This window comes from Paenibacillus sp. MER TA 81-3, from assembly GCF_023713585.1.
GTDB lineage: Bacteria > Bacillota > Bacilli > Paenibacillales > Paenibacillaceae > Paenibacillus_B > Paenibacillus_B profundus.
The window spans coordinates 1-57,671 of the sequence record NZ_JAMAWB010000023.1 but is presented as its reverse complement, the minus strand read 5'-3'; the positions used below and the strand labels follow the sequence as shown (position 1 = coordinate 57,671).

Annotated in this window: 49 protein-coding genes (1 of these 49 running past the window's edge); 35 read left to right on the top strand and 14 right to left on the bottom strand. The window is 51.6% G+C overall.

Annotated features, from left to right (window positions below; genetic code table 11):
- Positions 1-773, top strand: partial view of a glucose-specific PTS transporter subunit IIBC gene (gene ptsG / locus M3650_RS25535; RefSeq protein WP_483311790.1) — the 3' portion only. Its footprint begins 829 nt before the window's first position; the window shows 773 of its 1,602 coding nt (coding positions 830-1,602); the start codon falls outside the window, past its left edge; its stop codon occupies positions 771-773.
- Positions 774-1,337: 564 nt separating this feature from the next.
- Positions 1,338-1,517, top strand: coding sequence for a hypothetical protein (locus M3650_RS25530; protein WP_251578859.1), 180 nt, complete (start codon positions 1,338-1,340; stop codon positions 1,515-1,517).
- A 39-nt stretch (positions 1,518-1,556) separates the two neighbouring features.
- Here M3650_RS25530 and M3650_RS25525 read toward each other — a convergent pair whose 3' ends face one another.
- The 3 genes from M3650_RS25525 to M3650_RS25515 form a co-directional block, all read right to left on the bottom strand.
- Positions 1,557-2,759 carry an MFS transporter gene (locus M3650_RS25525; protein ID WP_251578858.1) on the bottom strand — a complete coding sequence of 401 codons (1,203 nt, stop codon included), beginning with the start codon at positions 2,757-2,759 and terminating at the stop codon, positions 1,557-1,559.
- A gap of 29 nt (positions 2,760-2,788) precedes the next feature.
- Positions 2,789-3,367, bottom strand: a complete 579-nt coding sequence (locus tag M3650_RS25520; RefSeq protein WP_251578857.1) for a TetR/AcrR family transcriptional regulator — start codon at positions 3,365-3,367, stop codon at positions 2,789-2,791.
- 406 nt (positions 3,368-3,773) lie between these two features.
- Positions 3,774-5,312, bottom strand: coding sequence for a multicopper oxidase family protein (locus M3650_RS25515; RefSeq protein ID WP_251578856.1), 1,539 nt, complete (start codon positions 5,310-5,312; stop codon positions 3,774-3,776).
- A gap of 326 nt (positions 5,313-5,638) precedes the next feature.
- On the opposite strand from M3650_RS25515, the gene bioD reads away from it, so the two are divergent.
- The 5 genes from bioD (at position 5,639) to M3650_RS25485 (ending at position 10,757) form a co-directional block, all read left to right on the top strand.
- A complete protein-coding gene (gene bioD / locus M3650_RS25510; RefSeq protein ID WP_251578855.1) occupies positions 5,639-6,412 on the top strand; it encodes a dethiobiotin synthase in 774 nt (257 codons plus the stop codon).
- A 24-nt stretch (positions 6,413-6,436) separates the two neighbouring features.
- On the top strand, positions 6,437-7,441 hold the full coding sequence (gene bioB, locus M3650_RS25505) for a biotin synthase BioB (protein WP_285848670.1): 1,005 nt from the start codon (positions 6,437-6,439) through the stop codon (positions 7,439-7,441).
- 35 nt (positions 7,442-7,476) lie between these two features.
- Positions 7,477-8,670: an aminotransferase class I/II-fold pyridoxal phosphate-dependent enzyme gene (locus M3650_RS25500; RefSeq protein ID WP_251578853.1), complete on the top strand. Its 1,194-nt coding sequence runs from the start codon at positions 7,477-7,479 to the stop codon at positions 8,668-8,670.
- 148 nt (positions 8,671-8,818) lie between these two features.
- The gene (locus M3650_RS32760; RefSeq protein WP_369011148.1) at positions 8,819-9,781 is read left to right on the top strand and encodes an alpha/beta fold hydrolase; all 963 of its coding nucleotides are present in this window, start codon (positions 8,819-8,821) and stop codon (positions 9,779-9,781) included.
- Positions 9,720-10,757 (top strand): methyltransferase, encoded by a 1,038-nt coding sequence (locus tag M3650_RS25485; protein WP_251578847.1) that lies wholly within the window; start codon positions 9,720-9,722, stop codon positions 10,755-10,757. The genes M3650_RS32760 and M3650_RS25485 overlap by 62 nt, the downstream gene beginning before the upstream one ends.
- Before the next feature lie 73 nt (positions 10,758-10,830).
- On the opposite strand, the gene pfkB is transcribed toward M3650_RS25485, so the two are convergent.
- Positions 10,831-11,763, bottom strand: a complete 933-nt coding sequence (pfkB, locus tag M3650_RS25480; protein WP_251578845.1) for a 1-phosphofructokinase — start codon at positions 11,761-11,763, stop codon at positions 10,831-10,833.
- A 37-nt stretch (positions 11,764-11,800) separates the two neighbouring features.
- Entirely contained in the window at positions 11,801-12,670 is an 870-nt protein-coding gene (locus M3650_RS25475) for a class II fructose-bisphosphate aldolase (RefSeq protein WP_251578843.1), read from the bottom strand.
- An 89-nt stretch (positions 12,671-12,759) separates the two neighbouring features.
- Between M3650_RS25475 and M3650_RS25470 the strand changes: the two genes are divergently transcribed.
- The 7 genes from M3650_RS25470 (at position 12,760) to M3650_RS25440 (ending at position 20,917) form a co-directional block, all read left to right on the top strand.
- Entirely contained in the window at positions 12,760-13,815 is a 1,056-nt protein-coding gene (locus M3650_RS25470) for an SIS domain-containing protein (protein WP_233697543.1), read from the top strand.
- Between the two features lie 192 nt (positions 13,816-14,007).
- Entirely contained in the window at positions 14,008-14,793 is a 786-nt protein-coding gene (locus M3650_RS25465; protein ID WP_233697542.1) for a DeoR/GlpR family DNA-binding transcription regulator, read from the top strand.
- A 539-nt stretch (positions 14,794-15,332) separates the two neighbouring features.
- A complete protein-coding gene (locus M3650_RS25460) occupies positions 15,333-15,815 on the top strand; it encodes a PTS sugar transporter subunit IIA (protein ID WP_233697541.1) in 483 nt (160 codons plus the stop codon).
- Between the two features lie 67 nt (positions 15,816-15,882).
- Complete coding sequence (locus M3650_RS25455) at positions 15,883-16,143, top strand: HPr family phosphocarrier protein (RefSeq protein ID WP_019421338.1); 261 nt, start codon at positions 15,883-15,885, stop codon at positions 16,141-16,143.
- Between the two features lie 95 nt (positions 16,144-16,238).
- On the top strand, positions 16,239-17,978 hold the full coding sequence (gene ptsP / locus M3650_RS25450; protein WP_251578841.1) for a phosphoenolpyruvate--protein phosphotransferase: 1,740 nt from the start codon (positions 16,239-16,241) through the stop codon (positions 17,976-17,978).
- 290 nt (positions 17,979-18,268) lie between these two features.
- Complete coding sequence (locus M3650_RS25445) at positions 18,269-19,123, top strand: PRD domain-containing protein (RefSeq protein WP_019421336.1); 855 nt, start codon at positions 18,269-18,271, stop codon at positions 19,121-19,123.
- 342 nt (positions 19,124-19,465) lie between these two features.
- Positions 19,466-20,917: a PTS transporter subunit EIIC gene (locus M3650_RS25440; RefSeq protein ID WP_251578840.1), complete on the top strand. Its 1,452-nt coding sequence runs from the start codon at positions 19,466-19,468 to the stop codon at positions 20,915-20,917.
- A 485-nt stretch (positions 20,918-21,402) separates the two neighbouring features.
- On the opposite strand, the gene M3650_RS25435 is transcribed toward M3650_RS25440, so the two are convergent.
- Positions 21,403-21,927: a ferritin-like domain-containing protein gene (locus tag M3650_RS25435; RefSeq protein WP_251578839.1), complete on the bottom strand. Its 525-nt coding sequence runs from the start codon at positions 21,925-21,927 to the stop codon at positions 21,403-21,405.
- A 1,025-nt stretch (positions 21,928-22,952) separates the two neighbouring features.
- Between M3650_RS25435 and M3650_RS25430 the strand changes: the two genes are divergently transcribed.
- Positions 22,953-25,736 carry an endo-beta-N-acetylglucosaminidase gene (locus M3650_RS25430; protein ID WP_251578838.1) on the top strand — a complete coding sequence of 928 codons (2,784 nt, stop codon included), beginning with the start codon at positions 22,953-22,955 and terminating at the stop codon, positions 25,734-25,736.
- Positions 25,737-25,884: 148 nt separating this feature from the next.
- On the opposite strand, the gene M3650_RS25425 is transcribed toward M3650_RS25430, so the two are convergent.
- Complete coding sequence (locus M3650_RS25425) at positions 25,885-27,204, bottom strand: glutamate-1-semialdehyde 2,1-aminomutase (RefSeq protein ID WP_251578837.1); 1,320 nt, start codon at positions 27,202-27,204, stop codon at positions 25,885-25,887.
- Positions 27,201-28,202 (bottom strand): LCP family protein, encoded by a 1,002-nt coding sequence (locus tag M3650_RS25420; protein ID WP_251578836.1) that lies wholly within the window; start codon positions 28,200-28,202, stop codon positions 27,201-27,203. Before M3650_RS25420 ends, M3650_RS25425 begins: the two co-directional genes overlap by 4 nt.
- A gap of 232 nt (positions 28,203-28,434) precedes the next feature.
- Between M3650_RS25420 and M3650_RS25415 the strand changes: the two genes are divergently transcribed.
- The 5 genes from M3650_RS25415 (at position 28,435) to bcp (ending at position 34,356) form a co-directional block, all read left to right on the top strand.
- Entirely contained in the window at positions 28,435-29,526 is a 1,092-nt protein-coding gene (locus M3650_RS25415) for an ABC transporter ATP-binding protein (RefSeq protein WP_251578835.1), read from the top strand.
- Positions 29,519-30,313 (top strand): ABC transporter permease, encoded by a 795-nt coding sequence (locus M3650_RS25410; protein ID WP_019421329.1) that lies wholly within the window; start codon positions 29,519-29,521, stop codon positions 30,311-30,313. The genes M3650_RS25415 and M3650_RS25410 overlap by 8 nt, the downstream gene beginning before the upstream one ends.
- 9 nt (positions 30,314-30,322) lie before the next feature.
- A complete protein-coding gene (locus tag M3650_RS25405) occupies positions 30,323-31,108 on the top strand; it encodes an ABC transporter permease (RefSeq protein WP_251578834.1) in 786 nt (261 codons plus the stop codon).
- Between the two features lie 269 nt (positions 31,109-31,377).
- Positions 31,378-33,774: a S8 family serine peptidase gene (locus M3650_RS25400; protein ID WP_251578899.1), complete on the top strand. Its 2,397-nt coding sequence runs from the start codon at positions 31,378-31,380 to the stop codon at positions 33,772-33,774.
- A 102-nt stretch (positions 33,775-33,876) separates the two neighbouring features.
- Positions 33,877-34,356: a thioredoxin-dependent thiol peroxidase gene (bcp, locus tag M3650_RS25395; protein ID WP_251578833.1), complete on the top strand. Its 480-nt coding sequence runs from the start codon at positions 33,877-33,879 to the stop codon at positions 34,354-34,356.
- 339 nt (positions 34,357-34,695) lie between these two features.
- Here the strand turns inward: bcp and M3650_RS25390 are convergent, their stop codons facing one another.
- Entirely contained in the window at positions 34,696-35,040 is a 345-nt protein-coding gene (locus M3650_RS25390) for a hypothetical protein (RefSeq protein WP_251578832.1), read from the bottom strand.
- Between the two features lie 744 nt (positions 35,041-35,784).
- On the opposite strand from M3650_RS25390, the gene M3650_RS25385 reads away from it, so the two are divergent.
- The 13 genes from M3650_RS25385 (at position 35,785) to M3650_RS25325 (ending at position 50,084) form a co-directional block, all read left to right on the top strand.
- Positions 35,785-36,009, top strand: a complete 225-nt coding sequence (locus tag M3650_RS25385; RefSeq protein ID WP_251578830.1) for a hypothetical protein — start codon at positions 35,785-35,787, stop codon at positions 36,007-36,009.
- A gap of 347 nt (positions 36,010-36,356) precedes the next feature.
- The gene (locus M3650_RS32110; protein ID WP_285848669.1) at positions 36,357-37,733 is read left to right on the top strand and encodes an efflux RND transporter periplasmic adaptor subunit; all 1,377 of its coding nucleotides are present in this window, start codon (positions 36,357-36,359) and stop codon (positions 37,731-37,733) included.
- Positions 37,730-38,497, top strand: coding sequence for an ABC transporter ATP-binding protein (locus M3650_RS25375; protein WP_285848668.1), 768 nt, complete (start codon positions 37,730-37,732; stop codon positions 38,495-38,497). Before M3650_RS32110 ends, M3650_RS25375 begins: the two co-directional genes overlap by 4 nt.
- Positions 38,439-39,617, top strand: coding sequence for an ABC transporter permease (locus tag M3650_RS25370; RefSeq protein ID WP_026011049.1), 1,179 nt, complete (start codon positions 38,439-38,441; stop codon positions 39,615-39,617). Before M3650_RS25375 ends, M3650_RS25370 begins: the two co-directional genes overlap by 59 nt.
- A complete protein-coding gene (locus M3650_RS25365; protein WP_251578829.1) occupies positions 39,614-39,823 on the top strand; it encodes a hypothetical protein in 210 nt (69 codons plus the stop codon). The genes M3650_RS25370 and M3650_RS25365 overlap by 4 nt, the downstream gene beginning before the upstream one ends.
- A 335-nt stretch (positions 39,824-40,158) precedes the next feature.
- The gene (locus M3650_RS25360) at positions 40,159-42,717 is read left to right on the top strand and encodes a winged helix-turn-helix domain-containing protein (RefSeq protein WP_251578828.1); all 2,559 of its coding nucleotides are present in this window, start codon (positions 40,159-40,161) and stop codon (positions 42,715-42,717) included.
- A 195-nt stretch (positions 42,718-42,912) separates the two neighbouring features.
- Positions 42,913-43,848 (top strand): DNA-binding transcriptional repressor DeoR, encoded by a 936-nt coding sequence (locus M3650_RS25355; RefSeq protein ID WP_251578827.1) that lies wholly within the window; start codon positions 42,913-42,915, stop codon positions 43,846-43,848.
- A gap of 455 nt (positions 43,849-44,303) precedes the next feature.
- Complete coding sequence (deoC, locus tag M3650_RS25350; RefSeq protein ID WP_251578826.1) at positions 44,304-44,969, top strand: deoxyribose-phosphate aldolase; 666 nt, start codon at positions 44,304-44,306, stop codon at positions 44,967-44,969.
- A gap of 72 nt (positions 44,970-45,041) precedes the next feature.
- The gene (locus tag M3650_RS25345; protein WP_251578825.1) at positions 45,042-45,440 is read left to right on the top strand and encodes a cytidine deaminase; all 399 of its coding nucleotides are present in this window, start codon (positions 45,042-45,044) and stop codon (positions 45,438-45,440) included.
- A gap of 113 nt (positions 45,441-45,553) precedes the next feature.
- Positions 45,554-46,732: a NupC/NupG family nucleoside CNT transporter gene (locus M3650_RS25340; RefSeq protein ID WP_019421314.1), complete on the top strand. Its 1,179-nt coding sequence runs from the start codon at positions 45,554-45,556 to the stop codon at positions 46,730-46,732.
- 26 nt (positions 46,733-46,758) lie between these two features.
- Positions 46,759-47,940: a phosphopentomutase gene (gene deoB / locus M3650_RS25335; protein ID WP_251578824.1), complete on the top strand. Its 1,182-nt coding sequence runs from the start codon at positions 46,759-46,761 to the stop codon at positions 47,938-47,940.
- Between the two features lie 22 nt (positions 47,941-47,962).
- Positions 47,963-48,670: a purine-nucleoside phosphorylase gene (gene deoD, locus M3650_RS25330; protein WP_251578823.1), complete on the top strand. Its 708-nt coding sequence runs from the start codon at positions 47,963-47,965 to the stop codon at positions 48,668-48,670.
- Positions 48,671-48,782: 112 nt separating this feature from the next.
- A complete protein-coding gene (locus tag M3650_RS25325) occupies positions 48,783-50,084 on the top strand; it encodes a pyrimidine-nucleoside phosphorylase (RefSeq protein ID WP_251578821.1) in 1,302 nt (433 codons plus the stop codon).
- A gap of 94 nt (positions 50,085-50,178) precedes the next feature.
- On the opposite strand, the gene M3650_RS25320 is transcribed toward M3650_RS25325, so the two are convergent.
- From M3650_RS25320 to modA, 5 genes are all read right to left on the bottom strand, one after another.
- Entirely contained in the window at positions 50,179-51,147 is a 969-nt protein-coding gene (locus M3650_RS25320) for an ABC transporter ATP-binding protein (RefSeq protein WP_251578820.1), read from the bottom strand.
- 82 nt (positions 51,148-51,229) lie between these two features.
- Positions 51,230-52,021 (bottom strand): ABC transporter permease, encoded by a 792-nt coding sequence (locus tag M3650_RS25315; RefSeq protein WP_251578819.1) that lies wholly within the window; start codon positions 52,019-52,021, stop codon positions 51,230-51,232.
- Entirely contained in the window at positions 52,018-52,794 is a 777-nt protein-coding gene (locus M3650_RS25310) for an ABC transporter permease (protein ID WP_019421308.1), read from the bottom strand. Before M3650_RS25310 ends, M3650_RS25315 begins: the two co-directional genes overlap by 4 nt.
- A gap of 190 nt (positions 52,795-52,984) precedes the next feature.
- On the bottom strand, positions 52,985-53,659 hold the full coding sequence (gene modB / locus M3650_RS25305; protein WP_251578818.1) for a molybdate ABC transporter permease subunit: 675 nt from the start codon (positions 53,657-53,659) through the stop codon (positions 52,985-52,987).
- Between the two features lie 26 nt (positions 53,660-53,685).
- Entirely contained in the window at positions 53,686-54,534 is an 849-nt protein-coding gene (modA, locus tag M3650_RS25300; RefSeq protein WP_251578817.1) for a molybdate ABC transporter substrate-binding protein, read from the bottom strand.
- 327 nt (positions 54,535-54,861) lie between these two features.
- Here modA and M3650_RS25295 point away from each other — a divergent pair, with 327 nt between their 5' ends.
- Positions 54,862-55,815 (top strand): helix-turn-helix transcriptional regulator, encoded by a 954-nt coding sequence (locus tag M3650_RS25295; protein WP_251578816.1) that lies wholly within the window; start codon positions 54,862-54,864, stop codon positions 55,813-55,815.
- 242 nt (positions 55,816-56,057) lie between these two features.
- Positions 56,058-57,425 (top strand): polysaccharide deacetylase family protein, encoded by a 1,368-nt coding sequence (locus M3650_RS25290; protein ID WP_251578815.1) that lies wholly within the window; start codon positions 56,058-56,060, stop codon positions 57,423-57,425.
- Positions 57,426-57,671 lie beyond the last annotated feature (246 nt).

Below are 57,671 nucleotides of genomic sequence, written 5' to 3'. Positions count from 1 at the left end.
ATCCCTTCATGATGTTCGGGCTGCCGGCGGCAGCACTCGCCATATACCATGAAGCGCGCCCGGAGAATAAAACGCTCGTGGCGGGGCTTATGGGCTCGGCAGCGCTCACGTCGTTCTTGACCGGAATTACGGAACCGCTCGAATTCTCTTTCCTGTTCGTGGCGCCGCTTCTCTTTGCCGTTCACGTCCTTTTTGCGGGTCTTTCGTTCCTGACGATGCATCTGCTCGGCGTCAAAATCGGCATGACGTTCTCCGGCGGCGTCATCGATTACTTGCTGTTCGGCGTGCTCCAGCACCGGACGCCTTACTGGCTCGTCATCCCGGTCGGCTTGGTGCTTGCGCTCATTTACTATTTTGGATTCCGCTTCGCCATCCGCAAGTTCAATCTCAAGACACCCGGAAGGGAAGCGGCTGCACCGGCTGCTGCCGCTAGGCAAGGAGCGGCAACGGCGGGAGAACTGCCGCGCGGCATACTGACAGCGCTTGGCGGCAAGGACAACATCGCTTCCCTGGATGCTTGCATTACGCGCTTGCGTGTACAGGTCAAGGATAAGGGGGATGTGGACAAAGACCGATTGAAAGAGTTGGGCGCTTCGGGGGTGCTTGAGGTCGGCAACAATGTGCAGGCAATATTCGGAACCCGCTCAGAGACGATTAAGCATCAAATTCATGAAATCATCAAACAAGAGGACATGGAACTGGATACGGGCGAATCCAATGAAGACAGGGATCGAGGGAAGCGTCCAGACAGTGATCGCAGCGAGAACGATTAGAGCGGATGCATTTGACCGCTCTCTTTTCTTGTACAAGAGGACGACGGAGAGAGCCTACAGTGCGTATTGCCATAACGCCATGCGGTTCACGCTTGTCCCTAAAGCCCGGCTAGGGCAGGGGTTCGGGCTTACATGAGCGAGGCGTATCCAGGGCGAATGTTCCTATTTCGACCCTTTGGTTCACTCTACCCTTCATTCAGAAAATTAGCGTATTCCTCCTCCTCGCCATGGCGGATATGTTGTTAGGACCTTGAACAATGCGTCATAGATCCGCTCTCCCCTGCAGTCAGGAAAGAACGTGGTGGAACCTCCGATCAGAATGTAATAAGAGTTGCGTATGTAAAACGGCCACGAACCCCCACACCTACTAAAAGCCCAATCGATATAGAGATCACTAAGCGGCGCAGCCTGAAAGCAGATCTATGTTCCATTGGGCTTTTGGCTGCGCTACGCTCCGCAACTGCGGGTACTTGGATTAAAAGTAAAAACGGGCTGGAACGGTGACAGGTACCGCGGGGGTGGAGCGGAGCAACGGGGTTCAAGCGGTGGCCGAGGACATCAGCTATGAAATTGAGAAGGGCCACGATTGGCTTGACCTATAGGCCAGGCTACTTGAAAGGACGGATGAAGAAGAAGAAAACGGAAATGATTTTGCAGCTAAAGGCAGATTACGAGCGGTATCAAGAAGGGATATATCTTCTGGATGGGGCAGTACCAGCGAAGCTGGCACTACCGACAAAGTAAATGGTGTGGTATTTATAAATACGCCCCGCGCTTTTCAAATTATTCCGCTAAGCTTTCTCCCAATTGTTTTTCCTTCCACATGACTGTAATACCGAGGCCAATGACCATAATGACAGCAGCGAAAAGATAAGGATAGTGGATATTTACGTCAAATAGTATTCCTGCCATCGCTGGCCCGACGATATTGCCTAAGCTCGTATAGGTTGAGTTCATTCCAGCAACAAATCCTTGCTCTTTCCCGGCAGCTCTTGATAAAAAGGTCGTCAATGCCGGACGAAGCAAATCAAATGCGAGGAAGATGAAGCAAGTTACCGCCAGCACGGCCAAATAGCTAGAGATCACGGTGGACGCCACCGCCAATATTGCACCTGTAACTAAACATAATTGGATCAGTTTCTTTTCACCGAGTTTATCTACCATTTTTCCAAACATAAATACTTGCGCAATAACGCCGAAGATTGAGCTTATTGTAATAATGGCTGCAATGTCCTTAGGCGTGAAGCCGAATTTATGATCAGAAAACAGGCTAAAAACCGTTTCATATGCTGATAAACCGAAAGCGAGTACAAATACAATGATAAATGCGATAAAGTAAAGCGGATGAAGTGATCTTTTTAAATCGCTTATAAAGTTTGTTTGCTTTGTATTTGCGGAAATTTCTGCAAGCTGTTCCTTTGTCAGCTGCTCTTTTAAAATAAAAATGGATGAAATGCATGCTAAAAAGGCAATGGCCGCCGCAAAGAAGAAGGGCATGCGCACACCGTATTCTGCAATAAAGCCACCGATGCCAGGTCCTATAATAAAGCCAGTGCTAATGGCGGCAGAAATATAGCCCATCGCTTTTGGCCGTTCCTGAACGGATGTAATATCTGCCACATATGCAGTAACACCTGGCATAACAAAGGCGGCACTAATTCCCCCTAGAATCCTTGATATATAAAGCACCGATACATTCGTGGCCAACCCAAAGATAAGTTCTGAAACACCGAAAAGGAATAAGCCGATGATGATGATTTTCTTTCTGCCGTAACGGTCAACCCATCGTCCTGCGAGTGGTGACATAATCAGTTGTGCCACCGCAAATGCGGCAACAAGATAGCCCATCGTTTTACCTGATAAATGCATAATATTCATAAAAGACGGCATAACGGGGATGATGAGACCAATTCCTAGAAAGGCAATGAATATATTGCTTAAAAGAATAAGTAATACCGTCTTTTGTTCTTTTATTGTTTTCTTCATGTATCAACACTTTCTTTCTGTAAGAATCATTAATGTGAAATACCTCTCCAAAATACGGTCCAAGAGGCTGCTAATTTATCCTTCAGCCGTTTCTCATCATTGCCGTATACAAGCTCCAGCATAATGGAATCGACTACTCCTAAGAAGGCGAGGGTCGGCGTTTTTGCTGCATCTCCGACTATTGCTTCAGCATCGATCCAAGCCTGAAATTTACTTTCCAGTATCGACTGCACCTTCTCCTCGATATCGATTACTTCCTTTTCGATTGCTTTTGCGAGATGTGCCGGCGGAAAAAAAGACATACGCAGCCAAAATTTTAACTGCTCATTTTTTTGGAATAGATCGATTACCAATTGCAGAAATCCGTATAAATCTTTTTCGGGATTTTTTGAATCAATGTTGCTGAAATATTGAAGCTTTGAAGATAGCTCCGTCTCTTTCGCATCACGTAAAACTTGCAGAAAGAGATCATCCTTTCCTTTAAAATGGGCGTAAATGGATTGTTTTTTCATGCCGACTTCTTCAGCGATTAGAGAAAGGGATGCTCCTTCATAACCATGAATTGTGAAATATTTTAGAGCGGCTTCCTTAATGTCATTGCTTTTCAATAAAACCACCTCCGATTTAACGAACGTTCGTCAGTTATATTAGCAAATGAAATAAATATAAGCAAGCGGAAAATAGATTTAGAGTAAAACCTTTTTATTATTTTGTTTTACTGTCACAAGAGCCCGGATAAAAAACAAAAGTACACCTATGAAATTCGGACAGACGCGGATAAGGTAAGCAAAGAGGACTTGGTTAAAATAGCCGAGACATACCTGAAATAAATAGCACAAAAAAGTCCCTATCCTTTCTTAAGGCGGGGACTATTTTACGCTTACATTGGGACGTGTTCGGAGTTGCAATTAAAAAAGCCAAGGCTTCCTGGGCTTTTCAAGTACAAAGGGGCTATCTCAAAATGAGGCAGCTCCTTTTTTGAATCAAGTTCAAGTTGTGCGGGCCCAATCCGTTTTACTCGGCGATGACGGATGTCATCATGCCGCCGTCCTCGTGATTCAAAATATGGCAGTGAAACATCCATTCTCCTGCTTCATCGAAGCGGAATGCAATGTCTACATACTCGGCCAGAGGGACATTGACGGTATCCTTGAACAACTCCTGCGCCGGCGCTTCGCCGTTGAAGGAGAGCACTTGAAAGTGTGTGCCATGCAGATGCATGGGATGCGCCATATGATGGTCATCGTTATAGATTCGCATTGTATAAGTGCGGCCAGTCTCGATGCGAAGGGGCTCTGTATCGGGAAAGGCTTGCCCGTTAATCAGCCACGACATGCGATGGCTCATCATGCCTCCTCTCATCGCTCCTCCATTCGTCATACCTTGATTCATCTTCCCGTCGCTTTCTAGATTGCCGCTCACCATGCCCGAATTCAGGCGTACCGTAAAGTCAGGCGACTGAGGCGCTTCTGTAAGCAGCGGACGGGGCGCAGGTGCAAGGAACGGTGATGCTGTTACTTCGTTCCGTTGTCCGTTATATATGATCGGCAGACGCATGCCGCGGCCCCGGCCGTTGGTCAGCTCGAATCTGCCAGCGCTATAGCTGCCCAGCAGTTCGGCGTCGACACGTTCTCCGGGACTGATAAGGATCGTATCGGATTCAAACGGCACCGCCAGCGCCGCTCCGTCCAAATGAGTCACACGAAATGTATGTCCCGGCAGGTTCAGCTTCTGCGAGTTGACGGTTGAAGCATTGACGAACCGCAGCTTCACGAGTTCCCCTTCCTTTAAGGTTAACGCAGGAATGGAAGAGCCGGTCTTGCCATTTATCGTGTCGAATTCATCGATCTTCATCTTTCCCGAAGCTTGTCTCTCTTCTAACATCCAATCATCCAATACAAGCACGATATCACGGTCATACTTCAGATCTGCCGCTGTCTTAATAACGAGAGGAGCGTACAAACCTTGCTCGACCTGCTCTTCGACCGGACGGTAGTGCGAGTGATACCAGTATGTTCCGGTCTGCCTGATTGAGAACTCATACTCGTGCCGGTTGCCGGGCTGCATGTCGATGCCTGGACCGTCCTGCCGAATCGGAACCTTCAAGCCGTGCCAGTGGATGTTGGTGCCGACATCCAACTGATTGTTTACGTCCACGGTGACGCGATCCCCCTCCGCAAATACGAGCGGCGGCCCGGGAACTTGTCCGTTATAGCCCCAAATGTCTGCTTCGCGTCCGTCTCCGAAATTGTGCCGCGCCTGTTGTATTGTCAGTGTGATCGGTTTATTTCCTGGCTGCGGGCGAATTGAGGTCAATTCAAAAACACCGAAGTCATCTGCGGTGCTGGCGGGTAGGGCTGATTGCTCCTGATCGTTCGAGCCGGACGGCGTACTGTTATTCTCTGCCGCGCCCGCGTCAGACGAAGCATTGAACCGCGTCTCCGCTCCGTCCGGCTGCCGGGAACAGCCTGACAATAAGGCCAAGAGCAGCACGGTTGCAACCGAGATTGTTAGAAGCGGGCGGAGACGATGAGATGGTTGAAAATGACGCATATTTGGTTCCTCCTTGACGATAGACATTTGACATCTTAGTACATGAGGGCATTTTCGTTATATCGTAAACCTATCACGGATCGATAAAGGTATGATCCCACATCCAATAGCTGCAGTATAGGGAAGCGGGCTAAAGAATCGCTGGAAGAACAGCGTACCAAAGATGTGTGTGGATTTTATGTAGAGGCAGTTCATGTATGTTTACCTTTCATGTATTAATTTGGTTAACAAACTCTTGTGCTGATTTCGCCATTCCGGTAAAATGGATGAATGTAATGTTAACCACATATGTATATACATAGGTTTACAAAGAAGAGGTGCCCAACATGAAACCGCAAATGCAACGAGGGTCAGGGGATAGCAAAGGATTGTTCGTTTCCTCAACAGGAACGGGCGTTGGCAAGACAGTCGTCACTGCGGGAATTGCGGCTTATTTCCATCAAATTCGGAAGCGGAAGCTACAGCTATGGAAGCCGGTGCAAAGTGGCACCACTATAGGAGATCCGGAGGGAGATACGTATCGCTTGCGAATGGGAAGCGGGATGACCGAGCTCCCAGAGGAAATGCTGGCGACTTGGACGTTGCGCGATCCGCTGGCGCCCTGGATGGCATTTGAACGTGCAGATATTGCATTTTCGTTTACGGCTTTGCTGGAGGAAGGGCGTAAGCGGTTGGAACAACAGGCATTTCTGTTGATTGAGGGCGCAGGGGGAATCGCCGTACCATTCTCGCAGCGGCATACGATGGCGGATATGGCATATGAGCTCAGAGTGCCACTGTTGATCGTATCTTCGCCGGGTCTGGGGACGGTTAGTCATACGGTTACGGCGGTGCATTACGCACGCGAACGGGGAAATACAGACATTGCCATAGCGTTTAGTGGTCCTCCGACGATGGCAGAAGTGAAGGAAGTAGAGGAGAACGCCCGCATGATTGAGACGATGGCGGATGTTCCTGTACTGGGACATGTGCCTTGGCTTCCGCAGCCAGATCGCGCCCGGGCGACCGAATCGTCAGCATGGGCGATGTGGCAGGAACAGTGGCTAGCTTCGTTTACTAGGATGACCCGGTTTACGCAATGGCTGCTTGAACGCGAATAAAGATGAGAAGAAGGAGCGATGAGGATGAGCGACACAATGATAATAGTGGAGACAGATTGGCGTAATTTGGCTAGAAAGTCGATTCAGGGAGATGTTCTCACCCGGGAAGAGGCTCTGAGTGTGCTGCGCGCAGATGATGACGAGCTGCTCGCGATTATGGACGCGGCGTACCGGGTGCGCCGGCACTATTTTGGCAATAAGGTGAAGCTGAACCTGATTATTAATGCAAAGAGCGGATACTGTCCTGAGGATTGTGGATATTGCTCGCAGTCGCGCGTATCCGACGCTCCGATTGAGAAGTACACCCTGCTTGAGAAGGATATCCTTGTGGATGGCGCGAAGAAAGCGATGGAGATGCAGGCGGGTACGTATTGTATCGTTGCCAGTGGGCGCGGACCGACGTCACGTGAGCTGGAGCAGGTCGTGGCTGCAGTGGAGGAGATTAAATCGACGATGCCAATGAAGATCTGCGCCTGCTTGGGCATCTTGTCGCAGGAGCAAGCGAATCGGCTGAAGCAGGCCGGTGTTGACCGCTACAACCACAATCTCAATACGAGCGAAGGCCATTATTCTCATATTACGTCCACGCATACGTATGCAGACCGCGTACATACGGTGGAGACAGCGAAGCATGCCGGGATGTCGCCGTGCTCTGGCGTCATAATGGGGATGGGCGAGACGGACGAACAACTCGTCGATGTCGCGTTCTCCTTGCGTGAGCTGGACGCGGACTCGATTCCTATTAACTTTTTGAATTCGATTCCGGGGACGCCGCTTGCGCATTTGAACGATTTGGACCCGCGCCGCTGCTTGAAAGCAATTGCGATGTTCCGCTTCATCTGCCCGTCGAAGGAGATTCGCGCATCCGGCGGACGTGAAATGAATCTGGGCATGCTGCAGCCGCTTGCGCTTTATGCAGCGAATTCGGTGTTCGTCGGGGACTACTTGACGACCGAAGGACAGGAAGCGACGGCGGATCATAAAATGATCGAGGATTTAGGATTTGAGATTGAACAATGCGCGCTGTAACTAGCGTTGTCAATAATTCGGAACGATGGGCGTGGATGAAAGAGGAATTGGATGAGCGTGAGCGGATGGGGCGGCTGCGCCGCTTGTCGACCGCCATCTGGCTGGAGAACGGATGGATCGAGCACGACGGCAGACGGCTCTTGAATTTGGCGTCCAATCATTATTTAGGTCTCGCTCCTTGGATTACTGAACAGGGGTGGGAGGCATTGCGCACGGAGACAGAATCAATGGGTGAACCTGGAGTTCGAATAGGTTCTGGAGCTTCACGGCTCATCGTTGGTCACGATCCGCACCACGCCGCACTGGAACAGGAGATGGCTCTATTCAAGCAACGGGAAGCGAGTCTCGTCTTTACGAGCGGCTATATGGCCAATGCCGGCGTCATTTCTGCGCTGGTTGGCCGCCATGACGCCGTATTTAGTGACCGCTTGAATCATGCAAGCATCGTCGACGGCATCGTGTTGAGCCGCGCGCATCATGTGCGCTACCCGCATCGGGATTTGAACCGCCTGGAGGATCAACTGAAGAAGTGGAGCGTCGGCGCAACCAGTGGAGCGGGACGGGCGCCACGCAAGCTCATCGTCACCGATTCCGTCTTCAGCATGGATGGGACGGAGGCGCCGCTGGCCGATCTGGTGACGCTGAAGGAGCGATACGGCGCGATGCTTATGGTCGACGAAGCCCACAGCGGCGGCGTGTATGGGCCGGAAGGGCGCGGGATGTGCCATGAGCTTGGCTTGCATGAGCGCGTGGACGTTATTATGGGCACGTACGGGAAGGCGTTTGGAGCCGTCGGGGCCTATATTGCAGCGGATGACATCGTCATCCGCTATTTGGCGAATCGGGCGCGCACGTTCATATATAATACCGGGCTGCCGCCGCTTATGGCAGCCCTCATTCGTGCCCGGCTCAGCGAGGTGCGCGCTGCAGATGAAGCGCGATCCGAGCTCATGCGCAAGGCGGCGCTGTTCCGCGCGCGGCTGCGTGCCGGCGGTCTGGACACCGGCGAGGGCGCCAGCCATATCGTGCCGGTTATGCTGGGCACGGATGAGCGTGCGGTTGCGGTGAGCGCCGCTTTGGCAGAGGCGGGCATCGCAGGTGTAGCGATTCGGCCGCCGACGGTGCCGGAAGGATCGGCGCGCATCCGTTTTGCGCCGACGCCGATGCATCGCGACGAGGATTTGCTGTGGGTGGCAGATACGGTCGCACGCTTGGCACGAAATATCTAGGCGCAACGCATCTTAGTTCAGAGACAGACATGCCAGCTTCGCTGGTGCCGCATTTACGACAATAGGCAGTCGAAAATGGAAGATGATGTGGCAGCCATGGATGATAGTAAGTATGACGCGAGGTTGTTAATGATGGAGATAGGAAGATATGAAAATGATGACCAAACAGATAGATATAAACGGTAAAACGGAATCGAATGGAGGCGGAGACGCTTCCGCTGCGAAGGCAAAGCGCCCGAAGCTGTTATGGGTGCACGGATGGGGGATGTCACCCGGGACGTGGCGGCATTTAGCCGCTGAGCTGCCCGCATTAGACCATCGCTATGTGTCGTATGCCTCCTGCCGCACGATAGAGGAGCTCCGCGAAGCGGTGAGCCTGCCCTTCCGGCTGGAGCCGGAAGGGGAGTGGCATGCGATCGGCTGGTCGATGGGCGGAATGCTGCTCCTCGAGGCGCTTGCCGCCTGGATGGCGGGGCCAGCTTCCCCCGCCATGCCAGCTGTGCGCAGCATCGTCTTCTGTGGGACGACGCTGCGCTTCATTGACGACACGGGGCAGGCCGGTTGGCCCGACCGTGTCGTAGCGCGCATGCGTCGCCGCTTGGCGCATGCGCCCGAGGAGACGCTCCGCGCGTTCGCGGAACGTCTCCCTTCCGCGGCCGAGCGCGATGACGCCGGGCTGCGGCGGGTGCTTGCGCAGCACCGTGCGCGAACGGCGTGCTCTGCGCCTGCGCCCATGGCAGCGGCTCAACCCGCGTCGCCTGAGTCTAGCGTGCATGCATTCACGCCGGAAGGGCTTGACGCCGGTCTTGCCTACTTGCAGCAGGCAGACCTTGCTGCGGCGTGGGCGCGGGTAACGGCGGCGCCGGCGGGACCGCGCCTGCTATGGCTGCACGGGGCGGACGACACCGTGTGCCCGCTTGGCGCGGTGAAGCGGGCACAGGCGCTGAACGGACAGCGGAACGCTGCCCGCTTTGCGGTGCTGCCGCAGGCCGGGCATGTGCCGTTTCTTACGCAACCGGCTCGCTGGCGAAAGGAGTTGACGTCGTGGTATGACAACGACATCGGATTCAACAGAGACTCCGCGCCCATTTCTGGGCGCGAACGTGAATAAATTGCTTGTGCAGCGCCGCTTCGACAAGCATGCGCACGAGTATGACAGCTATGCCGAGGTGCAGCGCGTGATGGCGCAGGAACTGGCGCAGCGCATTTCGACGAGCTATACCGGACCAGTCTTCCGGATTGCAGATATCGGCTGCGGTACGGGACTGCTGACGCTTGAACTGCTTCGGTTATTCCCAGAGGCATCCGCGACCCTTGTCGATATGTCGCCGCAAATGGTGAGGGCGGCTTGCACGAAGCTGGAGCAATCCGGTACAGCCGCACGGCGCCTCGATCCCGTCATCGCCGATGCGGAGGCGTGGGTGCAGGAGCAGGGCGGACAGAGGGGAAGCCGTAATCGCGCTCAAGCTTACGACCTTATCGTCTCCAGCGCCGCCTTTCAATGGTTCAACCGTCCGGCGGAGACGGCAGGCGGGCTGCTTCGCCTGCTTGCTCCGGGCGGAGTGCTGGCCTTCGCTACGTTTATGCCGGGGACGCTGCACGAGCTGCACGAGTCCTTCGGAGAAGCCGAATCGGCACTCGGCTTGCCGTCGGTTCCGCGCGGACTGGCATACCCGGCGCGGGAGGATTGGCTTGGGTGGCTGAGCGCGCCTGTACGAGCCGCCGTATCTGAGGCCGACGAACGGTCTGATGATACGGCGGCTCCTGCAGACAATCTATCATGCATAACTGCTGCGGCATCTACAGCGGATCCGGCAGTTCTGTCGTCCCATAAAGCGATGCCGCCTTCTGTCACATGGGAAGAGGCTAGTTACCGCTATGCTTTCCCGGGTGTGCCGGCGATGCTGCAGCAAGTCCGCCGCGTCGGAGCGGGCAACGCCGTTGCAAGCAGTGCTGCCGCCGGCGCGTTGAACCGTACGCTCTATCGGAAAATGGTAAAGTGCTACCACGACCGCTATCGGCTTCCCGATGGGCGCATTCCGCTCACCTACGAGGTTGCCTACGGCATCGTTGAGCTGCAAACATAACGAAAGCAAACGGCCGCCCGCACCTGTCTGGGCAGACAGGATGCGGGCGGCCGTATATAGGGCAGGGTTGCAATTATAGAAGTGTTCCCACTTGAATTTGTTGCTTCAACGCTTCGACATCCTCAAGCCGCACCATGCCAGCGGATGGCATAAGCGCATTGGCCGTGCCGCAGGCGGCCCCCAGCTTCAGCCGTTCTTCCGCTGGTAGAGCGCGCTTGTCCGCGACGACCAGACCGGCGACCATGGAATCTCCACTGCCGACGGCGTTGACGGCGTCGATGCGCGGAATGCTCACGCGGAATAACTGCTTATCCATAGTGGACAGCGCCCCGCGCTCACCGAGTGAGACGACGACATTCGCGATGCCCTGCTTCGCTAGCCGGAGCAGAGCGGATTTGATGTCGTCTTCCTCTTCCGCGTTGCCGTCCGTCAGCTTCACGACTTCATGCTCGTTCGGCTTGATAAGATAAGGGCGTGCAGCAATGCCTTCCACCAGCGCCTCACCGCTCGTATCCAGCACCGGGATAGCGCCGGCCCCGCGGGCGATGGCGATAAGCTCGGCATAGAGCCCAAGCTGGCATCCTTTGGGCAGACTGCCGGAGAAGACGACATGTGAGGAGCGCGAAGCGAGCTTCGCTATCCTCTCCTTCATCGACTCTATCGCTTCTGCCGGAATGGAAGGGCCCGCTTCCAACAGCTCCGTCTGGGTGCCTCCTTCTGGGTCGATCACATTCAAGCACAGGCGCGATTCGCCCTCCACCGTGATGAAATCGGACGGAATTCCCTCCTGGCGCAGCATCTCTGAGATCGCCATCCCATTGAAGCCAGCCACGAACCCTGTTGCGATCACATCTTCACCGAGCGTACGGATGACGCGAGCCACATTGATGCCTTTGCCTCCGGCTGTCGCATTCATTTGTTCCGCCCGGTACAAGGAATTAAGGTTGAATCCGGGGATGATGTACGTTTTATCGATCGCCGCATTCAAGGTTACGGTTGTAATCATATACGTTCCTCCAACATGAAGCGGGCTGTTGCAGCGGTTAGCGAACCGCGTTCGCCTTGCCGATACAGCCGGCCATTTCCATCTTGCTCTTCGCTAGTGCTTTTACTGCCTCTTTCGCAGGCACCATATATTTACGTGGATCGTTCTCGTCAGGATTCCCTGCAAATACGGCTTTAATCGCATCGGAGAAAGCAATGCGCAGCTCTGTGGCAACGTTCATTTTTGCCATGCCATATTTCACGCAGCGCTTCACTTGTTCTTCCGGAATGCCGGAGCCGCCGTGCAGAACGAGTGGAACGCTCACAACTGCATAAATTCGTTCCAGTCGCTCGAACGCAATTTTCGGTTCACCTTTATAAATACCGTGCGCGGTGCCGATTGCTGGGGCAAGCGTAGGGACGCCTGTCGCCTCGACGAACGCAGCGCATTCTTCAGGAACGGCAAGTCGCGCATCTTCTTCTTCGACGACGATATCATCTTCCACGCCGCCGACTTTGCCAAGCTCGGCTTCGATGTTGACGCCTGCGGCTGTGGCCACTTTCACAACTTCCTTCGTGCGGCTAATATTTTCTTTATATGGATGCATCGACGCATCGATCATGACGGATGTATAGCCAGCGCGGATACATTTTACAATGAGATCATAATCAGTGCAATGGTCTAGATGAAGTGCGATAGGAATTGAAGAGAGCTTGGCTGCGGTCTGGGCGGCAGATACGATGTATTCCGGCCCTAAGTGCTTCACCGTACCCACCGTCGTTTGCAAAATGAGGGGAGTTTGCGTTTCTTCTGCGGCTTCAACGACTGCCTGCAGCATTTCCAAGGTGTGAACGTTGAAAGCGGTAATGCCAAAGCCTTGTTCGCGAGCCGCTTGCAGCATCGATGTAGAGCTGATAAGATGTCCCATTTGCATAGCCTCCTGCATGTTATGATTGAAACAATCAAAATAATGACTTATAATTTCATTAAGTTGATTATAAAGGAGGATTTTGTGGAATGTCAAACCAGAATACGCATACGTATCGCGAAATTAGTGATCAGGCTGCAGCTCTGCAAGAAGCATGGACACAATTGCAGCAACAACAGGATTGGATCGGGAAATATATAGGAAGCGATAAATATGAGGAAGTTGTCTTCATCGGCTCCGGTTCCTCTTGGTACCAAGCGATGACGATGGCGGCGACGTATCGGAAATGGACGGGACGCAGTGCGGTGGCGCATCCGTCCTCTGACTTGTTCTTGTTCCGTGAACAGACCGTGGCGGCATCGAAGAAGACGCTGTTGGTCGGAGTTTCGCGCTCGGGCGAGTCTCACGAAGTCATCCTTGCGTTAGAATCAGTGAAGGAACTGCCGCATTGGACCACGTGCGGAATCACTTGTCATCCGTCAAGCAAAATGGCAAATATGACGGATTGCCTTGTATCGCCGCGCGGTGCGGAGAAGAGCACGGTCATGACGAAGTCGCTCAGCAGCATGACCTTCATGATGCAGGCGGCGATTGCTCTTGGCGCAGGACAGGAGAAAGCATACAAGGAATTGGAAGCTGTATTGCAATCCGACGCTGCGTCCGTTACAATGTCGGATGAAACGGCAGAAGCGTGGGTGAACGGAAATTCTTTTAATAAAACGATTTATTTAGGAATGGGCGCGTTGTACGGTCTTGCGCTGGAAGCGTGCTTGAAGTTGAAAGAAATGACCTATACGTGGACGGAAGCATACGGCACGCTAGAATTCCGCCACGGACCGAAGTCGATTGTCGATCCAGAAACGCAAATCGTGCTGCTGCTGTCCGAACAAGCACGCTCCTATGAGCTGAAGGTAGCTCAAGAAATGAAGCAATATGGCGCTACGGTCGTCATCGTAACCGCACAAGCCGGTGAAGATACGCAATTTGCCGACAAGGTGGTTGAGCTTGGTGCTGCGGATGTCTGCGATGAAGCACGTGCGGTATTGTATTTGCCATTTATTCAATACAACGGTTATTACACGGCGGTGAACCGGGGCCTTAACCCGGACGATCCACGGAACTTGACCCAATTTGTTTCTATATAATAAGCGTGTCTATTGCGTGAATCGCATGTAGGAAGTTCGTAACTGGCGCTGCTAACGGAGGTTCTGTATCCGGCTAGCAGCTCTTGCTTTGCCGGCATACCGCTTTTGGACCGCATTCATCATGGGTTTATGCCCTTTTTTACCTAGTAACAACCCGCAACGCAACAACCAGCAACGGATGGAGTGAATCGTATGAGTGAATCGTTATCCAAAGGCGAGCAGCGCCGACAGCAAATTTTGCAAGTGTTAAAACAGAATGGACGCATTACGATAGCGGAGATGATCGATCGTTTTGAATGCTCGGAAGCGACCGCTCGCCGGGATTTGGACTTATTGGAGCGGAAAGGCGAGCTGATTCGCACGATCGGGGGCGCGATTTTTGAAGGTGCTGGTTCCGTACGGGAAGTTCCTTTCGTAGAGAAGCGCCAACTGCTATGGCTGGAGAAGGAAGCGATCGCAGAACGCGCCCTTGACTTTATCGAGGAGGGCGACAGCATTTGCTTGACCGGCGGAACGACGACGTTTCTCATCGCGAAGCTGCTGAAGCAGCGCCAAGGGATTACCGTTGTGACCAATGCGGTGAATATTGCGATGGAGCTGTCAGATTGTGAAGGCATCCAGGTTGTCGTCATTGGCGGCGTAATGCGAAGCAACAGCTTTGAACTATGCGGACCGCTCGCAGAGCGCACGATTGAGCATTTGAATATTGAAAAGCTGTTCATGGGCATCGACGGCTTCTCTACAACGAAAGGAATTACGACGTATTCCGAGCTGGAAGCACAGACTGCCCGCATGCTGATGCGCCAAGCACAGCAGACGATCGCGGTGTTCGATTATACGAAGGTCGGCAAAGCTTCATTGTTCTCCGTAGCTCCTGTCAACGAGCTGACGGCATGCATCACGGACCGGCTTCTCCCTGCTGATATGGCGGAGGAACTGGATCGAGCGGGAGTGTTGTGCCACTACGCCAACCTGTAGAACGGCTCAACCAACGTATTACTTATTTAGATTAAAGGAATCTGCAACGGCTTTCCTCCGTGTCACGTATGGTATGTAATAAAATGTTTTCTCCGGGTGCTATGTGGTGCAGCCAGGAGTGAATCGGGTATAGAAAGAATAAGACGGTAAGAGCATGATGCGGCGGTATGATTTACAACCAGAACGCACATCTTATGGATACCGCATAACTCATTTGCCAATGTACTGAAGGTGAATATGTCTAATTTTACCCAATCGCCCGGCTCGCTTGCACACACAATATCCATCATGATACAATGAGTGGTGAATTTTACACTGCAAGTCAGCGTGTTACTAGTACGACTAGGCATGAGCTAAGCGGCTGTTCACTGGGTGAACTGCATGCTTCAGCGCATGCCTTTTTGCTTTTTTTTAACAGCAACACGTATTGGTTGCACATGATCGTCGGCTGATTTATCCCGCTGGAAGAACAGAAATACAGAACACTGACAGTAACGGATTGTCCATAGGATAACGGTTCATACAAGGAGGAAATTTATATGTTTGGATTTGGAAAGAAAAAGAAAACGATCTCCATTACAGCGCCTATAACAGGTAAAGCGGTAGCATTGGAGCAAGTTCCTGACCCGGCTTTCGCACAAAAAATTATCGGTGACGGCATCGCCATCGAACCAGAGCAAGGAGTGCTTATCGCCCCCTTTGACGGACAGGTCATCCATCTGATTGATACGTACCATTCCTTGGTGCTCGGTCATGAATCTGGACTTGAATTGCTTATTCATATCGGCGTGAACACGGTATCGCTGCAGGGCAAACCGTTCAAGCCTCATGTTAAAACAGGCGATAAAGTGAAAAAGGGGCAAACGCTGATCGAGTTCGATATCTCCCAAATTAAAGAAGCGGGTCTGCCGGTCATCACACCTGTTATTGTGGCCAACGGTGATGTTGTCGCCGAGCTTAAAGCGAACACAGGCAGCGTGACGGCGAATTCGAATGAACTGATGGAAATTGTCCTGAAATAAGACGGAATCGTAAAACATATCGTAAGTAAAAACACCAGTAAACTTTGATGGAAAGAGGTCATGAACAATGGAAAAGCAATTTACAATCAAAAACCCGCAAGGGATTCATGCGCGTCCGGCAGGTGCGATTATGAAAAAAGCGGCGGAATTTGCAAATGCGCAAATCTCGTTGGAGTTCAACGGCCGCAAAGTTAGCGCGAAAAGCATCACTGGCGTCTTAACGCTTGGCATGAAGGCAGGGGACATCATTACCGTATCTGCGGAAGGCGATCAAGCTGCGGAAGCGATCGATGCAGTAGGCACAGTTATTGAATCGGTTCTCGACTAATTCATTACGGATAAAGAAAAGCCCTTCAGAAGAAGGGCTGGCAGGCATACTGTGGATTTGAAATAAGCATCAACAAAAGGAGTGGAGAAACCGTCATGCTACTTCAAGGAATCGCGGCAGCATCAGGATACGCTATCGGAAAGGCATTCGTCATGCAGGAGCAAGCCACTGCGGTGGAGCGCAAGGACATTGGAACGGACGCCGTTGAAGCCGAGGTGGAGCGTTTTCAGAATGCTGTACAGCAGGCGATGGACGAGCTGGAGCAGATCAAAGAGAACACGGCAGCGAAGTTGGGGGAACATCATGCGGAAATCTTCGCTACGCATATTCTTGTCTTGCAGGATGAAGAATTTGTCGGTCAGGCGAAGGAGAAGGTCCGTCAAGAAGCGGTGAATGCGGAATTTGCGCTTCAAGAAGTGACGCAGCAGCTTGTGGATATATTTACGAGCATGGACAGTGAATATATGCGTGAGCGCGCGGCAGACTTCCGCGATGTGAGCCAGCGTGTGCTCGGCTTGTTGTCTGGCAAGAAGTCGGCACAGCTAAGTGACTTTGATGAGGCGGTGGTCTTGTTCGCACATGACTTGACCCCATCCGATACGGCGCAGCTGGATCGCAGCAAGGTGGCCGGATTCGCGACCAATATCGGCGGACGCACATCGCACTCTGCCATCATGGCCCGCTCAATGGAAATTCCGGCGGTCGTTGGCTTGCAGCATGCAACGGAAAGCGTCGAGACCGGAGACATGATCATGTTGGATGGATCGAGCGGCATTATCTTGATCAACCCGGACGAGGACACATTGAGCTTGTATCGAGAGAAAAAACAGAAGTTCGAGAAGCGTCAAGAAGAGATGAAGCTCTACAAGGATAAGCCTTCCGTAACGGCAGATGGCTATGAAGTGGAACTTGTGGCGAACATCGGCAATCCGCAGGATGCGTTGGGTGCCCGCAACAATGGGGCGGAAGGTGTCGGCCTGTACCGTACGGAATTTTTGTACATGGGTCGTGACAGCTTCCCGTCGGAAGAAGAGCAATACAATTCTTATGTCACGGTATGCGAAACGATCGGGTCTGATAAGCCTGTTGTTATCCGTACGCTGGATATCGGCGGCGACAAAGAATTGCCATACTTGGAGCTTCCAAAAGAAATGAACCCGTTCCTTGGCTATCGCGCCATTCGTCTCTGCTTGGACCGCAAAGATCTGTTCAAGACGCAGCTGCGTGCGATTTTGCGTGCTAGCGCGCACGGCAACGTCAAATTGATGTATCCGATGATATCTACGATAACCGAGCTGCGCGAAGCGAATGCTATCTTGGCAGAAACGAAAGCGGAGCTGGATGAGGAAGGCATCGCCTATAACAAAGGGATGGAAGTCGGCATGATGATTGAGGTGCCTGCGGCTGCGATTATCGCCGATCAGCTGGCTAAGGAAGTTGATTTCTTCTCAATTGGCACGAACGATCTCGTTCAATATACGATGGCGGCCGACCGTATGAACGAGCAGGTGTCTCACCTGACACAGCCGTTTAATCCGGCGGTGCTGCGCCTGATTCGCATGGTTATTGATGCGGCGCACCAAGAAGGCAAGTGGGCCGGGATGTGCGGCGAAATGGCAGGCAACCTGAAGGCGGTGCCGATTCTGCTCGGACTGGGACTCGATGAATTCAGCATGAGCGCAAGCTCCGTGCTGTCAGTTCGCGTGCTGCTCTCCCGTTTGAACCGGGATGAGATGAAGCAATTGGCCGAAGAAGCGCTAGCGCTGGAAACGGCTGAGGAGATTCAATACCTGGTGGTGGAACGGGTAGCGGCGGTTCAAGAACTATCCATTTAATCAAGTTATAAGTGTACGTTCAAAAGGAAGCTTTTGAACAACCTCTATAGGTTAATAAATGTAGGCCGAGAGAGGGGATACCCCCTTTTTCGGCGCTGCAAATGACGTTGATGGTTCGACACTAAGTTGACAAAAAGTTGACTATTATTCTAAATTTAGACATAATTCTCTTTTTATGTTGACAATGATTGCGGTTTCAACTACAATGATTTTACAGTTGAACGCGTTAATGCGAAAACGTTTCCATTTAATGATTTATCTCCGCAATTTCATGAGAAAGGAGATTCACGTTGTCAAGCAAGCGTCGCTTTGAGATTATACGGTCATTAAGCAACAATGTCGTATTGGCGAACGATGTGTTGACGAACAAAGAAACCATTCTCATGGGAAAGGGACTCGGATTCGGAGCTAAACCTGGAGGAGAGCTTGTTCCGAGTGACACCCGCATTGAGAAGACATTTGCTTTAGAGAGTCAGCAGCATCTGTCGCAGTATCAGATGCTCTTGGAACAGATTGATCCGGAAGTCATTACCGTATCCGAGCAGATCATTTCCATGGTGTCTGAAGCGCTTACGCCGGATTTGAACGAGCATATTCACCTCGCATTGCCGAGCCACATTGAATATGCGCTGTACCGGTTGCGCCATGACATTGCGATTGAAAATCCGTTTTTGTGGGAGCTTCGCACCTTGAATCCGAAGGAATATGAACTTGCTGCTCAGGCGGCCGGGCTTATTGACCGGACATTCGGTGTGACTGTGCCAGAAGATGAAATCGGATTCTTGACGATACACATTCAGTCGGCTGTCGCACATGTTCCTGTCGGGAATATGGTCCAGTTCAATCATTTATTGAAGGATCTGGTTGCACTGATCGAAGAACGACGAGGGGGCGACATCCCGAAAGACAGCATAGACTACCTTCGGCTCATTACGCATCTCCGCTTCGCCATTGAGCGAATCCGCCAAGGGGAGCATTCCCGCAATCCGTTCCGGGACAAGCTGAAGGACATGGTGCCTTATGAGTTCGAGGTGGCGCAGGAATGTGCCGCGTTAATGGCGCGGAAGCTGGAGACGGAAGTGTCGGAGGACGAGACGGCATACATCGCTATGCATCTGTATCGATTGTTTAACAAAGACGAGTAATTATCTATTACCTATAAGTGCGTGTTCAAAAAGGTCGGTTTTCAGCACCGAGAAGGTTGCAGGAACTCGAGAGTGAATGCAAGATTCGATGCCGAGTTACTTCCTGAGTGACTTCGTGATCAAAAGAGGACTTTTTGAACAACCTCTATAACAACTTTCATAACAGGCGTGTTACTAGTACGACTAGGCATGAGCTTGCCAAGGGATAGCATCCGCGATATCGGGTGGTATCTCATCGCAAGCTCATGTCTTTTTGCGTTGTTGCGGTGATGACAGGCAGAAGAATAAAACTTTGGCCTTTTATCCATACTTTACTTAACCAATTAAGGAGGAGAACAACTCATGCTAGCCTTTTTGCAAAGAATTGGTCGGGCATTGATGCTCCCGGTTGCAACGTTGCCGGCGGCAGCCATTTTGCTTCGCTTCGGTGCAATTGACTATGTGAAAGACTTCCATATGGGAGACACGGTCGGCGGGTTCCTGAACCAATATATTGCCCCGTTCCTGGATGCAGGCGGCTCCGCTATATTTGATAACTTGGCTCTTATATTCGCCATCGGGGTAGCCATCGGATTTGCTTCAGACGCGGTGGCCGTATTGGCGGCCGTCATAGCGCATATTATTTTACTTAAAGTATTGTCCAAAATTCCGGCAGCGTTCGCGTTCATTCCGGATGACATGAAGCTCGACATGGGCGTCATCGGCGGTATATTGGCCGGTGGTATCGCTGCGTTCCTGTACAACAAATATCATGATATTAAAGTGCCGGATTGGCTTGGCTTCTTCGGCGGCAAACGATTTGTGCCGATTGTCACCTCAGCGGTTATGATTTTAGTAGCGATTCCGTTCGGGATTGTATGGGGACCGGTTCAACAGGCGCTCGATTCCTTCGGCAACTGGATTGTTGAACTCGGAGCGGTCGGCTCCGGCATCTTCATGGTAGCGAACCGGCTACTCATTCCATTCGGTCTGCACCACGTGTTGAATGCAATTGCATGGTTCCAAATCGGCTCCTTTACCGACGCTGCCGGACAAGTATGGCAGGGCGACATTGCCCGATTCTTCCATGGCGACCCGACGTCAGGGTTGTTCATGACCGGGTTTTTCCCAATCATGATGTTCGCATTACCAGGTGCGGCTCTCGCCATTATTCATGCGGCGAAGCCGGAGAATCGCAAAATGGTTGCTTCCATCTTCATCGGTACGGCTATCGCGTCGTTCCTAACTGGGATTACGGAGCCGATCGAATTCGCATTTATGTTCGTTGCTCCCGTACTGTTCGTTGTCCATGCGATATTGGCGGGGGTGTCTGGATTCGTAACGGCAACGCTTGGCATTAAGCACGGGTTTGGGTTCTCAGCAGGCTTTATCGACTATGCGCTGAACTTCCCATTGGCGACGAAGCCATTGCTTCTGATTCCAATCGGACTCGCCTACTTTGTGGTTTACTATTTCTTGTTCCGCTTCCTGATTGTGAAGCTGAATCTGAAGACGCCGGGACGCGAGGATGAAATGGAGACAGAAGGAGACGCGGATAACACGGTCAACGCCAACTCCAGCCTGCGTGAGAAGGCGGAAAAAGTCGTCGGACTTATCGGCGGCAAAGATAACATTATTACGAACGAAGCATGTATTACGCGCTTGCGCTTGACGCTGAAGGACGACACCGTGGTCAACGAGGCGGGCTTGAAGGCGCTCGGCGCCGCCGGGATTATGAAGCTCGGCAAAGGCAACGTGCAGGTGGTGTTCGGTACGCAGTCCGAGCTCTTGAAGGAAGAAATCAAGAAGCTATAACCTAATATTGCTGTAATGGCAGCGGCTCCGTGTCTTTAGGATGCGGAGCCGTTCTGTTGTAGGGGGATATGTCCGGTTGCCGTTTAGTAGGGAGTAGGCCCGCTTGCCGCTCATTAACGTTATGCCGCACAAAATGTACATTCGGTCCTCGCACATGCATCTCGACCATATGTGATTTCTTGAATCAGCAGACAGTCAAGTAAATCAAAGCGCAATAAGCTGCATCAGAACACAGTAGTTAAACAGGTGTACATCACAACGCCGTAGTTATACAGAACGCAATAGGTTGTATGTAAATGGGGCATATATATTGGACAAATTACAGTTGATTGGAATTGGAAGGATGCCCTTTGCCAAAAAGAGAAGCATTCTGACGAATGGGGGAGGGTGAGCAAAAGTAAGCATCCGGGTGAAAAAATAAACGAAACAGAGATGTTACGGCGATGTTGGGTCAGAGGTGATTAGAGAATAAATTAAGGATTGCGCTATTTATTTTTCGCGTACAAAAAATTGTATTTGCTGGCGTGCTTCAACTCGTCAGTCAATATTTCAAAAATGATGTTGCGGAACGGTTCCGGCCCAACCGTGAAATAAATGCGCCGGTATTTTTCAACTGCGCTGAGCTCACCGAAGAGAGCCTTTTCCAGCCCTTCGAGATACGAGGCTGTCGGCTGATAGGATTCATCTATGGCGTCAGGGACTTGTTGCCCGGTCAAGCAATAGTAGATATAGCGGAACCATTGGCGATGCCTCCGCTCGTCGTTGCGAATGGACGCGATAATGTCCTTGTCCGCCTGGGAAGGGGCGAGCCGGATTAAATCATCATAGAACAGCTCGTCATCGCGTTCCCCTTGAATGGAGCTCGCAATGAGCGGGAGGGCCGTATTCAGGTTGGTGTCGTAAGCATCGAGCGGCGGTTGAAGCGGGTTAGTTAAGCATTCGGTGTTTGAAACAGGGGCATTTGCGCGATATGGGGCATATGGGGGGGGCATGCAGTATAAAGGAAGCATGTTAAGTCCTCCTCGATATGGATTCGATCTTGCAATATCATATGCGTGTCCGCCTAGAAGGGTGCCTGACTTCTATAATTAGGACAGAAATCACCAGTTAAGAGCCGCTTGTTTAATTCAGAGTAAATTTTTGGAGAGGCGTTACTCTCTCCGTTCGGCGTTTCCGTTCACTCTCCCCTTCAGTCAGTAACAACGATTCCAGCATCGTCCAGACGCTCTATGGTGTGATTGAACGGTTGATGTAATAGTGGGAGGGAGCATCTCCAACTGCGATCATACATTTGAGAGTTCCCTTCTAACGTCTTGCGTCACGCTGGACAGCACAGAGAGATACCCCTTCTGAACGAGAGGGAGAGTGGAGAAAAGTACGTGGCAGCGTATCGTGATTGGCTAGAGATATGAGCTATCTTTAGTTCATTCATATAGTTACTCTGAGCGCAATGAACTACATCAGTGTGTAGTTAGGTTAATTAGGGACATACCTGATGATTGCTTTATTATTACTGCCTAATATCTCGAAAATGGAGCGTTGATAAGTGATGACGGCTATATCGATGCAACTTGGCAAGGATACCAAGCTGCATCCATTGGATTTCGTCCAATGCTTTTTAGCATGGAGCGTGACTGGGTGTCATTTCACTGGAAATGATCCAATAGGACCGGACCAATTTGGCTCTAAAAGACTAAAAAGGACGATTTGATTGGACAGTTTCCAGCAGAATCATCGAATACTGCTTGTTTGAGGGGGAAGGCTGTACTATTTCCAATGGAATCTTCATTTCCCAATCCAATCTGCACCGTTCGGGCTGAACGAAAGCAGAGCGCAGCCAATTTTCAGGGTAAATATTAAAGATTTGGTGGATCAATTAAAGATATCTCGTCAAATAGGAAATACCATCCTTTTCACTGGATAATATAGGGTATACAATGAATCTGCATATCAAATTGTAAGCGCTATCATTATTTTCGGCCCATGCATCCGGATATGGCTTATTTATTATTTGGGAGAGAGGAAGAGATATCGAATGAAACGATTGCAACCGACGGTTATGTCCAAACAACGAATGAAACGCAGCCTTGCCGTATTCGTCAGCACGGCGATGCTGGCGGGCTCCTTGATGGGGTTTGCCGGTCAAGCGGAAGCCGCGCAGCCGCATTCTTCCTATTGGTATCCGAACACGCTCTTGGAGTGGTCTCCGTCAACGGACCGGGATGCCGCCTTCAACAAGGGCAGCGTCAAGCTTGTAGAGGAGCGTGTGAAGGGTTATAAAGTAAATCCAAGCGCGCTGGAGGACCCGAAATTGATGGCGCTCGCATCCATGTACCCGAATACGAGCGGGGTGCCTTCGCAAGGCTCTGAAAAATTCAATACATTTACATTTGGTTATTGGCAGTATGTGGATAGTCTCATCATGTGGGGCGGCTCTGCGGGCGAGGGCCTGATCGTACCGCCAAGCGCGGATGTAATCGATGCCGCCCACAAGAATGGCGTGCCCGTTTACGGAACCGTATTTTTCCCGCAAAGGGAACACGGCGGCAAGCTCCAATGGCTGCGCGACATGCTGCAGCAGCGTGAGGACGGCTCGTTCCCTACGGCGGATAAATTAATAGAAGCGGCATCATATTACGGCTTCGACGGCTGGTTCATCAACCAAGAAACGCAAGGTGCCACGCCGCAAGACGCGCAATTGATGCAGCAGTTTTTGATATATTTGCAGCAGCACAAGCAACCGGGGATGGAGATCATTTGGTACGATTCGATGATCAATCGAGGGCCCATATCCTGGCAGGGGGCGCTGACGGACAACAACAAAATGTTTTTTCAAGACGGCAGCGAGCGCGTGTCCGACACGATGTTCCTTGACTTCCGCTGGCAGTATTCCGGTTATGCGTTCCAAAATTCCCCTTCTGTCGCCCAAAGCTTGAACCGGAGTCCTTACGACCTCTATGCGGGCATTGATGTAGAAGCAAATGGATACAATGGAACGTTCAACATGCCTGCTTTGTTCCCGGGAGAGGGCAAGGCAACGACTTCCTTGGGCATTTATCGCCCGGACTGGGCTTGGAACAGCTCGAAGACCCATGAAGAGTACATGGAAAAAGAGACGACATTCTGGTCGGGCTATGAGCATAATCCAGCCGCGACGCCGCCGCGTCCGGGGGCAGGGGATGCAACGAAGCTGAGAACGTGGCGTGGAGCGGCCAACTATTTCGTAGATAAGAGCGTCATTACTGGTCCTGAATTCATCACTCATTTCAATATGGGGAACGGGCATTTGTTCGCCGTGAACGGGGAAGTAGTCCGCAGCCGGGATTGGAGCAACCGAAGCCTGCAGGACATCCTGCCGTCTTGGCGCTGGATTGCAGAGTCCGAAGGGACGGGACAGGCGTTGCAGCCGTCCTTTGATTATGAGAACGCTTACTACGGCGGCAGCTCGTTGAAGGTGGCGGGTGACCTCCGGCCGGATTCGGCTACACACGTCAAGCTGTACAAGACGAACATCCGGGTCGAGCCGACGACGGTCGTATCGGCTACATATAAAGCCAATGACGAGAATGCCAGAGTCCAGATCGGAGTATCCTTCGATGATGCGCCAGAGCAATATGTGTACCTGGATCAGGCAACCATCGAACTGGCGGACGGAACGAGCGTCACGGACACCGTGTACAAGAACAAATGGGTGCGTTCGACCGTGACGCTGGCGACGTATGCGGACCGCAACGTTGCGGGCATTTCACTGAAATTCGATTCACCGGAAGCGATTGATGGCTTGCAGGTGAATATCGGCGAGCTGTCCATTCGCAATACGGAAGCAGCAGTCCCTCAGCTTGACGCGGTGAACGGTCTTGTAGTGACGGAATCCGATTTCCGCGACGGCATCTATGGCGATGCCCGCCTCAAATGGGAAGCGCTGGGGGGAGAGGTGCTGTACTATCAAGTGTACCGCGTGAATCCGGACGGAGTCCGTGAGCTGGCAGGCGCGACGGCCAACAACGTTTTTTATGTTCCGGAAATGAAGCGCATTGACAAGGAAGCGGGGACGACGCTGGAAGTTGTGCCGATTAACCGTCATTATGAACAAGGCGAACGCGCATCGGTCTCCTTCGAGTGGCCGGGTTACCCGCAGCCTACCGCCGATTTCGAAGCGGATAAGACGTTGATTGCGCCAGGCGATACCGTGAAGTTCATGGATAAATCGTCCGAGGTGACAGAGAGCTGGTTGTGGAGCTTCCCGGGTGGCCAACCGGAATCGAGTTCGGAGCGGAATCCGGGAGTTCGCTACGACAAGGAAGGCGTATATGAGGTGACGTTGACGGCGAAGAACAGCGAGGGTGAAGATTCGCTCACGAAGCAGCTCATTACCGTTACCAAGGATGTGGCCGGCGGCATTGCCGATTTGGCGCTGAACAAGAAGACGGATGCGAGCAGCTTCGTCAATCCGAACGAAGCACCGCCGTTTGCCGTCGATGGCAATGACCGCACGAAATGGTGCGCGGTAGGAGACGGACCGCATTGGATGACGGTCGATTTGGGAGCCGTCCACCAAGTGAGCGAATTCGTCGTGAAGCACGCGCAGGCGGGCGGTGAAGGCGAGGCGTTCAACTCGCGCGCATTCCGGATTCAGCTGAGCTTGGATGGAGTAAATTGGAGCGATGCCGTCGAGGTGAAGGACAATACGCTTGGCGTCAGCAAGCATGCAATCAGCCTGACGAAGGCGCGCTATGCGAAGCTGATCGTCGAAAAACCGACCCAAGGAGGCGATACGGCGGCGCGCATTTATGGCTTCGAAGTGCATGGCTTGAAGTAGCTGGTACAGACGTCGGCAATGGGGCGAAGCGGCAGTGGTATTGGAACGCATGCTGTCTTACAAAAATAACGTATGCTGTATACCGAAAGACGCCGGGCTGCATGGCAGCTCCGGCGTCTTTGCGTGAAGTGGATGGGTAGGTTGTGCTTTATGAGTTAGCCATGCGGCGGAACGATTCGTGCGCTGCTTCGATCGTGCGCTCGATGTCTTCGGCGGTATGCTCCGTCGTCAGGAACCATGCCTCATACTTCGAAGGTGCAAGGCAGATGCCTTGATCGAGCATGTGGCGGAAGAAGGCAGCGAACGCTTCGCTGTCCGTCTCCTGCGCTTCCGCGTAATTCGTCACCGGATGGTCGCAGAAATGCGTCGAGAATGAGCCGCGGATGCGATTGATGGTGAGCGGCACGCCGTAGCGGTCAGCACCTTCCTGGATGCCTGCCGTCAAGCGGATGGACAGCTCTTCCATCCGTTCGTACACGCCCTCCTCGCGCAGCACTTCGAGACAAGCGATGCCAGCGGAGATGGAGGCCGGGTTGCCGGCCATCGTGCCCGCCTGATATGCTGGTCCGAGCGGCGCGACCTGCTCCATGATGTGCTTCCGTCCGCCGTAGGCCCCGATAGGGAGGCCGCCGCCGATAATTTTGCCCATGGCCGTCAGGTCTGGCTCGATGGCAGCAAAGTCAGGGAAGACGCGGTACGTCTGCGCCGATCCGTAATGGAAGCGGAACGCGCTGATGACTTCGTCATAGATGACGAGCGCGCCGTACTCGCGGGCCAGCTTGCACAGCCCTTCGAGGAAGCCTGCCTGCGGCATGACCATGCCGAAGTTGCCCACGATCGGCTCGACCATAACGGCAGCTACGTCATCGCCCCAGTGCTCCAGCGCTGCCTTCAGGCTGTCGAGGTCGTTGAACGGCACGGTGATGACTTCGCTCGCGATGCTCTTCGGAATGCCGGCGCTGTCGGGAATGCCCAAGGTGGACGGGCCGGAACCAGCGGCCACGAGCACGAGATCGGAGTGGCCGTGGTAGCAGCCGGCAAATTTGATTACCTTCGTGCGCTTCGTGTAGGCGCGGGCGACGCGAATCGTCGTCATGACGGCCTCGGTGCCAGAGTTGACGAAGCGGACTTTGTCCATGGAAGGCACCGCTTCCTTCAGCATCCGCGCGAGCTTGATTTCTAGCTCAGTAGGCGTGCCGTACAGCGTGCCATTCTGTGCGGCACGCACAATGGCTTCGGTTACATGCGGATGCGCGTGACCGGTAATGATCGGGCCGTAAGCGGCCAAATAGTCGATATACTTATTGCCGTCGACATCCCAGAAGTGAGCGCCTTGCGCGCGCTCCATAAATACAGGCGAGCCGCCGCCGACCGCTTTGAACGATCGGGAAGGGCTGTTCACCCCGCCGACGATATGCTCAAGGGCTTCTTCATATAGTTGTTCGGAACGATTTCGGTTCGTAGTCATGTAGACGAATCTCCTTTGTTCTTGATATCTTCGGATGCGGATGCTTTATTTTCCAAGGCGTCTTGAATGTACTGCTTCAGCTTATCATTATCAACGACTTGCAGCACGGCGGAATTGTTAATTGTCGCGTCAGCGACATTATCCATCGCCGGAAGCTGGTGGCTTGGCCCGATGGAGCTGTCATAGCCTAAGGAGGCCAGCTTAATAATGTCATCCGCCGTCAGGTTCGTTTCCACGTAGGGGGCGACCTCATTAATTAGGTGAGGGAGCTGAATAATGGACCAGGCCGATTTCAATTTGTCCGCGACAGCGGTTAACAGCTCGCGCTGCCGCTTTGTACGGGCAAAGTCGGACATGGCGTCGTATCTGAACCGGACGTACATAAGCGCGGTTTCTCCGTTCAGCAGCTGCTTGCCCTTTTTCAAGTCGATATCATATTGATGCTTATCCGCCTTGCTGGTATACTTCATGTTCTTCTCCACTTCGAATTCAACCCCGCCCATGGCGTCGATGAGCTTGATGAAGCCTTGGAAATCCGTATATACATAATATTGGACGTCAAGTCCGGTAAATTCGCTCACCGTCTTCATGGCAAGCTCGGGGCCCCCGTACGTCAGCGCTGCATTGATGCGATCTTTGCCGAATCCGGGAATATCCACATATGTGTCGCGCAATATAGAGAATAGATTTGCCCGTTTCGATTGCGGATCGAACGAGGCGAGCAGGATGGAATCCGAACGCGGAACTTCGTCCTTGTCCATGCCTCGCGAATCGCCGCCAAGGAGCAAAATATTGACGCGCTCCCTCCCCTCCCATTTCGGAGGCTCTACCGCTTTCCGGTCGGGAAGCTTGCTGACAACAGGTGTAAAACGGGACTCTTCCGGCTTCTTCTGCAGGTTGCCCAAGCTGTCGTACATGGCCCAAGTGTAGTATCCGACACTGCCGACAATAATGACGGTCATCACGGTTAGTGCGTGCTTCCAATACTTTTTCCACATATGTATCGTCCTCTCCTCATCCGGCGGTGAAAGAAGCGAAGTTCATGATGTCAGCTCCGGCGCATACATTCAAGTCGTCGTACGTGCTATATTAAATGTTATGGATAATGACCCGCATCTTGTCTATCCAATTATAAAATCTTTATGATGTTGAATCAATTCGCGTCCAAGTGCGAGACTAGAGCAGTCATCGCTAACTACGCAAATCTACGAAAGGGTGAACCATACAGCAATGAATGCCATAGAAGTAAGGGATTTGCGCAAAACGTTTCACGTGCAAAAAAACCGCGAAGGGCTGAAGGGCGCTTTGCTTGATTTATTTAAAAGGGAATATAGCGAGGTGATGGCCGTCAAAGATATTTCGTTCACGATTCCGCAAGGAGAAATATGCGGATATATCGGGGAGAACGGAGCGGGGAAATCAACCACAATCAAGATGCTGACCGGCATTCTGGTGCCGACCGCAGGCGAGCTCCATGTAAACGGGTATATTCCGTATGCAGAGCGGGAGAAGTTCGTGCGCGGCATCGGTGTCGTCTTCGGACAACGCAGCCAGCTCTGGTGGGATATTGGCGTCATCGAATCGTTCCGGCTCCTGCGCAAGGTGTACCGCGTGTCAGAAACAGACTTCAAGCGGCGCTTGGATGAGCTGGTGGAACGACTGCAGCTGCAGGAGCTCTTGAATCGTCCGGTGCGCAAATTAAGCCTCGGTCAGCGCATGCGCTGCGAGCTGGTCGCCTCCTTGCTGCATCAGCCGTCTGTGTTGTTTTTGGATGAGCCGACCATCGGCTTGGATATCGTCGTCAAGACAGAGATCCGGGATTTTCTCCAAACGCTCAATAAAGAGCACGGCACGACCATCTTGTTGACGACGCATGATTTGCAAGATATCGAGGCGCTCTGTACGCGTGTCGTTATGCTGGATGATGGACGCATCATTTATGACGGCAGCTTGGACACGCTCAAGTCCACATGGGGCAAAGGGCGCGAGGTTCGATTCCAATTTGCGAAGCCAATGCGGTCAGGGGATACAGAAGCGCTCACATCGGGCTTGGACGTCAATTGGACGATGGAATCGCCGTATGAGGCGAGCGTGTTCGTACCGTTTGCCACGAATGTGTCCGAGGTAATCGGGCAAGTCGTGGGCGGCGCCTCCATCTCGGATTTGAAGATTATCGAGACGAACACCGACGACATCGTGCGGGAAATATACCGTACGGGGAGCGCTGAGCTGCCGGAAGACCCAATGGCAGACGATACTTCCGAGGCTGCCGCCGCCCGGGAAGAGAGCGAGAAGGAGAAGGAAGCGGTGACCCATGGCTAGCGCATATTTAGAGCTGATACGCATTCGATTTCTAATGATGCTCGCGTACCGCGTCAACTATTATTCCGGCATTTTAATCTATACGTTAAGCATCGGAGTGTACTATTTTACATGGCAAGCCATTTATGGAGGACAGGGGACCATTGCGGGCTTTACCGCGGATCAGATGACGACGTATATCGCCGTCTCTTGGATGGCGCGCGCCTTTTATTTCAATAACCTCGATCGGGAGATTGCCAATGAGATACGCGATGGCAGCGTAGCGATACAGTTCATCCGGCCTTATAACTATATTGTCGTGAAGATGATGCAGGGCTTTGGAGAAGGGCTGTTCCGGCTGCTCTTGTTCATGGCTCCGGGCATGGTCATCGCTTGCTTGCTGTTCCCGGTGCAGCTCCCGCGCGAACCGAAGCTGTGGCTTGTGTTTGCCTTTATGCTGTTCATGAGCTTTCTTATTAATTCGCAGTTGAACATCATTACCGGATTGACGGCGTTCTTCGTGGAAAATAACGAGGGCATGATTCGGATGAAGCGGGTCGTGGTCGACCTGTTCTCTGGCGTCATTGTGCCGATATCGTTTTTTCCGGGGTGGCTTATGCTGCTGAACCAATGGCTGCCGTTTCAAGCGATTACGTATTTGCCGAGCTCTGTCTTCACCGGCCGGATTGAGGATAGCCAGATTCTCACCGTCGTCGGCATCCAATTGCTCTGGTTCGTCATTCTAATTATTCCGATCGTCATCATGTGGCGCGCCGCAAGACAGCGGTTGTTCGTGCAAGGGGGGTAACGGCAGAAGATGTATTATATCGGACTCATCGGCGAATATTTGAAAAACTATATGAAGACGCGTCTAACCTACCGTGCGGACTTCTGGGTGGAAGTTGTGTCGGATCTGCTGTTCCAAGCGACGAATCTGATCTTCATCTTCATCGTCTTCATGCATACACCGACGCTCGCGGGCTGGACGCGTGACGAGATGGTGTTCGTCTACGGCTATTTCATGATTCCGTACGGCATATTCAGCTGCTTTTTCAATCTGTGGAGCTTCAGTGAACGATATATTGTAAAAGGGGAGATGGACCGCATTTTGACGCGGCCAGCGTATAACCTGTTTCAAATATTGCTCGAAAATGTAGACCCGCCGGCACTCATCGGTTCCGTCGTGGGCGCGCTCATTATGGGCATATGCTGGACACAGCTTGGGCTCGACTTCGGCTTGGTGGAACTGCTGGTGTTGCTGCTGTTATTGGCTGGGTCTGTGCTCATCTACTTCGGCATTTATGCGGCGCTCACTTCCATCTCGTTCTATTCTGATGCGCCGACCGGCATATTGCCGCTCATCTGGAACATTCAGAGCTACGGGCGGTACCCGCTCACGATATACAACCGCTTCATTCAAGTATTGCTGACATGGATATTGCCTTTCGCCTTCGTCGGTGTCATTCCGGCCTCCTATTTCATGACAGGCAAAGGGATGACACAGTTGGCGCTTCTCACGCCGATTATCGGCTTGCTGTTCCTGACGATTGGCCTCACGATGTGGAATGTGGGCGTGAAACGCTACCGTGGAGCGGGATCGTAGGCTTTGGAAATAAACACCAAGCTTTCTTCGTAAAATGGCGAAGAAAGCTTTTTCTATTCCAGCAAAGAAAACTATTGAAATGTATTATTTTCCTTTATATTATATTGATATACATTTTTGTTCAATCCTTGAATCTGCTAATCTTGATCTCTCCTAATTTTGCGGATTGTGTGAAGATGTAATAGTCAAATACGGAGGTGATGTTGTCAGTATTACTCGCATATGCGAGAGTATGCCAATTGAAAAGAGGAGGAATGAATTTGGTGAAGATGAAAAACAAAAAAGTGCTCTCTCTGGTGATGTCGCTTGCTATGGCGCTCAGTCTGATGACTCCGGCGGCCGGGGCATACGAGAGTCCCCCGCTGGGCGGGCAGCCTGATCCCGTGCTGCATCTGAGAACAGGCAGCGTGAACCTGCATGAAGGCTCATGGAACGACGGGCTTATGCAGGAAGAAGGGGAAGCGGAACGTCAATTGTTCGTTGTTCAATTCAATGATGTCATTACAGAATCATCCAAGCAGCTACTGCTCCAGAATGGAGCGGAAATCGGAGATTACCTTCCCGATTTCGCCTATCTGGTACGTATGAACCCACAGCAAGCCGGCAGCCTCGCCGCACACGAACTCATATACAGCGTCACTCCATATCAAGCCGAATGGAAGGACGGCACCATTCTTTCTTCTCAGCACATCCAGCCAGACACCTACATTATCTCGGTATTTAGAGGAAGCGAATCCAGCGTGGCCGAATTGCTGCAACAGCAAGCGGCTGAATCCGCCATCGTGCACGAAGGCTACATCGAAGCCGTGCTAAGCGATGAGCAGATTCCCCAAGTGCTTCGACATCCAGATGTGACATTCGTCGAACCGAAGCCGAAAGAAGAGGTATACAACGATTTCGTAACCAATCAAATCGGCGCGTCTACGCCAACCGGCGTTTGGAGCCGCGGGCTGACCGGCAAAGGTCAAGTTGTCAGCGTGGCCGACAGTGGTCTGGATTCAGGGAATCTAAGCACGCTGCATAAAGATTTCGAAGGTCAGCTGCATGCTACGCCTGCTCCTAATCCGTCGACCGGGACATGGTCCGACACGAATGGGCACGGCACTCACGTGGCCGGCACGGTTCTCGGCAACGGAGCGATGTCTGACGGCAAGTATAGAGGAACCGCGCACGGCGCGAAGCTGCTCTTCCAAGCCATCGGCTGCGGCGGCGACTCGATATGCCCTGGCGATGTGCGGGAATTGTTCGGCACGGCGAAGCAGCAGGGCGCATCCATTCATACGAACTCCTGGGGAGCCCGCTTCAACTATTCGTACAATGCCAACTCCTCCCGCGTTGACGAATATACGTTTGGCAATAAGGACTTTACTGTATTGTTCGCAGCCGGGAACGATGGCAGCTCGAACAACACGGTTTCATCGCCTGGCAATGCCAAAAACACAATTACAGTCGGCAATCTGCTGAAAAGCAATCCGAATCAAATCGCCCCTACCTCCAGCAGAGGTTATGCCATTGACGGCCGGATTAAGCCGGATCTCGTCGTAACCGGCTCCAACATTATTTCGACTCGTTCCTCAGCTTCATCAAGACAGCCTAATCCGAACCAATACTACACGAGCCTGTCGGGCACTTCCATGGCAACTCCGGCCGTTGCCGGATCGGCAGCCATCGTCCGCCAATTTTATATCGACAAGAAGAATGTGACTCCATCGTCGGCGCTCATCAAAGCTACGCTCATTAACGGAGCGGATGATGTAGGCTACGGTTGGATGAGCAGAGAGACAGGATGGGGCCGCGTGAACCTGGTCAATTCGCTCACTCCGACGGACGGAAGACAAGGAGACTTCGTCGATAACAAGACGGGCTTGAAGACAGGTGACTCCACATCGTATCGCGTTAAAGCCACAGCCGGTAAACCGTTGAAAATCTCTCTGGTCTGGAGCGATTATCAAGGAGCTGTTCAAGCCGGCAAGCAACTGGTTAATGACCTCGATCTTGAAGTAAAGACTCCGAATGGCGAAGTATTTAAAGGCAACTGCTTTGTACAGAACACGGCAAGCTCTACATGCTCCAACTATGACCATGTGAATAATGTCGAAAATGTGTATGTGTCCACTGCGGCAACCGGTGAATATACTGTGACGATCAAGGGGTATAACGTGCCGCAAGCGTCGCAGCCGTTTGCTCTGGTCGTATCGGGGAACGAAGCCAAGATAGTCGGCGAAGGTCCGGATGAACCAGCGCCCGTGGAGCTGAAGGCGCCTGAGCAATTGACCGTAACGGCGCTGACTTACAACACGGTCAGCCTGTCATGGACCGATCTGAACGGGACTGGTCAAGGCATTAAGTACGAGGTGTACAACCAAGAGGAAAAGGTCGGGACTAGCGGAACAACGAACTATACCGTGACAGGACTTATCCCTGAGCAGACCTATACGTTTACGGTGAAGGCTGTTAGCGAACAGGGTAAGGCGTCTCCGCCGAGCCAATCGGTGACCGCGAAGCTGCCTGCCGAATTCGAGCCGTGGGAGGCGAGATACGCATACAAGTTGAACGATCTGGTGTCATATCAAGGCAGCATATACAAATGCATAACAGCACATACATCGTTGGTAAGCTGGGAGCCGCCTAACGTGCCGGCATTGTGGTCCCGCGTGCAGCAATAAGCTGATGGACAGCGGACGTCCCTTTTTGAAAATGGATGCGGCAAATGATAAGCTAGAGGCAGCAAAGCGGTGGCGATGGCCATCCGAAAGAGGTGTATACTGATGACGCAATCCGTTCAAGCGCAAGTCGGACAAATCGTACCTGATTTTACGTTGCCGGCTTCCGGCGGGCAGGACGTCCGCTTAAGCGATTACCGCGGCAAGAAAGTCGTCCTTTACTTCTACCCGAAGGATATGACACCGGGCTGCACGCAGGAATCATGCGATTTCCGCGATTACCACGGGGATTTTGCAACACATAACGCCGTAGTGCTCGGCATTAGCCCAGACGATCTGAAATCTCATGCTAAATTCATTGAGAAGCACAGCCTTCCGTTCACACTGCTCTCCGATACGGAGCACAAGGTGGCCGAACTGTTCGGCGTATGGCAGCTGAAGAAGCTGTACGGCCGGGAATATTACGGTATCGTACGCTCAACCTTCCTTATCGATGAGGAGGGCAAGCTGGCCAAGGAATGGCGCAACGTAAAGGTGAAAGAGCACACGGCAGAGGTGCTTGAGGCTGTGCGTACACTGGGATAACCGAATAATGAATAGGTGGAGCGGCTCAAGGTCTGGAGACTTTGGGCCGCTTTGTATTGGGCTATGTAAGTGTTCGGTTTATAGAGAGAGTGTGTTAAGAAGCGCGTATGTTCTTCTATGGCTGGGAGATCGTGTTAAGAAACGTGTATGTTCTGAGAATAGGGGAGAGTGGCGCTAAGTTTGAATCGGGCGGGTTTTGTGTGTAGAACGCCGAACTGTTTCCGAATGTCAATGCCAATTCCTTTATTGGCGAGCAATTATTGCAGCTGCTGAATTTTTGCGAAATGGTTGTCACACTCTCCATATTCCAATAGCTTGTATTTTATCGCCTTCTGCTTTTTATTTTCTTTTAACCAAATAAATGATGGCAAATATGGTGAAATAGACAAATGCGAACGCCAAAGAAGTATTCTTCATTGTCTTATCATCGGCAAAAATTTGAATGAAAAAATTAAATCCTAAAACGACTGCGTACCCAGTGTAAACTTCTGTTGATTTTTCTACGCTCTCTGTTTGCTTTCTCCCGTCTATTATTTTTAATGTGAGCACCAAAATCCAGAAATATATAATTGCGCACGAAAGAGCAATATCCTGAATAATCTGTTCGGGAATAAAAAAATGAGTAAAAACAGCAATTGCTACGATGATGGCGAGGGCGATGTAATGTATTGTTAGTTTTTTCAATAAAAACTACTCCTGTTCCTGAAAGTAGTAGCTTTGGCATCTCTCGTTTATGCGCCTGCAAAGCTTGCGAGGGCTTATCTACTATGGAGGCTATAAAAATGGGTGTGCAGGACGCTGCCAAATCTGCCCGAAAGGAAGTTGTAGAAGCTATAATAGGATTTTTCGGTGTGGGAGCTATCTACTCCGCTTGCTTTGAATAAAATGGACTCATACATATAGACCTCATGCGGTGAGTCTATTTTTTTTCCTCATCAGGCCGAATCAATTCATTAATCCCCGTCTCAGCGACTCTATAACTATTCTACTCTCAATGTAATCTTTGGATCGTTTTATGCTAGTCTTCATTTTTAAGCTGCTTATTTCCTCTTAACCAGATAAAGGATTGCAAATATGGCGAAATATAAAAATGTGCCCGCCATAGAAATATCCTTAATCGTATTATCTCCGGCAAAAATTTGAATGAAAAAATTAATCCCTAAAATGACAACGTGTGCAATGTGAACTTTCGTCCCTTTTTCCACGCCGTCTTTCTGCGTTCTATCGTCTCTTAACTTTAATATGAATACAAGTATGCAGAAATAAAGAATTATACATGAGAACGCGATATTCTTAAGCATCTGATCATCGATAAAAACTTGAATGAAAATATTAACTGCTAGAATGACAGCGAGCACAATGACGGCGATTATAGTGTGAGATATATGCGCATTTCTCAACATAAACCACTCCCATCTCTAAAATCCAATGTTGACAATATTATACATCAGGATAACAGCAGCCGGCGGTACTGTGAAATTCGTAAATAAAGTGCTGGAAACCTGCAAAGTTGCCAAAGGAATGGGCATCGGCACCATGGAGGCTATAAAAATGGGTGTGCAGGACGCTGCCAAAACTGCCGGAAAGGAAGTTGTAGACGCTCTAATAGGAATTTTCGGTGTAGGGGCTGTATATTCCAGTTGCTTTGAATAAAATCGATTCGTACATATAGACCTCACGCGGTGAGGTCTATTACTTTTCTATGTTAGGCAGGATGATTCAATTCCAGCGTTAGATCCTCTATATTGATTCAGCCCCAAATAAGAACTATTTCTCCTAAATAACACTTATATTAGTTATTTATATGATATGCCATCGTGCAAAGGAAAGCAAACGGTATCCGAACGCCTTACGTTTTCAGCATTTATTCAGCTAACGCTCAGTTTGCGCTCAGTTACCTTTAAGGAACCATTCAGCTAGGATGAGTATGATGGGGACAGTGAACGGCTCAGACATGTCGCGGGCTGTTCTGTAGAACCGGTAAAGGTGGACTTGACGCGATGAAGAAGTGGATGTACATATTGGGAATCGTCATTGCAGCAGGGGTGGCTGCAGGATTCTATTTTACGCGGCAGCAGACGGAGCAATCGTCGGCGGACCCCGTGCCAACTCGAACGGTACAGGCGACCAGAGGGAGCATAGAAACGAAAGTGTCAGGTTCTGGAATGGTCGGAGTTGCACAAGAGAGCAATGTGAAAGCGGCTTATAAAGGGACAGTCAGCAAAATTAACTTCAAGGTCGGAGACAAGGTGAAGAAAGGACAGACGATCGTTGAGTTCAAAAAAACGGACAATTCCGAGAAGATCAAGCAAACCGAGCTCTCCCTGAAGAAACAGCAATTGCAGATGGAGCAGCTTCAGAAGCAGTATAAAGAAGCGGCGGAGGAAAGCAGGGACTCTATTAGAATCAATATAGAATCGTTAACGCTAGAGATAGAACAAAATGAATCAACGATCTCCAGCTTGCGGAAGGAAGAAGCGGAGAACCATGACGTTGCCGCCCCGGTTGCGGGCACGGTCACGGCGAGCGAGATTGACGTCGGAGGCGATGTGAACGAGAACACCGTCGTGGCGGTTATCGTCGATTATACCAATCTGGAGTTCACCATGTCGGCGGATGAACTCGATGTGCCGAAAGTCAAGGCGGGACAGACGGCGGAAGTGACGCTGAACGCATTCCCGGACAACGTGTTTACAGGAAAAATCAATACGATTGCCAATGAAGGCAAGAGCTCCAACGGCGTTGCGACCTATGAGGTAAAGATTGGCTTATCCAATGCCGCAGGCGTTCTCTCCGGCATGTCCGGCCAAGCGGAAATTGTTACGAATGCGAAGCAGGACGTTGTCCTTGTCCCGGTGGAGGCGGTCGTCGCCATGGGCGGCAAGCATTTCGTCCGGGTGCCTGACAGCGGGGCTGGAAGCGGTCTGGCGGATGGCGCTGGAAGCGACGCTGGCAGCATGGATGGCCGTGCTACAGCCGGGACTGGAGATGGAGATGCAGCAGGAGGCAATACAGGAAGCAGCAATAGAAGCAGCACCCGAGGCAATTCCGGCAATAGGGCGGCAGGAAGCAGTACAGGCAAGGGAGCTGCAGCCGGGCAGGAGAATGACGGCGCGATCCGGCGAATGGGCCAGGCTTCTGGCGGAACGCTGAGAGAAGTGACCGTTGGCATCAGCAATGACTCCTATGCCGAAATCATGTCCGGCCTGAGTGAAGGCGACTCTGTAATCCTTGCCGCGCCGCAAGCGCCGCAAGGAAAGGCAGGCGGGTCAACCGAGCAAAGACAGCAGATAAGAGGCATGGGAGGCGGCGTCATTGGCGGCGGCAGCTTCTCGGGTGGCGGGTTTCCTAATGGCGGCGGAGGCGGCCGCCGATGAGAGAGCATGCAGCATCAGGGAGTGGCGTCCTGATCTCAATCCGGGACGTGCGGAAAGGGTACAGAATGGGTTCAGAGGAAGTGACCATTCTTCGAGGGATTAATCTGGAGATTCGCCAAGGTGATTTTGTGGCGATTATCGGTCCATCCGGCTCAGGCAAGTCGACGCTGATGAATGTCATTGGCTGTCTGGATACGCCGAGCTCTGGCAGCTATACGCTAGACGGTATGGAAGTGAGCGGATTAAGCGATAACAAGCTGGCGGAAGTTCGCAATCGGAAAATCGGCTTCATCTTTCAAAGCTTTCACCTTCTTCCGAAGCTGAGCGCTATTGAAAATGTGGAGTTGCCGCTCATTTACCGGGGATTGTCGAACAAGGAGCGCCGCGAAGCTGCGATCAAGTCGCTGCAGCAGGTAGGGCTAGAAGATAGAATGGGCCATCGGCCGAGCGAGCTCTCAGGGGGACAGCAGCAGCGGGTTGCGATAGCTCGGGCACTGGCCACTCATCCGCCGATTCTGCTCGCGGATGAACCGACCGGCGCATTGGATACGAGGACCGGCAAGGAAGTGTTGGGACTAATTGAGGAGTTGAATAACGCCGGGCATACGATTGTGTTAATCACCCACGACTTGGAAGTAGCCGCGCGGGCCACAAGAGTCGTATTCATGAATGACGGCATCTTGACCGAGGAAAGGGGGGACGGGCGTGAAGCTGTCGCAAGGGTTCAGAATGTCATGGCACAGCATTCTGGCCAACAAGCTTAGAACCTTCCTTTCCATGCTAGGGATTTTGATCGGAGTCGCCACGGTAATCTCGCTTGTGGCAATGGGACAAGGCTCTTCCAATGAAGTGGAGAAATCGTTGCAGAGCTTGGGCACGAATATGTTGTCGGTAAACATAATGGGCCGCGGAAGCGTGACGACATTATCCTTGGATGATGCGGTTCACTTGGCCGACGGAATCGAGGATATCGAAGGAGTCGCTCCGATTGTCTCCGGGAATGCAGCCGTAAAATACGGCACGACGGAATCCGCCTCGGTGTCTGTTGAAGGAATTACGCCGGACTATGAGACGGTCAAAGATTTCAAGCATCAGAGCGGCCGCTATATCGTCCCGCTGGATGTGTCGAACTATTCCAGAGTGGCGCTGCTAGGCGTCAATACGGCTGCCGACTTGTTCGGCTCCGAGGACCCGACGGGCAAGACAGTGCTGCTTAACGGCGTCCGGTTCAAGGTCGTGGGACTGCTGGAGCCGAAGGGAAGCTCGCTTGGCGGCTCAAACGACGATAAGGTGCTGATTCCGATTACGACGGCGCAGCGGCTGTTCCAATCGGCAGGCATCCGTTCCATCAGCGTTAAGGTGGCCGAGGAGGATAAGATGGCTGCGGTCGTAAGCCAGATTGAAGCGAAGCTGGCGGAATTGTTCCGCGGCAATACGGACAGCTTCAACGTTTTTAATCAACAGGATGTCAAGGATACGATGAGCTCCATATCCAAGACGATGTCGATGATGATGGCGGGCGTTGCCTGTATTTCGCTTGTCATCGGCGGAATCGGGATTATGAACATCATGCTCGTGTCGGTAACCGAACGCACGCGTGAAATCGGCATTCGCAAATCTCTGGGCGCCAAGAAACGGGACATATTAGTTCAATTTCTGATCGAGGCGGTCATTATTAGCGGAATGGGCGGATTGGCCGGAATCGGTCTGGCTTATGCCGCTTGTTATGCCATGACTCATTATTTTGAAATGGCAACTGAAATCAAAGCGAACATTATTAGTTACTCTTTTGTGTTTTCGGCGGCAATCGGCATTTTGTTCGGTATTTTTCCGGCTAACAAAGCCGCTTCCTTGAAGCCGGTAGACGCTTTGCGGCACGATTGAAGAAAGGGACTGGCAGTGCTGTGCTGTTGGCCATTATATGGTTGGTCTATCTGTCAGGACATATGAAAAGGCAGCCGGCTCATCCGACATGGATGACATGGCTGTCTTTTTTACTTATGGATGCAACTTTTTGTGCCATACATGTCAACGTGGAAGGTTGGGGCGTCTCTACTTGTCTCATCCATTGGATTTCGTCCAATCAATGAGCCGGGTGCATCTCATTAAAGTCGATTACATTGGATTTCATCCAGTGGTTTGGCACTCTATCCGCATCTATGGCTGAGAAACAGCCCGATCCATTGGACAAATTACAGTCTACATGCCGTTTAGCCGCTGAGTCCGTACATTTGACTGTATATTTTCCAATGGAGCTTACACCGGCTTAACCAGGAACGTGGTTAGAAGCCCCGCAAATGCTTGCTTCGACTCAACCTCAGACTAACCAATAGGAGACATTGTCAGCATTCCCCCGCCAAATTTATTTAATTTTTTCCATTATTGCTCTACAATAATAATGGAAATGGGAAAGGGGATACCGACGATGATGATATCCACGAAAATACATCCACCGCGTTCAAGGCTGCCGCTGGTTGAGCGTGAGCGCTTGCTGCAGCTTCTCGATGAGGGCTTGAACTGTAAATTGACCGTAGTTACGGCTCCGGCCGGGTTCGGCAAATCGACGCTGCTTGGCGCTTGGGCAAGCCGTCATGAGCATGCGGCATGGGTGACGCTTGATCGGCAGGAGAACGATTGGGTAAGTTTTTGGTCATATATAATGGCCGCGGTCGGCGCTGCGCATCAAGAGTCCGGTATCCAAGCGGAAGCAATGACATCGCGGATCAATCCGCGCAATCCCCACATCTGGATGGGAGAAGTCATTCGCGTTTTGACTCAGCTGCCAGCCCCATTCGTTATTGTGCTTGATGATTACCATGTCATCGAAAATGAGCAGATCCACCGTTCGATGTCGTATCTATTGCGGCATTTACCAGAATATATTCATATTTACATCGGAAGCCGTAACGAACCGCCTTTACGACTGCCCCAGCTTCGATTGCGAGGAGAATTGCACAAGGTTGGCATGCAAGAGCTGCGCTTTACCGGTGATGAGGGAGCGGCTTTCTTTCAACATTGTTTAAGCTTGCCGCTGGCCCGACGCGAGGCGGACATGCTGGTCGCCCGGACGGAAGGATGGATCGGCTGCATGCAACTCGCTGCCCTTTCCTTGAGGGAGAAACGGGAATATAAGGAGTTTATTCGTCATTTTTCTGGACAACACCGCGATGTGGCTGAGTTTTTGCTCATGGAGGTGTTGGACAATCAGCCGGAGCGCACGAAAAAGTTTTTGCTGTATACATCGATATGCAGCCGGATGTCCGGGCCGCTATGCGAAGCGATTACCGGACAAGCAGGAGGACAGACGGAGCTGGAGGAACTGGAACGTTCTCACCTGTTTGTTATCCCGCTGGATGATGAACGGGGTTGGTATCGCTATCATTATTTGTTTCAAGACTTTTTGCAGGCGCAGCTGAAGAAGCGATTTCCCGGACAGGCAACGAGACTATATGCGCTAGCGGGGAAATGGCTGGAAGAGCACGGTCTGGCCGAGGAGGCAGTAGAACATTATTTGCTTGGCGAGCAGTATGAAGATGCTTTGCGGATGATCGAGGGGCTTCGGGATCGGATTGCGCAATCGAAGCTGGAGACGATGCTGCGGTGGCTTTCTGCCATACCGCCGCGAATTCTGAATCGGACGCCACAGCTCGATTTATTCTGCATATGCTTGCTGTTGTACAACGGCCGGTTATCAGAAGCGGAAGAGCGAATCGAGGTAATGGAGGCTTCTCTGCAGCAGGCCAGGAATGTGGAATCCGAAGCAGAGCATCGGCTTAGAAGCAGCGCTCTATCGTTAATTCGCATGATGCTGGCGCATCATCAAAGAGATTTTACAGCGGTGCTTCGCTATTTCGAGCAATGTGTCGACGAGGTTCCCGAGAGCAACAGCGGTATCCTGCATCTTATTACTCATCAATTGGACTTGGATTTAGTAGATAACAATTTGATTGCCCATATCGGAAGCTTGCGTGTGGCGGAACAAATCATATTGCGTTCTATTGAAGTATGGGAGAAGAAGCAACATAGCGCCTTTGCAGCCGTATCCTATGAAAATTACAGTCACCTGCTGTATGAATGGAACCGTCTGGACGAAGCAGAGCATTGGGCGGCGCTAGCGCTCAAGACAAAAGCGGAATCGGTGCCGATTGCTCTCTATGCCGCCTTTACGATGGCGCGGATTCTGCAGGTGAGAGAAGCTGCCCCGCAGGCGCTGGAAATTATGCTGCAGCTTAAGAACCGTTATACCGTCCAGGAGCATGGGCAGGCAGTTCAGCGAATATCGGTCGAATTGGCGCGGCTCGCCTTGGCGCAAGGAGATATCAAGCAGGCGGAAGCATGGATTCAAGAAAGCGGGATAGATCAATTAGAAGATGAATTTTCCCTTAACCAAATCTATGAATATTATGTATTGGCACAAACGCGGGTAGCGTCGGGGCGATATGAAGAGGCCATTCTCCTCTTGGAGAAGCTGAATCAGCTGGCAAGACAGCACAGCCGTCAAGGTGATGTAGTGCGGACGTTAGCGCTGCACAGTGTTGCATATTATTGTGCAGGCAATGTTCAGCCGGCGATGCATAAATTAGGGGAAGCGCTTGAAATTGCCGAAGAAGAAGGCTATATTCGCTCGTTCACGGATGAAGGGGCTCCGATGCTAGAGCTGCTGGCTGCGTACGTGCGGATGCGGCAAACAAGTTTTTTGCGCGGAGAGAAGTTCCGTGTCAGGTTGGAATATGTCAAAAAATTAATAGGGTGCCTCCGGCAAGAGCATGGAGATGACGAAACGCTGAAGAGCAGCCTGCTGACAGGTCAGGAATTGAAAGTGCTGCAGCTGATAGAGAGTGAACTGACGAACAAAGAGATTGCCGCCGAGCTAACCGTGAGTGTAGCTACGATTAAAACCCATATTAACAATATTTATCGCAAAATGAATGTGAAGAGCCGCTTCGAGGCGGTGCTTCGCGGAAAAGAATTGAACTTATTATGACAATGCACCCCTTAGAATTCATCGGATAAACCATGGAGAGAAAATTCCTCTGTTAAGTCGGCCTGTCGAACTTATTTGCAACGCCGTTATGTAAAAAGTCACCTATAGTGTATAATTAAACATGCATTTTTCATGCTTTTTTTTGAACATGAGCTTATGGAATGAATCATCTAATAAAAGTGGGTTGTAAATAACATGGATAACGAGAAGCAGCGGTTAAGCATAGAAGCGGCAAGACTTTATTACCTTTCTGATTATAGTCAATTAGAAATTGCGACAAGGCTCGGCGTCTCCCGTCCGACCGTGTCCCGATTATTGCAGCATGCCAAAGAACAGGGCTATGTGCGTATCAACATAGTCGATCCACTTGAAGATTTGGATGCTTTGGGTGAGCAGGTTAAGCAAAAATATAATTTGGATACGGTCCTTGTGTGCTATTCGCCTTTGAACGAGTATCAAGAAATTCAGAAGCATATCAGCAAGAAGGCGGCTGATTATTTGCATGAAACGGTTCAGGATGCGGATATTATCGGCGTAACCTGGGGGAGGACGATGCATGCAGTGGCGCTTCAGCTGCAGCAAAAGCAGGTGCGAGGCGTGGAGGTCGTTCAATTAAAGGGCGGCGTAAGTCACTCCCACGTCAATACGTATGCGGCTGAAATTGTGAATTTATTCGCCGCGGCGTTCCAAACCATTGCCCGTTATTTGCCGCTGCCCGTCATATTCGACAGCATCGCTCTCAAACAGATGGTGGAGCAAGACCGGCATATTCATCGTATTATTCAACTGGGTAAACAGGCGAATATTGCTGTCTTCACCGTAGGAACGGTTAAAGACGATGCCCTTCTGTTCCGGCTCGGCTACTTCAGCAAAGAAGAGCAAAAACTGCTCCAAAGCAGTGGTGCAGGCGATATATGCTCCCGTTTCTTTGACGAGAAAGGGAACATATGCAGTGAAGAAATCAATAATCGCACGGTAGGCATCGACCTTGCGGAGCTGCGCAATAAGGAAAAATCGATTCTTGTTGCCGGAGGGCAACGGAAAATCGAAGCGATCGGGGCCGCCCTGAACGGCAAATATGCCAATATATTAGTGACTGACCAATTCACCGCGCAAGCGTTGTTAAAATAATCATCCTGCCGCAGCAGGGAGTGGACCCCTTAGAATAGACATTGAGATCAGCCGCTTCTCAAAGCCGTCTATATCCAAGGGGTTTTTTGTTTCCAGAAATAACGATACGCTGCCATGTGCTTCTCTCCACTCTCCCTCTCATTCAGAAAGGCAACTCTCCGCAGGTGGGCTGTCGGTGATATGCATCCCATAACCGTAATTCTCAGAAAATACGGCAATATGTACCGATTCGATAAAATAGCCTAGCGCATGGAAATGCGGGAACCATTGTTACTGACCGAAGGGGAGAGTGATCGGAAGCGCCGAATGGAGTGAGTATCTCCTCTTTATTCGACCTTGAACAAAATTTCAACGTGAACTTTACATATGTTCAATACCTGTGTTATGATGTGCATGAAATCAATATAGTGCACCATAAACAGGTATGAAAATAGAGTAGGTAAGGAGTGTAGAGCATGAGCATAGCAGGAATTATTGATCATACGCTTCTGCGGGCGGACGCCACGAAAGAGGACATCGCCAAGCTGACGGAAGAAGCGAAGCAATATGAGTTCGCTTCGGTCTGTGTCAACCCGGCATGGGTGGCTTACTCGGCAGAGCAGCTTGCAGGCACGCAGGTCAACGTATGTACCGTTATCGGTTTTCCGCTGGGTGCCGCCACTTCTGCAGTCAAAGCTTATGAGACGAAAGATGCGATTGCCAATGGGGCAAACGAAGTGGACATGGTTATTAACATTGGCGCTTTGAAAGCACAGGATTACGAACTGGTTGAGAAGGACATTAGGGCAGTTGTGGAAGCGGCTTCAGGCAAAGCGCTCGTAAAAGTTATCATTGAAGCTTGCCTGCTCACCGATGAGGAGAAGGTGCGCGCTTGTGAATTGGCTGTAAAAGCGGGCGCTGACTTTGTCAAGACATCCACCGGCTTTTCTACAGGCGGAGCGACTCGCGAAGATGTTGCTTTGATGCGCAGCACCGTCGGACAACGTGCAGGTGTCAAAGCTTCTGGCGGAGTCCGGAGCTTGGAAGACATGAACGGCATGATTGAAGCGGGAGCAACGCGCATCGGTGCCAGTTCCGGCGTTCAAATCATGGAGGGCGATCAGTCGTCATCTTCTTATTAATCCATATAAGAGCGTGTTTCAAAAGTCCGTTAGGGACTTTTGAAACACACCTACAAGAGGAGGATATGTCGCATGAAAGAACAGTTGATTCAAGAAGCGATTGAAGCGCGCAAGCAGGCCTATTCCCCTTATTCCCGCTTTCAGGTCGGCGCCGCAGTGCTGGCGGGCGGGAAAGTGTACCGTGGCTGCAACGTGGAGAACGCGTCCTACGGCTTAACCAATTGTGCCGAACGAACCGCGATCTTCAAGGCCGTCTCCGAGGGAGAGAGCAAGATTGAAGCCATTGCCGTGGTGGCGGATACGGAAGGTCCGGTATCTCCATGCGGCGCTTGCCGACAGGTGCTGGCCGAATTCTGCGACAGTCAGACGAAAATATATGTAACCAATCTTCATGGCAACACCGAGGAATGGACGATGGAGCGCTTGCTGCCGGGAGCTTTTCAGGCGGGAGATATGGACAATAATGAATAGAATCAGCATGATTTCCTTTTTTTATTCAAATGTAAGCGGTTAATATGTTGCCTGCGCAAGTTTTTCGCAAGTCAATTTAATCTGCACATGCTCAAGCATGGGGGGAAGTACGAATGAAATATGTAATCGCTATTTTGGGCGTATTGATCGTTTTCGGACTCACATACGCTGCCAGCAACGATAAACGCAATATTCGCTATCGTCCGCTAGTGCAAATGGTTATTCTGCAAGTGATATTGGCATTCATTTTGTTGAATACGAGTGTGGGCGAGCTTCTAATCAAGGGGTTTTCTTCCGTATTTGAGTCGTTGCTCGCCTATGCGGCAGATGGAGTGAACTTTGTCTTCGGAGGTATCGCGAACGAAGGGCAGGCTCCGTTTTTCTTGATGGTGCTGCTGCCGATAATATTCATTTCCGCGCTGATAGGCATTTTGCAATACACGAAGATTTTGCCGTTTATCATTAAATATATTGGACTAGTGTTGAGCAAGGTGAACGGCATGGGCAAGCTGGAATCGTACAATGCGGTGGCGTCCGCGATCTTGGGGCAATCTGAAGTATTCATTTCCGTGAAGAAGCAAATTGGCTTGCTGCCGGAGCATCGTTTGTATACTTTGTGCGCTTCTGCGATGTCTACCGTATCGATGTCGATCGTCGGCGCGTACATGCTGATGATCAGTCCCAAATATGTCGTCACGGCGCTCGTGCTGAACCTGTTCGGCGGGTTCATCATTGCTTCCGTCCTTAACCCTTACAAAGTGTCGAAAGAAGAAGATATATTGGAGGTTCAGGAGGAACACAAGCAGTCCTTCTTCGAAATGCTTGGCGAATACATTATGGACGGCTTCAAGGTAGCCATTACGGTGGCTGCGATGCTGATTGGTTTTGTAGCGTTGATCGCGCTGGTCAACGGCCTGTTTGACGGATTGTTCGGCATTACATTCCAACAACTGCTGGGATATATTTTTGCGCCGTTTGCATTCTTGATGGGTGTGCCTTGGAAAGAAGCGGTAGATGCAGGCAGCATTATGGCGACGAAGATGGTAGCCAACGAATTCGTGGCGATGCTGGATCTGTCCAAGCAAGCCGTTCTGTCTGAGCGGGCGACGGGTATTGTATCCGTTTTCCTAGTCTCGTTTGCCAACTTCTCGTCCATTGGCATTATTTCCGGCGCCGTGAAAGGATTGCATGAGAAGCAAGGCAACGTGGTTGCCCGCTTCGGCCTCAGATTGCTGTATGGCGCCACGCTGGTCAGCGTATTGTCTGCAACGATTGCCGGTTTGTTCCTATAATAAAATGAGGAAGGAGAGGAGAAGACATGGATTCATTTAAACGCATTCACCTCATTGTGATGGACTCGGTAGGCATTGGAGAGGCCCCGGATGCCGCCCAATTCGATGATATCGGAGCTGACACGCTTGGCCATATCGCACGCGAACGCGGGGGGCTGAACATGCCGAATATGGCAAGACTGGGCTTGTCCAACATCCGCAACATCCAAGGCGTGCCTGAATCAGACCAACCGCTTGCTTACTATTGCAAAATGCAGGAAGCCTCCAGTGGAAAAGACACCATGACCGGGCATTGGGAAATGATGGGCTTGTATATCGATACTCCGTTTCGTGTATTTCAGGATGGATTCCCTGATGAGCTCATTCAACGGATTGAAGAGAAGACCGGCCGCAGAGTGATCGGCAACAAGGCAGCAAGCGGTACGGAAATCATCGAAGAGCTCGGGGAAGAGCATATGAGGACCGGTGCTCTTATCATCTACACTTCTGCCGATTCGGTGCTGCAAATCGCGGCTCACGAGCAGGTCGTATCCTTGAATGAGCTGTATGATATCTGTACATTCTGCCGGGAAATAACGCTGGATGATCCTTATATGCTCGGCCGGATTATTGCCCGTCCATTTGTAGGCGAACCCGGAAAGTTCACCCGGACGCCTAATCGCCATGATTATGCGCTTAAGCCGTTTGGACGCACGACAATGAATGAGCTGAAGGATAAAGGCTATGATGTCATCGCTTTGGGGAAAATCTCCGATATTTTTGATGGCGAAGGGATTACCAAAGCGATAAGAACCGTTTCCAATATGGACGGGATGGATAAGCTGATTGAAGCGCTTGATGAGCCGTTCACCGGTCTCAGCTTTTTGAATCTTGTCGACTTCGATGCGCTGTATGGCCATCGGCGAGATGCGCAAGGATATGGGCAAGCTCTGGAGGAATTCGATGCGCGCTTGCCGGAAGTATTCGCCAAAATGACGGAGCATGATCTCTTGATCATCACTGCCGATCACGGCAATGATCCGACATACAAGGGCACGGATCATACCCGGGAGTATGTACCGATGTTAGCGTATTCCCCGCGCTTTGCGGCGAAGGAGACGGAGCTGACGCTTCGTGGAACGTTCGCTGATATCGGCGCCACGATAGCCGATAATTTCAGGGTTGATATGCCAGGACATGGAATCAGTTTTTTGGCGGATTTGAAATAACACCTACTTGGAGGAAACGATCATGAGTGTGCACATTGGAGCGAAGCAAGGCGACATAGCCGACACGATTTTGCTGCCGGGAGATCCGCTGCGGGCAAAGTATATCGCTGAAACTTACTTGGAGAAGGTTGCCTGCTACAATGACGTTCGCGGTATGCTCGGTTTTACGGGAACATATCAAGGGAAGCGCGTATCGGTTCAAGGTACTGGAATGGGGATCCCCACGACAAGCATTTACGTGAATGAGCTGATTAACGAATATGGCGTCAAAAACTTGATTCGCGTAGGAACGTGCGGCGCCATGCAGAAGCATGTTCAGGTGCGTGATGTGATTCTCGCCCAGGCTTCCTGTACGGATTCCAGCATGAACCGCCATGTTTTCAATGGGTATGATTACTCGCCGATTGCTAGCTTTCCGCTGCTGCTAGCGGCATATGAACGCGGGATATCCAAAGGGTTGAAGCTTCATGTCGGCAACATTTTCAGCTCGGATATGTTCTACCGCGACGATAAGTCCGTCGTACAGAAGCTGATGGATTACGGCGTGCTTGGTGTAGAGATGGAAACGACTGCCTTGTATACACTTGCCGCCAAATACAGTGTAAACGCGTTGACCATTTTGACTGTGAGCGATCATTTGCTTACGGGGGAAGAAACGACGGCAGCGGAGCGGCAAACATCCTTTGGCGATATGATGGAAGTGGCTCTTGAGACCGCGATTTCCCTTTAAGAGGTTCCCCTTTTGATCACGAAGCATCCCAAGATAGGATTTGTCCAACCAGCATTTTGCAAAATATGCTTTTGTAAAATGACTTCAATGCATACAGTGAGGAGAAAAGACGATGAGAATGGTGGATTTGATTGCGAAGAAGCGGGACGGCAAGGAACTGACAACTGAAGAAATCAATTTCATTATTGATGGATATACAAAAGGCGACATTCCGGATTATCAAGTCAGCGCCTTGGCAATGGCCATCTATTTTCAGGATATGAACGAGCGTGAACGGGCCGATTTGACCATGGCCATGGTTCATTCCGGAGACACTATCGACCTGTCGGCGATACAAGGCATCAAGGTAGATAAGCACTCCACCGGAGGCGTAGGCGATACGACCACTCTGGTATTGGCTCCGCTTGTAGCTGCATTGGATATTCCGGTGGCGAAGATGTCCGGACGCGGGCTCGGCCATACCGGCGGGACGATTGATAAATTGGAAGCCATTGAAGGATTCCACGTGGAGATCAGCAAAGACGAATTCGTGAACTTGGTAAATGAGCATAAAATCGCTGTTATCGGACAAACTGGCAATCTCACGCCAGCCGACAAAAAGCTGTATGCATTGCGCGACGTTACGGCAACCGTAAATTCGATTACACTTATTGCGAGCTCGATCATGAGCAAAAAAATCGCGGCAGGATCCGATGCCATCGTGCTGGATGTGAAGACCGGCGCAGGCGCGTTCATGAAAACCGCTGAAGATGCCAAAGAGCTGGCCCATGCCATGGTCAGCATCGGCAACAAAGTCGGCCGCAAGACGATGGCAGTCATATCCGATATGAGTCAGCCGCTCGGCAGCGCGATCGGCAATTCCTTGGAAGTGAAAGAGGCCATTGATACGCTCCGAGGTCACGGGCCGAAGGATCTGGAGGAGCTGTGCTTCGCGCTCGGAAGACAGATGGTCTATCTCGCTGGCAAAGCAGATTCACTGGAAGAAGCCGAAGAGAAGCTGAAAGAAGTCATCCATAACGGTAAAGCGCTGGAGAAATTTAAGGAATTCATTGCCAATCAGGGCGGAGATTCTTCCGTAGTAGATGACCCGGACAAATTGCCAAAAGCAACCTATATCATAGAAGTGCCTGCGAAGGAAGACGGCATGGTCGCCGAAATAGTGGCAGATGAAATCGGAACCGCAGCCATGCTTCTCGGTGCGGGACGCGCTACCAAGGAATCCGAAATCGATCTGGCTGTAGGATTGATGCTGAACAAGAAAATCGGAGACAAGGTCAAAGCCGGAGAGTCACTGGTGACCATTTATGCGAATCGGGAAAACGTGGATGATGTTATCGAGAAGATTTACGCGAACATCCGTATTGGCAGCCATGCGGAGACGCCTGTACTGATACATGACATTGTGACGGAATAGACGGAACGGTTGTTGCTAAGGCCGAAGCTTTAATAAAGGAGCCGAGCGAGAGTCAGGACATGTTTTCCTGCTTCTCCCCGGCTCTTTTTCTATCTCAATACACCCGATGAATAATATCCTCGAAATTAGGCTCCTCCATATGAACGTCCTCCAGCTCTCCGAACTGCTCCAACAGCCGCAGCGCTTCCATGGCGCTTAACTGTTCGCGGTTGCATTCGACGGTCAGCGTGCGTCCGGCACGGCTGTGGCAACGAAGCGGAGCAGGAACCTCATGCTCCATGCCTTCCGCCTTGCTGTACGTGACGCGGATAATAGTAGGGAGCCCAATCCTCCGGCGGAGCTCGTCAATCGTGCCGTCGAAGCCAAGGCGGCCGTGGTTAATGACGATGACCCGGCTGCACAGCTGCTCGATATCGTCCATATCGTGTGTCGTCAGCATAATCGTTTTACCCAGATTGAGGTTGATATCTTTAAGAAACTGGCGAATGTTCCGCTTCGCAATGACGTCCAGCCCGATGGTCGGTTCATCCAGAAATAGAATGTCTGGATCGTGCAGAAGTGCTGCGGCGATGTCGGCCCGCATCCGTTGCCCGAGCGACAACTGCCGGACAGGGGTGTCGAGGAATTCGTCCAGAGCAAGCAGCTCCCGCAGCTGCCCGAGCCGTGTTCGCTTCTTCGCCGCGTCCATCCCGTACATGGCGGCAAGAATGTCGTAGGAATCGCGGGTCGGCAGATCCCACCAGAGCTGTGTCCGCTGTCCGAATAGGACGCCAAGCCGCTTCGTCACCAGCCGGCGCTCCTGGTGCGGACTGCGCTCGAAGATGCGCACTTCCCCCGAGGTTGGGTGGAGAATGCCGGACAGCATTTTGATCGTCGTCGATTTGCCGGCGCCGTTCGGGCCGATGTAGCCGACGAATTCGCCCGGTTCAATCTGGAAGCTGATGCCGCATACTGCTTCCTTCACCTGATAGTCTCGGGAGAACAGGGAACGCAGCCCTTTGAACGGCCCTTCCTTCGGCGCCGCTCGACGGAACTGTTTATGCAATTCAGTTACAGTAATCATGGAAGTATCTCCTCCTGCCGCATTGGCGGCCCTCATCGTCTTGGTTGTGCGTGTGTCATCTTGTTTCCATTGGCCGAACCACTCAACTGCCCGTGCTCTGGTATCGCGCGAGTCCAATCTTCCATGCCCGCAAGGCGATTGTGAACAACGCCAGCGCGACCAGAATGGATAAGCCGACCAGCCAGATCCCGGCTTCGTGCCGCAGAATGTACAACGAAGGCATATAATTGGCGAACCCGACCGGAATGACGCTAATAAGCAACCCTTGCAGCCATTTCGGATAAATACTCATCGGATACTGCGCCGCCGTCCGTGCCGCATCTTCGGTAATGTTCTGCAGCTCTTCAATCCGGGTAATCCAGAATCCAGCCGTTGCTGTAAGCAAGCCAATGGCGAACAGCAGCACCGATCCCGACAGGATGACGATGACGGTGAGGGGCAGTGCGGTCCAGGTGATCTGGCCGATCTGCATCATAGTTCCCATGCTAAAGGCAAGAATGGCGATGCCTTGAATGAGCTCGCCGAACTTGATCGAGAAATTTTGCGACATAAGCGCGAGCAGAACCGGGACGGGACGCAGCAGCAGGCTGTCCAGGCTGCCGGTGACCAGATACTTTTCCAAATGATGCACATCGGAGGCGAACATCCGGTACAGTGCCTTGGACAAAGACAGCACGGCATACAAATATCCGGCTTCGGCCAAGCTCCAGCCTTTGATATGGCCGAACTTAAGCAGTATGACCGCCAGCATGAGAAATTCGACGACATTAATAATCGCAGCCATGATGCTCGAGAACCAGAAGTTGAACTTATATTGCATCCGGCTGCGGATGCTTGCGCGTACGAGAAGAGCGTACATGTGAATCCATTTCATCCGCCCTGCACCTCCACTTTGCGCCGCATCATCCCGGTAACGGCGAGACACACGACAGTGAATAGAGCGCACCAAAAGAGCGACCCGGCGAGCGCAGACGGAGATTCCATCCCCAAGTAAATTCGAGTCGGCACATAATGCAGAAATGGATAGAACGACGCGCGGCTAATCGCGGCGAGCCACGGCGGGAGCCATTCAATCGGGATGAGAAAGCCGGACAACAGCATGCTGAACGCATAGTTGACCCAGTACAGCCAGCGGGATTCGGTCGTCCACAGCGCGGCGGCCCCGATGATATAGTTCAAGCAGATGGAAATGTACGCGGCAAGCGTCAAAGCTACAGCGGTCCACACGTAAGTGATAACGGATGAGGGGACGTGAAGCGGCAATACGAAGAAATAAAGCGCGTAAATCGGAAGAAACTTGTACACGAACTGGTAGGCTATCTGCCCCCATTCCTTGCTCATGAGCTGATAGAACAGATGAACGGGACGGACGAGATCGAGGGCAATCTGCCCGGTTCGCACGGACTGCTCCATGCCGAGTCCGTTGTTGAGAAAGGCGGCGATCCATAAGCTCGCCTGATTGAACGCGACATAGCTGATTATGCCATTCAATCCGTATTCGCCAAGCGAACGGCCTTCGCCGATGCCTGTCCAGACCGATACGTAAATGAGGCCGAACAGAGCGCTTGCGATGTTGTGCACGAGATGTGCACTGCGGTACTGCAAGTTGCTGAGATACATTTTGCGGGCCAACGTTAAAAAAAGCATTCAACACCTCCGTCATCATCATGAATTTCGGCAAGCCGACACTTCGATGCAGGGTGAAATGCGCGTAGAGAGAGCGAGGAATATAATACCAAACTTTGAGTAGGAAACGCAATAGTTATTTTTTGCGGGATAAGAAAAACACAATACTAAGTAATATGGAACTGTTATATACAGCAATGGCCGGCTGTCGTCACCGCGTACTGCGAGTGCCGGCGTCCCTCTGCCCTTGATTGGCGACAAAGAGGAGGAGGAAGGAGATGGTGATCATACAGCCGGACCATGCCCAAGCAAGCGTCGTATTGCCAGCGTCCACGGCAAAATAAATGGCGGTCGGCACGGTCTGCGTGACGCCCGGAATATTGCCGGCAACCATCAGCGTCGCGCCGAATTCACCGAGCCCGCGCGCAAAGCCGAGGATGTAGGCGGTCACGATGGAACGTGAGGCGAGTGGAAGCGTAATATGGCGGAATACTTGCCATTCGCCAGCGCCTTCTGCCCGTCCCGCCTGTTCTAGCTCGGTATCGACCGAGGCGAAGCCGACCTTGAGCGATTGATAGACGAGCGGGAAAGAGACGACGACGGCTGCGATGACACCGCCCGACCAGTGAAAGACGAGCGGGTGGCCGAGCCACGCCTCAGCCCATTCGCCTAAGCGGCTCCGTCTGCCGAGAAGAACGAGCAGGATGAAGCCCACCACGGTAGGAGGGAGGACGAGCGGAAGCATAAAGGCCGTTTCGAGCAGCGTCTTGCCGCGAAAGCTGCGGTTTTTCAGTAACCAAGCAACGGTGATGCCAAGCCCCATTACGATGAGGCTGGATACGATCGTAATTTGCAGAGAGAGTAGTACTGGACTCCAGAACGACACCTTTCCTCCTCCTTTCGTGTGGACAACTAATCGGCAAGATGGAAGCCATAGCGCTCAAAAATGTGACTGGCTTCCTCGCCAGACAAGTATTGATACCATTCCTGCGCTTCTGTCGGATGAGATGTAGCCTTTACGATACCCATCGGGTAGACGATCGGCTTATGCATAGAGGAGTCGACCGTATAGGCGATGAGCGCTTTATTGGCGGTAATCGCATCCGTACGATAGACGAACCCAGCATCGACATTCCCCGTTTCCACGTAGGAGAGCACTTGGCGCACATCCTTCGTTAAGACGAATTTGTCGGCCAACGGCTCCCATAGCTTCGCTTTCTCCAGCACTTCTTGCGCATAGCTTCCAGCGGGCACGCTCTCTGGCGCCCCAATGGCGATCCGCTTTACTTGCTCCGTGCCGAGCGGCTCCAATCCCGTCCACTCCGCTACTTGATTGTTCGGTACGATGACGACGAGATCGTTCTTCAGCAAGGGGCGCTGCCACTTGTCATCGATCAAGCCGTTTTGCAGCAGCTCGTCCATTTGCTTCTTGCCTGCGGAGATGAATAAATCTGTCGGTGCGCCCTGTTCAATCTGCTTCTGCAGTGTGCCAGAAGCACCGAAGTTAATTAGGACCTTTACATTCGGATGGCCTTTCTCATAGGATTGCTTCAGTTCTGCCAGCGCATCCTGCAGACTGGCGGCCGCGGAGACGGTCAATTGGACCTCGGGCGGTTGCGTGTCCGTGTTCCCATTGGCTCCAACTCCTGTGTTGGCGCTGCAGCCGCCCCCCAAGAGAGCGACGAGGGACAGCATGAGGATGAGCATCATTCCAAGGTGCATTTTCATTCGGTATGGTTGCAGGCGCTTCTTCTTCAACATCGTTAATTCCTCCCTGTATGTACCGTTCAGTTGGATGAATACACAATTCCCCTGTCTAAGGAATGGGATAAGCTCACCTTTATTTTGCCTAATTCAGCCTGCAAACATATTCGTTTATAATAGCAAAGTGCAAAATCGGTGAAACCAGTTTGTTGTGCAATCATTCATTTCCAAACGCAGCATAACTTTATGTTTCATTATAAATAGTTATAACAAGTTATAAGTGGTGATGTCTAACATTTTTGTGACAAGGCGATCACGGCCTGCCTTGTCAAGTGGCCGATCCGATCGTATGATCGAAGAAAGCGCATACCAAGGAGGTTCGCAATGCCCCATTCCATGTCCTACACGGTCCATGAGATCGCACAAATGCTCAAAGTATCCAAGTTGACCGTTTATGATTTGATCAAAAAAGGCGAACTTCGCGCATATCGCGTTGGCAAGCAAATGCGGGTTGAAGGCGTTGAGCTGGAAGCATACAAGCAGCGTGGGCAACGTTACGAAGCAACGGCTTATTACGGAGAAGCACTGTCAGAATCGCGGCTCATCAGCCATAGGGCGGCGGCTTCCTTGCCGTCATCTCAACTTGTCATTACCGGACATGATGCATGTCTTGAATTATTGTCCAAACATTTGGAGCGAGAGAATAAATCGATTCGCCCGCTGCGTTCGTTCGTCGGCAGCATGGAAGGCTTGATCGCGCTCTTTCACGGCGATGCTCATATCGTAAGTACGCATCTGTTCGACGGCGATACGGGGGAGTACAATCTTCCTTATATACGCAAATTATTAGTCGGTCTTCCCTATATGGTCATTCATGTGGCCGCACGTTCGGCGGGATTATATGTCCAACCTGGCAATCCGAAGGGGATTGCTTCATGGACCGATGTGGCCAAGCCAGGCATTATGCTGGTGAACCGGGAGCGGGGATCCGGCGCGCGCGTGCTGCTGGATGAGCAGCTGCGGATCAACGGCTTGAAGAGAGAAGTGCTGCACGGATATGGAAATGAGGAGACGACGCATTTAGCGGTCGCAGGACAGGTCGGGAGCGGACAAGCGGATGTCGGGGTTGGCATTGAGAAGGTTGCCTATGCGGTCGGTGTTGATTTTGTGCCACTCATGCAGGAACAGGTTGATCTCGTCGTTCTGAAGCAGCCCGAGCATATGCCGTGGATCGGCATTCTGCTGCAAGTGCTCCGTTCTGCTGCATACCGGGAAGAATTGATGGCGATCCGAGGCTATGATACAAGCCGGACCGGAGAGATCCGCATGGAAGCATAGAATAGGGATGGAGATGTTCTCTCCAAATACGATAGACCCGTCGGAATCCGATCGGGTCTTCTGCGTGTGAATGCGTTATCCGGCATAATCTATGAGTTGCCAGTCATTTTTTCGGGTACCGTTCATATAATCTAGCAATACGGCTTATGAAGTAAGCTCTGAAGTCTCTCATCATTGGATTGAATGAAGCAATTATCATACCATTATTATAGTGTGAATGGAAAAAGAGGAGGAGCAAGAACATGAACGAACGCAATCGTAAGATGGAGCTTCGCATTTTGGCGGCGCTATGTGCGCTGCTCGTCCTGGCAGGAACCTGGACAGCCTTTGGATGGAAATCCCAAATGGAACAAGTCGCTTACGCTTCCTCACAGCGAATGATGATGGAAGAACGCGCGGCATCGGATATAAAGCAAACCGCGGCACAGAGCGCCGGAACGGTGAACGTGGCATGGACGGCGAAGGCGGACAAGCCTTCTGGAGAAGCTGCAGTATTGCCGAGCGGCGGCAATACAGCGCCAGCGGCAGTGCCGGCCAAGAAACATGAAAAGGTAATCTATTTGACGTTTGATGACGGACCGAGCATACATACCTCAGATGTTCTCGATATATTGGACAAGGAAAACATAAAAGGCTCTTTCTTCGTGCTAGGACAGCAGGCGGAGCGCAATCCAAAGCTGGTGGAGCGTATCGTAAAGGAAGGACATGCGATTGGCAATCATAGCTATAATCATGAGTATAAGACGTTATACAGCGATTTCCGCAATTTCTGGAACCAAATCAAGCGTACAGGCCAAATCGTAGAGAAAATCATAGGCTACGAGCCGGTACTGGTGCGAGCGCCGGGCGGCACGATTATGAATTTCGACAAGCAGTACTTTGAGTTAATGGATAAAGCGGGGTACTTGGTCTACGATTGGCATGTAGACAGTGCGGATTCGAAGCGCCGCGGCGTACCAGCCCGAGAAATCGTGCAAGCGATCAAAAAGGGAGCGCTTCTGCCAGAGATGGTCGTGCTGATGCATGATGGGGTTGGGCATGACGAGACGGTCAAGGCGCTGCCGGACATCATTGCATTTTACAAATCAAAAGGCTACACCTTCGACGTGCTGTCGCCGGAAGTGAAGCCGGTTCAATTCCACGTTGGTTCCACGGCGCGGTGGGAGCGTACGCCGGTGAGCACTGCGTGGATTCAAGACAACGTTAAGCCTGTCAAGACTCCAGTGGCGGCAAAGGATCCGATGACGTTCACCGTGGAGACGGATCAAGGTCAAATCCGCTTGGAGCCAGATCAGTTCATGAGCTATGAAGATAAGACGTATGTGCCGCTGCGCATGCTCGTTGAGAAGCTGAACGGGACGGTCAATTGGAATGTGGAGTCGGACCGCGTGAACGTCGAATGGAATCAGACGGCCGTTGAGTTTGATTTGAAGCAGGGGCAGCTGTCGCAGACGATGCCAGACGGGACGATTCAAATACATGAGGCTGATCTTGTCTCGCAGAATAAAATGACGTGGGTGCCGCTGCGGGTGATGCTGGATGCATTCCAAGTCAAAATGTTTCATTATGAGCTGGAGCCGGTTCAACCCGAGAAGCCAGCCGCGGCTTAGGCATCTATTCAGAACCGAGAAAATGGGATGAAAGTGAGAAAGGAGGAACGGAGCGTAGGGGAAACCTACGTGAGTACCGGAGTTTCCACATGAGTCCGAGTTTCGAAGCCGAGATACTATCAGTGCAGCATCGTTATCAAAAGAGTCCATTTTAAACATCCTGCTCAATGAGAGTTTGAAAATGGTCGCATTTCAGAACCGAGAAAATGGGATGAAAGTGAGAAAGGAGGAACGGAGCGTAGGGGA

Bases quoted from the DNA above. Each gene is read 5' to 3' on its own strand.
- M3650_RS25530 (WP_251578859.1), top strand. From the start codon at position 1,338: ATGAAATTGAGAAGGGCCACGATTGGCTTGACCTATAGGCCAGGCTAC.
- M3650_RS25525 (WP_251578858.1), bottom strand. From the start codon at position 2,759: ATGAAGAAAACAATAAAAGAACAAAAGACGGTATTACTTATTCTTTTA.
- M3650_RS25515 (WP_251578856.1), bottom strand. From the start codon at position 5,312: ATGCGTCATTTTCAACCATCTCATCGTCTCCGCCCGCTTCTAACAATC.
- bioD (WP_251578855.1), top strand. From the start codon at position 5,639: ATGAAACCGCAAATGCAACGAGGGTCAGGGGATAGCAAAGGATTGTTC.
- bioB (WP_285848670.1), top strand. From the start codon at position 6,437: ATGAGCGACACAATGATAATAGTGGAGACAGATTGGCGTAATTTGGCT.
- M3650_RS25500 (WP_251578853.1), top strand. From the start codon at position 7,477: ATGAAAGAGGAATTGGATGAGCGTGAGCGGATGGGGCGGCTGCGCCGC.
- M3650_RS32760 (WP_369011148.1), top strand. From the start codon at position 8,819: ATGAAAATGATGACCAAACAGATAGATATAAACGGTAAAACGGAATCG.
- M3650_RS25485 (WP_251578847.1), top strand. From the start codon at position 9,720: ATGACAACGACATCGGATTCAACAGAGACTCCGCGCCCATTTCTGGGC.
- pfkB (WP_251578845.1), bottom strand. From the start codon at position 11,763: ATGATTACAACCGTAACCTTGAATGCGGCGATCGATAAAACGTACATC.
- M3650_RS25475 (WP_251578843.1), bottom strand. From the start codon at position 12,670: ATGGGACATCTTATCAGCTCTACATCGATGCTGCAAGCGGCTCGCGAA.
- M3650_RS25470 (WP_233697543.1), top strand. From the start codon at position 12,760: ATGTCAAACCAGAATACGCATACGTATCGCGAAATTAGTGATCAGGCT.
- M3650_RS25465 (WP_233697542.1), top strand. From the start codon at position 14,008: ATGAGTGAATCGTTATCCAAAGGCGAGCAGCGCCGACAGCAAATTTTG.
- M3650_RS25460 (WP_233697541.1), top strand. From the start codon at position 15,333: ATGTTTGGATTTGGAAAGAAAAAGAAAACGATCTCCATTACAGCGCCT.
- M3650_RS25455 (WP_019421338.1), top strand. From the start codon at position 15,883: ATGGAAAAGCAATTTACAATCAAAAACCCGCAAGGGATTCATGCGCGT.
- ptsP (WP_251578841.1), top strand. From the start codon at position 16,239: ATGCTACTTCAAGGAATCGCGGCAGCATCAGGATACGCTATCGGAAAG.
- M3650_RS25440 (WP_251578840.1), top strand. From the start codon at position 19,466: ATGCTAGCCTTTTTGCAAAGAATTGGTCGGGCATTGATGCTCCCGGTT.
- M3650_RS25435 (WP_251578839.1), bottom strand. From the start codon at position 21,927: ATGCTTCCTTTATACTGCATGCCCCCCCCATATGCCCCATATCGCGCA.
- M3650_RS25430 (WP_251578838.1), top strand. From the start codon at position 22,953: ATGAAACGATTGCAACCGACGGTTATGTCCAAACAACGAATGAAACGC.
- M3650_RS25425 (WP_251578837.1), bottom strand. From the start codon at position 27,204: ATGACTACGAACCGAAATCGTTCCGAACAACTATATGAAGAAGCCCTT.
- M3650_RS25420 (WP_251578836.1), bottom strand. From the start codon at position 28,202: ATGTGGAAAAAGTATTGGAAGCACGCACTAACCGTGATGACCGTCATT.
- M3650_RS25415 (WP_251578835.1), top strand. From the start codon at position 28,435: ATGAATGCCATAGAAGTAAGGGATTTGCGCAAAACGTTTCACGTGCAA.
- M3650_RS25410 (WP_019421329.1), top strand. From the start codon at position 29,519: ATGGCTAGCGCATATTTAGAGCTGATACGCATTCGATTTCTAATGATG.
- M3650_RS25405 (WP_251578834.1), top strand. From the start codon at position 30,323: ATGTATTATATCGGACTCATCGGCGAATATTTGAAAAACTATATGAAG.
- M3650_RS25400 (WP_251578899.1), top strand. From the start codon at position 31,378: ATGAAAAACAAAAAAGTGCTCTCTCTGGTGATGTCGCTTGCTATGGCG.
- bcp (WP_251578833.1), top strand. From the start codon at position 33,877: ATGACGCAATCCGTTCAAGCGCAAGTCGGACAAATCGTACCTGATTTT.
- M3650_RS25385 (WP_251578830.1), top strand. From the start codon at position 35,785: ATGTTGACAATATTATACATCAGGATAACAGCAGCCGGCGGTACTGTG.
- M3650_RS32110 (WP_285848669.1), top strand. From the start codon at position 36,357: ATGAAGAAGTGGATGTACATATTGGGAATCGTCATTGCAGCAGGGGTG.
- M3650_RS25375 (WP_285848668.1), top strand. From the start codon at position 37,730: ATGAGAGAGCATGCAGCATCAGGGAGTGGCGTCCTGATCTCAATCCGG.
- M3650_RS25360 (WP_251578828.1), top strand. From the start codon at position 40,159: ATGATGATATCCACGAAAATACATCCACCGCGTTCAAGGCTGCCGCTG.
- M3650_RS25355 (WP_251578827.1), top strand. From the start codon at position 42,913: ATGGATAACGAGAAGCAGCGGTTAAGCATAGAAGCGGCAAGACTTTAT.
- deoC (WP_251578826.1), top strand. From the start codon at position 44,304: ATGAGCATAGCAGGAATTATTGATCATACGCTTCTGCGGGCGGACGCC.
- M3650_RS25345 (WP_251578825.1), top strand. From the start codon at position 45,042: ATGAAAGAACAGTTGATTCAAGAAGCGATTGAAGCGCGCAAGCAGGCC.
- M3650_RS25340 (WP_019421314.1), top strand. From the start codon at position 45,554: ATGAAATATGTAATCGCTATTTTGGGCGTATTGATCGTTTTCGGACTC.
- deoB (WP_251578824.1), top strand. From the start codon at position 46,759: ATGGATTCATTTAAACGCATTCACCTCATTGTGATGGACTCGGTAGGC.
- deoD (WP_251578823.1), top strand. From the start codon at position 47,963: ATGAGTGTGCACATTGGAGCGAAGCAAGGCGACATAGCCGACACGATT.
- M3650_RS25325 (WP_251578821.1), top strand. From the start codon at position 48,783: ATGAGAATGGTGGATTTGATTGCGAAGAAGCGGGACGGCAAGGAACTG.
- M3650_RS25320 (WP_251578820.1), bottom strand. From the start codon at position 51,147: ATGATTACTGTAACTGAATTGCATAAACAGTTCCGTCGAGCGGCGCCG.
- M3650_RS25315 (WP_251578819.1), bottom strand. From the start codon at position 52,021: ATGAAATGGATTCACATGTACGCTCTTCTCGTACGCGCAAGCATCCGC.
- M3650_RS25310 (WP_019421308.1), bottom strand. From the start codon at position 52,794: ATGCTTTTTTTAACGTTGGCCCGCAAAATGTATCTCAGCAACTTGCAG.
- modA (WP_251578817.1), bottom strand. From the start codon at position 54,534: ATGTTGAAGAAGAAGCGCCTGCAACCATACCGAATGAAAATGCACCTT.
- M3650_RS25295 (WP_251578816.1), top strand. From the start codon at position 54,862: ATGCCCCATTCCATGTCCTACACGGTCCATGAGATCGCACAAATGCTC.
- M3650_RS25290 (WP_251578815.1), top strand. From the start codon at position 56,058: ATGAACGAACGCAATCGTAAGATGGAGCTTCGCATTTTGGCGGCGCTA.